This is a genomic window from Bradyrhizobium sp. MI1.3 (assembly GCF_055811695.1).
Genome location: NZ_JBVVPQ010000063.1, coordinates 1 through 40,689, shown reverse-complemented (window position 1 = coordinate 40,689; position 40,689 = coordinate 1). Strand labels below are relative to the sequence as shown.

Sequence of the window (40,689 nt, the reverse complement as noted above, 5' to 3'; positions counted from 1 at the left end):
GTGGTTCGATGATGTCCTGCAATCTTTACACGATATCGGGTTCCTCAGCGCGATCGAGACGAACGGCAGGCTGCCGGCCCCGGCCAGCGTGGTGACTGGATTTGCGTCAGTAAATAGCGCCGCGCTGGCCGTCACTCGCGGACACGAACTGAAAATTCGTGTGGCCGCAACCGGCAGCCTGCCAGACCGGTTCGATGAGCGTGGCTTGAACAATTTCTGCTTCGATCGAAAGACCGCCCTGACGCCGTCGAGCGGCGGGCTATCTCGGACTGCCTGGCTCAGCCGAAATGGCGGCTCAGCGTGCAGTCCCACAAACACTCGGCATCACATGAAGATATCCCAAGCATTTAAGTTCGAGGCAGCGCACCGACTTCCAAACGTCCCGCAGACACATCGCTGTCATCGGGTGCATGGTCATTCCTATCGCGTCGAGGTCGTGCTGAACGGGGCCGTCGATCCGCACACCGGATTCGTAATGGATTTCTTCAACATGGAGGAAGCGTTTGGCCTTCTTATAAAGAAGCTCGATCACCATTGCCTGAACGACGTCCCGGGACTGGAAAATCCGACGGCGGAAAATATCGCCATCTGGATCTGGGAGCACGCGAAACCGCGCCTCGCCCAACTCTCGAGCGTGAGGGTGTACGAGACGACGGATAGTTGGGCGGAATATGACGGGCCCGATCGCTGAATTCAGCGCTGATTTGGGACTGTGTCGATGCGGCGCGCCTGTCGTTCTTCGGCTCAGAAGCGGACTTGCTCGATCTGCGATTCGGCTCTTCATCCGCCACGCCCGCGGCCAGATTTCCGCGCTCACAGAAGAGCCCTTGGATCCGACCGGAGCGCCCGGTTTGGCTATGAGGACACCCATCACGTGACCGCATTCGAAAAGCTTCCGGCCAAACGATTCGGAATCTCGCGTTGTGCTAACCGCGGAACGATCAGAGCGATTCGTCCTCAGGAGCGAATTCGATGCTGATTGTACCGGCGAGACGACCCGCCATTCCGGACGCTGCGGTTGGGCGACTTGGTGCTGCAGCAGGTCGGCGCTAGCCGCCAATGCGAGGAGCACGGGTTGATGCAAGATCGCGCAAGCCCGCATGTGCGCGAGCGTGCCATAGACATCGCCGTCAATACCCCCCGTTCGACACTTCGACGGGCGAAGCCTCAATTGAAGCTGGCGAGGTGCCGGACTCGAGCGTCCGCGCTGACTGGTCACGGATGCATCCCTTGGCCGACTGGTTATTTCCACCCAACCAATAGCTGCGGACGTAAACCGGGCGAACAGCTGTCCACAGGAACCGATGCCTCGCCCCGCCGCATCCGATAGAGTGCAGTCAGGCCCGCACCGACCGCGGGTTCATCCCGGGAGCCTCCGATCCCCAAACCTTAGCCGAAATGGCGGCCGCGCTCGAGTAATCGCCGGACTATCGCGTCTTGGCCGGCTCGTTTCGCGCCCAAAATTGGCGGGGATTGAATTTCTTGGCAACTATCTAAGCCTGCAGCAAATCAGCGGTCTCTTTTCAGACAGCAATTGCAGCGCGGTCAGGAAGTGAATAATTCTCCACCAAGAACCAATTGAAAAATGGGTACGCCACCCATTCGGGGAACATGGATTCTGTCCCTGTCCCGGGCGACGTCAATCCTGCGAGTTATGCTGCCGTGATGTCCGGCAACTCACGTGCGGTGGCCTGCTCGGTCAGGTAACAACAGCATCCGCCTGTCGGAGCAGAAACGGATCCGCGACGCGCTCTTCGCCGAACACATGATTCCCCCAAGCTTCGCACCACCGGTTTGAAGCTCCGGACGCGCAAGGGACCGTGAAACCCTCCCAGGCATCCGTCGCTCACCACATCTGCACAATGAAGCGGCCGTATTTGGTCGCGATGTAGTCCTTCACCTCGGGCAAGCAGTAGATTGAGACGAAGCGCAGCAGCCGCGGATCATCCTTCCTGTCCGCCGCCATGAACTGCAGGCACCCAGTGCGATCAGGTTACCGCGGTCGGCGAGCAGCGCCGCTACGCTAGCGGCGCGATCGAGCAAACCCGAGTTGATCGTTAGGATCATCGCTTGGCCAGGTGGGCATCGGATGCTCCGATGAAGGCGAGCTCGGCGGCGTTCTGGACGTGATCGGAACTCGCGTCGGCGCGGTGATCCGACGCGATCGCGACATAGAGCGCCGGCAGCACGAAAAGCGTGAACAGCGTGCCGATGGACATGCCCGCGACGACCACGAGCCCGATCGAGAAGCGGCTCGCGGCGCCAGCACCCGTTGCGGTCAACAAAGGTAAGAGGCCCGTGACCATCGCCGCGGTGGTCATCAAGATTGGGCGGAGGCGGACGCGCGCCGCCATCTCGATGGCCGAGCGGGAATCGAGTCTCTCCTTGAGCTGCAGCTGATTGGCGAACTGGACCATCAGAATACCGTGCTTGGATATCAGCCCAGCCAATGTCAACAGTCCGATTTGGGTGTAGATGTTCATCGTCGCCAAGCCAAAGAATAGCGGGATTAAGGCGCCGGCGATTGCCATGGGAACGCTGAACATAATGATGAGGGGATCGCGCAGACTTTCGAACTGCGCCGCAAGCACCAAGAAAATGACGATGAGTGCAAACGCAAAGGTGATGACTAGTTTGTTACCCTCCTGCACATATTGACGGGCGTCCCCGAGGAAGTCGTGACTGAACTCTGCGGGCAGTTTCATTGCCTCGACGTCGAGGAAGTCCACAGCCTGACCGATCGTGACGCCGGGCATCGGTACGGCTTGGAAGGTCGCGGAGTTGAGCTGGTTGTAGTGGGTGAGTGCGTTCGGATTGGTCGCAGTCTCGATGGAGACCACGGTCGATAGCGGCAGCATCGAGCCCGCCGCTGTCTTGACATAATAGCTCCCAAGTGATTCCGGCGTCAGGCGTTTCTCGCGCGGCACCTGCGGGATCACTTCGTAGGAGCGGCCCTGCAGGTTGAAGCGATTGACGTAGTTTCCGCCAAGGAGGGTCGCGAGCGCGCTACCGACGTTCTGCATGGTGATGCCAAGGTCGCTCGCCTTGGATCGATCGACCTTGATTCGCACCCCCGGCTGGTTGAACTCAAGGTCAGAGTCGCTGACCATGAACAGACCGCTCTTGCGCGCGGCATCCTTCAGCTCCGACATCTGTTCGTAGATGTACTGGAAACCGAGCGTCGACTTGATCACCATCTGCACTGGTAAGCCGCCCGAACCGCCCGGAAGCGGCGGCAAGCTAAAGGCAAATGCGTTGATGCCTTCCAGTTTGGACAGCTCGGCCTGGACCAGCGATTTCAGCGCGATCGATGAGCGCTTGCGCTCGGCCCAAGGCTTAAGCAACATCCCGGCCATGCCGCCCTGCGGACCGCTGATGCCGTTGAGCACGAAGCGAAAATCCGTCTCGGGAAACTTCTGGAGTGCCTTGTCGAGCTTGGCGCCGTAATAATCCAGGTAATCAATATTGGCGTATTTCGGCGCTTTTGTCAGTGCGAATACGATGCCCTGATCCTCCTCGGGTGCGAGTTCCTTGGAAGTGTGCATATACAGAAAGGCGACGAGGCCCAGCATGGTCAGCGCAAACAGCCCGGTAATCGGGCGATAGTCGAGCGAGCGGTCGAGCTTGCGGCCGTACCAGCGCGTCATGGCGCTGAACACACGATTCACAAACTTTGCAAACCGCCCCTCTTCAGCGCTCTTCAGGAAGACCGCGCACATCATGGGCGACAGCGTCAACGCGATCACGCCCGACACGATCACCGAACCCGCCAGTGTAAACGCGAATTCGCGGAACAGCGCGCCGGTGAGGCCGCCGAGAAAGCCGATGGGCGCGTACACGGCGGCCAACGTAATCGTCATGGAGAGGACGGGGCCGACGATCTCGCCCGCGCCGTTCGTAGCGGCCTGCGCGGGCGACGCACCTTCTTCCATATGGCGATGAACGTTCTCCACCACGACAATTGCGTCATCAACCACAAGACCGATCGCAAGCACCATCGCAAGGAGGGTCAGCAGATTGAATGAGAACCCCAGCGCCAGCATCATACTGCAGACGCCAATAATGGACAGCGGAATGGTGACGACCGGAATGATGACAGACCGCAAGGAGGCCAGGAACAGGAAGATCACCAACACCACGATCGCGACCGCCTCAAGGAGCGTCTTCTCCACCTCGTCTATCGATGATTGGATGAACTTGGTGGAGTCGTAGGCCACTTCCATCTTCAGCGATGGCGGCAGGCTGCGCTTCATTTCTGGAAGCAGTGCCCGAACGCCTCGCGCTATGTTCAGTGGATTACCTTCTGGGCTCGCCTGCACGGCGACGAAGATAGCGTGTTCGCCGTTCATCGCGACGCTGGCGTTTGTGCTCTGCGCCGCAAGCTCGACTGTCGCGATGTCCTCCATGCGCACAAAGCCGCCGTCATTGGCTTTGACGATCATGCGCTTGAATTCATCAACACTCCGCAGATCAGTGTTGACCGTGACGTCGGAGAGAGTGAAATAGCCCTTAGTCTGGCCGGCCGCAGCCTGGAAGTTGTTGGCCGCGATTGCAGCAGAAACATCAGCTGGCGACACGCCGTGGCCCGCCATTCTCGCGGGATCGAGCCATAACCGCATCGCAAAACTCTGGCCGCCGAGGATGTCTGCCGCTGCGACGCCGTCTACAGTTGACATAATCGGTTGCACCACGCGCGAGAGATAGTCGGAGATCGCGCTGGCCGTCAGTTCTTCGCTGGAGAAGGCGATATACATGACAGCTGTGGTCTGACCGGCAGATTTGGTGACGACCGGATCGTTCGATTCCTTAGGGATTAAATATTTGACCGAGTTGACCTTGGAGAGCACTTCAGTGAGCGCCTCGTTGGGCTCGAAATTGAGCTTGATATAGACCTGGATCGTCGAGGCACCGAGCACCGAGGAGGACGTAATGTAATCAACGCCTTCGGCCGAAGCGAGCGCTTGCTCAAGGGGCGTGGTGATGAACCCCTGGATCATGTCGGCGGAGGCGCCAGGATAAGAGGTAGTGATATTGACGACCGTGTTGGTCAGCTTAGGATACTGCCGGATTGGCAAAACGGTGGCCGCACCAATGCCGGTCAGCAGGATCAGGAGACTGACGACGATAGACAATATAGGACGTTTGATGAAGAGCTCGGTAAATGCCATCGCGATGCTCGCATTCAAGAGACTGACGGAAATTCGCCAGTAAGCCAGGCTACAGCAACAGTCATCAACGCGGCGACTGTGGCTAGGGGCACCTTCTCAGGGTATAGCCCCATGTTTCTCTTAAGCTAGCAACCGCCCCGGGGGGGCCGGCTCGAACCAGTAGAGCTGAGCCTCTGGGCAAAGCCGCAGACAATGTAAAGAGTCAGCTCCGTCGTAGCAGCCGATGTCCAAGATCACTGGGTCTTGCTTCTGGAGGGAGCACACAATGTGCTGATGGACCTCCAACGCGGAAGTGGGCTGACGTATTTCCATTTAACCTCGTCCCACGCTTCAATGGCAGCAATGCCTTGCAGCACACTTATCAACTCAGCTTAGGATTTCGCGCCGCCCCACCCTTCGGACGGTCCAGCTTCGACGCTGAAACTACAGACAAGCCGACGGGCAGCTCAACTCTACAGAGGTAAGCGGGGGATATAGAACGGGTTGCATAACCTATACCAACGTTTGTCGACGAGCGACGCCCGCATGAGCCGCGCGAGACTTGTGATGTTGCTCGAGAGCACAGGCGTTTCCCTTCGGTCTTGTGCTTCACGATGAACCGGCCATCTCGGGTCCGCCCGCAAAGTAAGTGAATCCCAGGAAGGCGAAGGTCTCGGCCACCGCTCGCTGCGCGGCTGACGCGGGAGGGCCGCGAACCGCGCCAAACTCGATCAACGGGTTTTGTCCGCATGGAGCGCCGGCCAGTCGCGCATTGAGGGCCAAGAGCATTTCCTGGGCATCTGCCTTGCTCTCGAAGCCGATGACGAAGTCGTGCGCAAAGCGCACGGTCACAACGCGACCGCGCTGCATGGCGACCGCTCCAGTGGTCGACCCAGCGATCGAGGAGGTAATGCAGGAAGATGTTGGAAAGGAGCGGACTGATCCTGCCCTTTGCGGCGTGTGTCTTGCTTCTCGCCGCTCTCACGAACGCCAGTTCGCAGCCGCATCTCGATGAGCTGCAGGATACGAGGATCGGCAATCCTGTGCGCCACCATCCGCAGCAGCCACTCGTGGTCGACCGAATCGAAGACACTGGATATGTCATGATAGCCGGATCGAGGGCATCAAGCTCCATCTGAGGATCCCGCCCCGGCCGGGAGCCGTAGGAGAACCCGAGGAATTCGAGCTCATAGGCGGCGCTCAACACCTCGGCCACCGCGCTTTGGACGATCTTGTCCTCTAGCGGCCGGCACACCGAGAGGCCGCCTACCCCCGTCGGGTTGGGGATGTAGACGCGCCGCACCGGCTGTAGCCGGTAGGGACAGTGTGGACCCGTGCGCAGAGATCGCGGATTGGTCCGTGAGCCCCTCTTCGTACTTTGCCTCCCTTATCCCATCGACCTCCGCGCCGGCCTGCGGGCTTTTGTCGTCGAAACGCCCGAAGCAGAGCGTCTTTCTCGATGTGGTGCAGCAAGGCTGTGAACCGGTTTGGACATATGGTCGGCATGTTCCCCAACGAGGAGGCCATGGTTCGCCTCATTGGAGTGGTCCTGCTCGAACAGAACGACAATGGGCCGTCCAGCGCGCCCGTTACATGACGCTAGAAATCATCGCGCCTTTGAGCGATGATTCGAGCGTCAGCCTTCCGGCCGCCAGCTGACCGGCCCGGCCCTCTTGCCGGCCAACCGGTTGCCCGAGCGCCAGTTACAGCATGCTGAGGAACACGAGTATTTCTGACAGTGCTTTTCGCGCCCTACTGCGGAGCTCACGAAGACGCGATTGCTGGCTCTTGGAGCCTCGACGCAAGATCGAACAAGCGGAATAAGAAAAGACCCAATCATCGAAGGGTCCTTGGGGTCGACCACCGCGTCTGGGCTGAACGTTACAGTTCGCCGGGGCTCTGCGGCAGCCAGTACAATATGTGGGGAACCGAGGACGGCTCCTACGCACCGGGCACCCGCACCCGCACCCGCACCCGCACCCGATAACAAACTTACGCCGCCGCCAGTATTTTTACTCCGCTTTGCTTAGCATTTCTGCTCTGGACTACGCGCCTCATCGCCAGGAATGCCCTCACGCACGCTGCGGCACTTGACGAATTTCATTTTCATTCGACGCTGCCGAAGCCAGCATGAGGGACGCGTTGCGAGTAATCGCTGCGGCTTGGCCGTAGCGCAGCGCGGAAATTTACGCTAGCTTCCGCTCGCGAGTTTGCAAATGCCTACCCGCATCCGATCTTTCCGAAGACAACGAGCGACCATTCGACCGCTTGCCCCCTCCCATCCTCAGAGCTGGGATAATCCGGACAATGAGGAAATCTGGTTTGAGTTGGCGCGCGCCATCGGCCGTCAGATCGCACGGGATGAAAATCATGGCTCGGGGCAGCCGATAGAGGACCGGCATGACGACACCGTCATCGAAGAAAACGGCCGTAATATACGCGCGCTATTCGAGCGACATGCAAAAGGCGAGCTCGATTGACGGTCAGCTGTTACTCTGCCGCAAGGTCGCATTGCGCAACAACCTCGATGTCGTCGGCGAGTTTGTGGATGCCGCAAAATCTGGTCTTACCGAAGGTGCGCGGGACGGCTATCAGCGCTTGCTCAACGGTGTGCGAAGCCGGCAGTTTGACGTAGTCGTCGTTGAGCATTTCGACCGCTTGTCGCGCGATCCCGCAACCATCCAGCGTCTCAAGCAGGTTTTCGAGTTCAACGGCGTTGAGCTGATGGATCAGAAAGGAGTCTACGCGACCGCCACTGACATTAGCATCGCAAGTCTGTACAACACGATTTACAAGCCGCAGCTCGCCGAAAAGGTTCGGCGCGGCCATGACAACGCTGTTGCGAACGGAAGAATTCCGGGCTCATACGCCTATGGTTATCGGCCAAGGCCGGGCGCGCCCGGCGAGCGCGTAATCGATGAGAACGAAGCAAAGATTGTGCTCCGCATCTTCAAAGAATATGCAGCGGGCCGCTCGACCCGAACTATCGCCGCTGACCTCACCCGCGAAGGTGTGCCCTCACCAGGGGCAACTCGTCACAAGAACAAGGCGGGTCGCACCACCTGGAACCATCAGTGCATCACAGGCGGTCGGCATGGTCGCGGCATTATCGGCAACGAACTCTACATCGGCGAGATACATTGGAACGTTCGCTCGACAATTCTTAACCCAGAGACGCAGAAGAAACAGAAGCGCCGCAATCCAGCTGAACGCCACATTATCGTCAAAAAGCCAGAGCTGCGGATCGTTCCGCAAGGGCTCTGGGATCTAGCGCAGAAGGTTCGTAGGGTGCGCGCGGTGTCTATGTTCGGACCGACTGGCCAGCCGCGGCGTCGCGCCGTGAGTCCGCGCAACAATGAGCACCCGCTTGCCGGTGTGCTCCGGTGTGGCGTCTGCAATGGCCATATGCGAATCGCTCAATCCTCGCGTAACGGTGCGCCGCGCGCGGCATGCGCGAGCGCGCATCAGCGGGGCACCTGCGAGCACACCCGTAGCTTTGATATGGACGTTCTGCTCGAGGATGCCTCCGAAAAAATCCAGGTGAAATTGCTTTCGCCGAAAGCCATTGAAGAGGCGATGCGTACTTGGAAGGAGGAGCGCAAAAACGATCGGAACAATGGTAGCGAACACAATAAGCTAGAGCGTCGACGCCGCGTATTGACTACCGAGATCGAACGCCTCTCTTATGCCATCGCAAATAGCCGCCGCAAGCCGGACGAATTGCTCAAGCGGATCGATGAGTGCGACCTGGAGCGGGAAAGCGTTGAAGAGCGCTTGCGGCTGCTCGGCGGTGGCGGCGAAAATATAGTTGGCTTCGATCGCCCGAAATTCAGTGACCGATACTCCTCGGAGGTTAGAAGGCTTATCACCGCGCTCAAAACCAATCCGAAGGCGATCGAAACTCGCATTGCCTTCCGCAACTTGATTGAATGCATAGTAGTGCATCCGGTTCGCAAGCGGATGCCCTACGAATATACGCCCTACCTGAACAGCTCCGCGCTTTGCGGAAAGAACCTCTTTCCCGAAAACCGCAGCAAGGAGCGAGAGATAAGCACGTTTGCATACTACGACAATGGCAAGTCAGGGAAATCCGTGTCCTCGTAATAGACGCGGACCTGCATGCGGTGGCGGCCGTCGCGGATCTCGCCGTCGAGATGAGACATCGGCGTACTCATTGGATATCGGCAGCCAATTTCAACGACCGAGCTGCCGCAAGCAATCGCTTGTCACGTGTCCAGATTGTTGCCTCGACTGTCAACATCGTCGATGCGAGCAAGTGGGCATCGACACACCCAATGCCCAATCCGGACAACTTTCGCTTAACGATAAACTCTAAGACTTCGCTATTGCTGGCGATCGTCGCCTTAGGGAGGAGGTTCAGTTCATCAAGCATGTCAGAAGCCTTCGACACGCGCCCCAGGAGCAATTCGCCGATCACGAACGGATGAATAACGATGTCACCGTGATCGAGGAGGCCAGCAAGCCGTCCATCCGTGCGGCGGAAGTGGTCGATCCAGATCGACGTGTCCGCCAGGACTTTCACTTGGGCCGGCGGCGCGGCGGAGCCTTGGCGTTGGGTTCGGTACCTCCCATCCGCGCGAGACGGCGTGCGGCCTCCCGTTCAACGAAGGCTATCAAGGCTTCCCTAACGACGGCTGCCTTTTCGCTGACGCCAGCAAATTCCTGCGCCTTGGCAAAAAGCTCGTCGTCTATCGCGATCGTCGTTCTCATGGGGCACCTCTACATCGAATATAGCATCATTTGATGCAGAATTCCATGCCTTAGATCACCACCGGCCCCCGCCCCAGCGTCACCTCGACGATCTCCGGCGGCACGCCGACGCGGACCGGCATAAGGCTGCAACCGAGGCCGCCGGAAACGATGAGGTCGCATTTGAGCCGGAAGTGACCATAGGCGAGCCGCAGGCCATGCTGCCGCGAAACTGCCGGCGACCAGCCGAGCAGGCGGATCTGGCCGCCATGGGTGTGGCCGGACAGTTGCAGCGCGACGCGGGCGGGCACGCGCGGCGCGATATTGGGCTCATGCGCGAGCAGGATGATCGGCGCATCGTCGGTGGCCTTGGCAAGCGTCGCGTCGAGATCGTCAGCGCCGAAGCGCCCCGTGCTCCGGAAGCGGCGCGCCGGCAGAAAGGCGAGCTGATCGCCGAGGCCAGCGAGCCAGAACGCGCGGCCGTCCTTGGCGAGCCGCACGACGTCGTTCTCGTAGACAGGAATGCCGGCCGCCTCCAGCGCGCGATGCGCGACCGTCGGCCCGTGCCCCACCTGCTGCACGGTCCTGTCCGCCCAATAATCATGATTGCCCATGACGGCATGGACGCCGAGCGGCGCTTTCAGACCGGCCAGCACCTTGGCCCATTCGTTCGCCGGAATGATGCGCGTGACCTGGTGCAAGCCGGCGACATAGTCGCCGAGCAGCACGATGATATCCGCGTTCAGTGCGTTGGTGCGCTCGACGATGGAATCGATCCGCTCCAGTGACATCCAGGGATCGCAGGCATGGATGTCGGCGATCACGGCGATCTTCAGCGGAAAGTCCGCGGGCCATTGCCGCGGCGTCGGATGATAGCGGGTGACACGAAGCCGCAGGACCGGCTCGACGCCGACGCCATAGGCCGCGGTCGATACGCCGAGGGCGGACAGGCCGCCGATGGAACGGAAGAAATGACGGCGCGTGATCATGGCAGCCCGATCGTGATGCGGCTTCTTGATGCGATCCTATTGGAGCGGAAATGGGGTGGGTTTGTGCAGACCCTCTGCACGAGATCACCGGAAATTCATGACGGCGCGAGCAGTCTGCAGTTGCGTAGATCAGTCGTCGCTCTCGTCGGTGCCGAACAGGCCGATCTGTGCCGCCGCATCGCGCGAGGGCTCGCTGATGCCGAGATGGCGGAAGGCGTGCGAGGTGAGCAGGCGGCCGCGCGGGGTCCGCTGCAGATAGCCACACTGGATCAGATAAGGCTCGATGATGTCTTCGATCGCATCGCGCGGCTCCGACAGAGCGGCGGCCATCGTCTCGACGCCGACCGGACCGCCGCCATAGTTCTGCGCGATGGTCGTGAGGTAACGGCGGTCCATGGCATCGAGGCCGGCGGCGTCAACCTCGAGCGCGCTCAGCGCGTGGTCGGCAATCTTGCGATCGATCCTGTCGGCATCGGCCGCCGAAGCAAAATCGCGCACGCGGCGTAACAGCCGGCCGGCGATACGCGGCGTGCCACGCGCGCGTCGCGCGATCTCGTTGGCGCCATCCGCGCTCATGCCGACGTTGAGCACGCGGGCACCACGGGTGACGATGCTCTCAAGCTCCTCGATGGTGTAGAAATTCAACCGGACCGGAATGCCGAAGCGGTCCCGCAAGGGATTGGTGAGCAGGCCGGCCCGGGTGGTGGCGCCGACGAGAGTGAATTTCGACAGCTCGATCTTCACCGAACGCGCCGCCGGGCCCTCGCCGATGATGAGGTCGAGCTGGAAATCCTCCATCGCGGGATAAAGCACTTCTTCCACTGCCGGGCTCAGGCGATGGATCTCGTCGATGAAGAGCACATCGCGCTCTTCGAGATTTGTGAGGAGTGCTGCGAGATCGCCGGCCTTGGCGATCACCGGGCCTGACGTGGCGCGAAAGCCGACGCCGAGCTCCTTGGCCACGATCTGCGCCAGCGTGGTCTTGCCGAGGCCAGGCGGGCCGACGAACAGCACGTGATCCAGCGCCTCGCCGCGCTTGCGCGCCGCCTCGATGAAGATGGACAGATTCTTGCGCGCCTGCTGCTGGCCGACGAAGTCGGACAGCGATTGCGGGCGCAGCGCAATGTCGCCGACATCATCGCTGCGGCGCTCGGGCGTGACCATGCGGGGAGGCGTGCTCATGCGGGCAGGATAACACGGTGCAGCGGTTTCGCGAGCCACCAGCACAGGCTCGCCGGGATGACAGCGACGACGGCGAGCATGGCGGAAAGCTTGAGCGCCTCAGGCGCGGAACGGACACTCGGCAAGATCACCGCCGAGGTTTCGGAGGGCACAACGAACATGCCAAACCCGACGAACCCGGCGGCGGCCACGGCCGCGGCGAGCCACGCCATCCAGATCATGTTGAGGTCGGCGTAGACCGCGGCAAGCGCGAAGATCAAGCCGGCGGCGACTGCGGGAAGGAACGAGGCGAGAACCGTGGCGATGGCCAGCAGCACGATCGCGATCGAAACCAGGGTGCGCAGTGCTTCCAGCTCGACGAGCGCAAGAAACATCTGCAGCACCGCGGCCCCGAGCGTCGCCACCATCACCGAAACCAGCGTGGCGACCGTCAGCGGCCCCACAACGGAGAAGATCACGACGATGCCGGCCACGCGCGAAAGGCGGCGAAAAAGACCGGCGACGGGATTGGCGCGGGCCGCATTCACTTCGACAGCTCCTTCAGGCCCAGCCGGATGAGCTGCGCGGTCTCGGCGCTCTCGCCCGCGCTGCGCGAGGCCGATGCGATCGCGGCCGCAGCCTGCGGCTGGCCGTAGCCGAGATTGACCAGTGCGGAGATCGCATCCGCGACCGGCCGCGGGGCGCGCTGGTCATCGACAGCGCCGGCGAGGTGCACGACCGCCGGATCGACATTGGAGAAGGCCGGCGCCTTGTCCTTCAATTCGGTGACGATGCGCTCGGCGACCTTGGGGCCGACACCGGGCGTGCGCGCCACCGCAGCCTTGTCGCGCAACGCGATCGCGTTGGCGAGGTCGGACGGCTGCAGCGTACCGAGCACGGCGAGCGCGACCTTGGCACCGACGCCCTGCACGGTCTGGAGCAGGCGAAACCATTCGCGCTCCTGGTCGCTGCGGAAGCCGAACAGTTTGATCTGGTCCTCGCGAACATAGGTCTCGATCGACAGCACGGCGGCCTCGCCCGGCGAGGGCAGATGCTGCAGCGTGCGCGTCGAGCAATGCACCTGATAACCGACACCGCCGACGTCGAGGATGACGAAATCCTCGCCGTAGGAATCGATCAGGCCCTTGAGCTTGCCGATCATAAGCCTGCCACCTTCAGCCGCAGCGCGGTGCTCTGGCGATGATGGGCATGGGTGATGGCAATGGCGAGCGCGTCGGCGGCGTCCGCGGACGGCGGATCGGCCTTGGGCAGCAAGATCTTGAGCATCATCGCGATCTGCTGCTTGTCGGCGTGGCCGGCGCCGACCACCGTCTTCTTCACCTGGTTCGGCGCGTATTCGGCAACGCTGATGCCGAATATCGCGGGCGCGAGCATGGCGACGCCGCGGGCCTGGCCGAGCTTCAGCGTCGCCACGCCGTCCTTGTTGACGAAAGTCTGCTCGACCGCGGCTTCCATCGGCTTGTGACCGGACAGGATGGCGGCGAGCCCCTCGTGGATCGCGAGCAGCCGGCTCGCCAGCGGCAAATCGTCCGGCGGCTCCACCGAGCCACAGGCGATGTAGATCAGGCGGTTGCCCTCGGCCTCGATCACGCCCCAGCCGGTGCGGCGCAGGCCGGGGTCGATGCCGATGATGCGAACAGGGCCACGAATCGGGAGCGTCGTCATGGGCCAGTGATAGCGGCTGGCTGCCGTGGGGGAAACAGAAACAGAACGAAAGTAACAGGGGAAGTGGCCCCCTACCCGCCCATCTTCGCCAGCAGCGCGTCCGACACCTCGAAATTGGCGTAGACGTGCTGGACGTCGTCGTGCTCGTTCAGCAGGTCTATCAGCTTGAGCAGCTTCTCGCCGGTCTCGTCGTCGACCGCGACCGTGTTCTGCGGCTTCCAGATCAGCGCGGCCTTGCGCGGCTCGCCGAACTTGGCCTCCAGCGCCTTGGCGACGTCGCGATAGCCTTCGGTCGAGGCGTAGATCTCGTGGCCGCCTTCGCTCGAGATCACGTCGTCGGCGCCGGCCTCGATCGCGGCATCCAGCACGGCATCGTCGGAGGCGACGCTGCGGTCGTATTCGACGATGCCGGTGCGATCGAACATGAAGGACACCGAGCCGGTTTCACCGAGATTGCCGCCGGACTTGGTGAAGAAGGAGCGGATGTCGGAAGCCGCGCGGTTACGGTTGTCGGTCAGCGCCTCGACGATAACGGCAACGCCGCCGGGGCCGTAACCCTCGTAGCGGATTTCGTCGTAATTCTCGCCGTCATTGCCGAGCGCCTTCTTTACGGCGCGCTCGATATTGTCCTTCGGCATGTTCTCCTGGCGCGCCGCGGTGATGGCCGCACGCAGGCGCGGGTTCATGTTGGGGTCGGGCGTCCCCAGCTTGGCCGCGACGGTGATTTCCCGCGCCAGCTTGCCGAACAGTTTCGACTTCTGGGCATCCTGCCGCCCCTTGCGGTGCATGATGTTCTTGAATTGGGAATGTCCGGCCATGCGTGATCTTCTCTAGGGGAATCGTGCGCCAAGGTGAGCGTGGGAAGCGCGGCCTTATAGGCCGCCACCCCACTGGAAAGAAAGAGGCTCTACGACTTTAAGGTAACACCGTACGGGCCCGTGCCTAGATGTCAGGCATCGTTAACCCTGATTTCATTCCAGCTTGCGAAAATAGCGCCCGACCGTCCCCCGACAAGAGAAAGCTGATGGCGTTCGGACTATTTCGGAAGCGTCTGCCGGACATGGCTGCAACTGCGGCCGCCCCGCAGGCTGCGCAGCCGGCGGCCCATTCCGAGTCTGCCGTGGCCGTCGAAAGCGATTCGGCCAAAGAAATCCTGGAACTGCTGGAACTCGAGCTGGGCGCGATGATTCGCCAGCTCGAGCGCGCCGCCAATTCGGTGGCCGGCGGTGCCGAGGCGACCGCCACGACGCTTGCCGCCATTCGCGACCGTACCGACGCCCTCACCGGCCGGACCAACGCCGCGCAATCGAACGCCTCCACCTTCGCCCATGCCGCCGACAAATTCACCCAGTCGGCGCTGGGCATCGGGGCCCAGGTTCGCGAGGCCGGCAAGCTCGCCGACGAGGCCAGCGCCGCGGCACAGGAAGCCCGCGCCAATGTCGATCGCTTGCGCGAATCCTCGGCCGCCATCGGCAACGTCGTCAATCTGATCGCACAGATCGCACGGCAGACGACGCTGCTCGCGCTCAACTCGACCATCGAGGCCGCGCGCGCGGGCGCTGCGGGAAGAGGCTTTGCGGTCGTCGCCACCGAGGTCAAGGCACTCGCGGTGCAGACCCAGGGCGCGACGGAGGAGATCACCAAAAAGATCGACGCGCTGCAGCGCGACGCCGCCGGCTCCGCGGATGCGGTGCACCGCATCTCGCAGGCGATCGAGGCCATCCGCCCGGTCTTCGAGACCGTCAACGGCGCGGTCGCCGAACAGAACGCCACCACCAGCGAAGTCTCCGGCAACGCGACAAGCGCGTCGGAGTTCATCATCTCGGTCGGCGAAAGCGCGGCCGAGATCGATGCCGCGACCAAGGCGGCCGAGAGCCACGGCGAGAACGTCGCCAGCGCAGGCAAGGCCGTGACCGCCTTCGCACAGAAATTGAAATCGCGCTGCGCCGTGCTGCTGCGCCAGAGCGAGCACGACGACCGCCGCAAGACCGAGCGGCTGCCCTGCCATCTCAAGCTCGAAACCGCCCGCGGGGTGCTGCCGGTCTACGAGATAGCGATGGACGGCGTGCTGATCGGCGGCGCGGACGCGGGCCGCCTTGCATCGCAAGCCATGATCGAAGGCACCCTCGAAGGCGTCGGCGCCTGCCGCCTGCGCGTAGTCGAGCAATCCAAGGCCGGCGCCCGCGCGCACTTCGTCCATCCCGATGCAGCGCTCAGCGAGAAGATCGAGGACAGGCTCTGGTCGATCCACGAGGAAAATACGGAGTTCGTCACCCGCGCCATGGAGGCCGGTAACGCGCTGACCGCGATCTTCGAGCAGGCGGTTGCCCGCGGCGAGGTGAAGATCGACGACCTCTTCGACACCGATTATGTCGAGATCGCAGGAACCAATCCGCAGCAGTACCGCACCAAATATCTCGACTGGGCCGACCGCGCGCTGCCGGCGTTCCAGGAAGCCTTTTTGGCAAAGGACCCGCGCCTGGCGTTCTGCGCCATGGTCGATCGCAACGGGTTCCTGCCGGTGCACAACAGAATCTACTCGCATCCGCAGCGGCCGGGCGATGCCGCCTGGAACACGGCCAATAGCCGCAACCGGCGGATGTTCAACGATCCGGCGGGGTTGGCCGCCGCGCGCAACCTGCGCTCGTATCTGGTGCAGAGCTATGCGCGCGACATGGGCAACGGCAATACGGTGATGATGCGCGAGATCGACGTTCCGATCCGCGTGCAGGGCCGGCACTGGGGCGGATTCAGGACGGCCTACAAGCTCTAGTGCGCGCTCAGGCAAGACGCCAACGCGCGAATCACCTCTTAAGACCGGAATTGGAATGGGAATGCCGCGGAGAGCCGGCGAACGGCTCTGACTGGAGGACTCTCAAGACATGTCCGTCGTACAACTTGCAGTACTGGACACCGGCTCCAACCGAACACTTTCCGAACGGCTGATCGATCAGCTCGCCGACCGCATCGGCGGCCTCGGCGTGGAACTCGCTGACATCGCCGGCAACGTCCAGGAAGTCGCAAGCCGCGTCGCGAACCAGTCGGAGCGGTTCCATCACCTCCAGGAAACCGCCGAGACGATGGTCTCGGCCAATCACGACATCGCCAATGCGTCGCAGGCGGTGCAAACGACCACATCAGCGGCGGTCGGCGAGATCGCGCAGTCGCGTGGCGCGGTCGATGCCGCGGTCAGCCACATCTCCGAGCTCGTCGCGGCGGTGGAGCGGATCGAGGCGCGGCTCAGCGCCGTCGGCTCCGCGCTGGCACAAGTCGCAAAAGTGTCCGGCTCGATCGAGGCGATCGCGAAGCAGACCAACCTGCTCGCGCTCAACGCCACCATCGAGGCGGCACGCGCCGGCAATGCCGGCCGCGGCTTCGCGGTGGTCGCAAGCGAGGTCAAGAACCTCGCGGAAGCCACCCGCCAGGCCACACACCAGATCTCCGACACCGTACGCGATCTCGACGGCCAGATCGAAGGCCTGATCGGCGAGAGCAGCGATGCCTCGCAGCGCGCGAAGACGGCCGGCGAAGGCGCCCAGCGGATCTCCGGCATCATCTCGCGGGTCCAGCAGGGCTTCGCCTCCGTGGAAGCGGAGATCGGCAGCGTCACGCGCGCCGCGACCTCCAATCTCGGACATTGCGACACCGTCATCAGCGAGCTCAACGAGCTCGCCAAGGGCGTCGACCTCTCCTCGCGCGATCTCAAGAACGCCGATCAGCGCGTGACCAAACTGCTCGACACGTCCGAAGGCCTGATCGCGCTGATCGCCGACAGCGGCGTCGAGACGTCGGATGCGCCGCTGATCCGCATCGTGGTCGAGACCGCCAAGCGGATCTCCGACGAGTTCGAAGCCGCCATCGGCCGCGGCGAGATCACGCTCGACCAGTTCATGGACGAGAATTACCGGGAAATCCCCGGCACCGATCCCAAGCAGTACAACACTGGGTATGTCGACTTCACCGACCGCGTGCTGCCCGCGATCCAGGATCCGATTCAGAAGTCCGATCCCCGCATCGTGTTCTGCGTCGCCTGGGCCAAGGGCGGCTATCTGCCAACGCACAACCCGAACTACCGTCTGCCGCAGGGCAAGGATCCGGTCTGGAATAATGCCAATTGCCGCAACCGCCGCCTGTTCACCGATCGCGCGGTGCAGAAGGTCGCGGCTAACACCAAGCCGTTCCTGCTGCAGACCTACCGCCGCGACATGGGCGGCGGGCAGTTCGTGCTGATGAAGGACCTGTCCTCGCCGATCATGATCCGCGGCAAGCACTGGGGCGCCTTCCGGATGGGCTTTCGGCAGAGCTGACGGTCGTCGCGACGCGCTTACAGCGGCGACCAGGGCCTCCCTGAATCAAAAACCTCGAAAACAACCCCATGCACAGTAGCCGGGGCGAGTGGAATCAATGGCTTAAGCGCCTGTTGAATCCGTCCGATCCAGGGCCTGTTGAACGAGGGCCTGTTGAAGCCGTTGCGCCGTCGGGCAAAATAGGCGTAGGATGCTATTATTCCGAAATTTCCATTCCTTCCTCTTCCCTTCTCCCCTTGGGAATATGCGGCTCTATGCAACTGACTGACGCAAATAGCAAAACCGATATCGGTGTCGGTAGAGTGTCCCTTGCGCGCGGTTCCTGATCGTGCGCGTCGTCTCGGTGGGATTTGGCCCGGCAGATCGCGGCCCGTGGGGCTGATGCGCTGCCCGGCCTTTGCCCGATTCTGGGCCCTGCGCTGGCGGCGCGACGAACGGCCCTCCTGCGGCCCGCGCTGGCGCGGGCCGATGCTGTTGTTACCCCGATGGACGATTACTTCTTCTGCTCCGTCGCGGCGCCGGTGGTGGTGCCGTCGCGTGCGTCCCGCCGCTCGTCGCGTCCCGTACGCCGTGCTTGCCGCCGCTCCGTGCGGCCGGCGCGGCGCTCCTGCCGCCGCTCTGTTCGCCCGCTGCGCCGCTCCTGGCGGCGTTCCGTACCCGACTTAGGCGCGTCCGCTGGCGGCGTAGTAGGCGCGGCGGCTGGCGCGGTGGTTTGAGCAACAGCCTCTGAGGCCGCAAAAATTGAGGACGAAGCCACAAGCCCAAACACCCCTGCGTATCCAAGGAAAGTGAGTGCGTTGCGACGACAGACCTGTTTCGGCTCCGAACGTTCATTCATGTTCAGGCTCCCGGTTGCTGCCCCGTCAGAGCATGTCACCAGCGTCCGTGGCCTAGCTATTGATCTGGATCAACTTGTTTCGGTGCTTCAAGCCACGTTGGGATTTCGGTCGATGGGATCGACACTCTCGGAAAGTGAGGGATGATAGTCCCTGCAGTGACGATCAGTCCGTCGTTGAATTTGGTGCGCGCAAAATCCTTAGCTGCTGCTTCGCTTTCAAACGTGTTCGTTAGACGCGGATGTCGCCGCCTTGACAGTGTGCCGTCCGGCGGCACTTCAAAAGTGACATACCAAGTGTGTTTCATGCCCTAATGCCGCCCCGGCGGTACTAGTGACTATCCCCGCCAGACCAAGAAAAGCCGCCACCGGGACGAAACGATGACGGCTTCTTGCTGGCTTGCGAAACCGGCCTTTACCGCCCGGCTCCAACGCGGTTGACGCCACCATTCGCATTGCCACCGGCGTTATGACGGACTGCGGCGCGCGCCACCGGGCGCGGCCTGAGCACGACGCCTGCCCGGGCAACGCAACCCGCGGGATATTCTACGTACTGGCAGTAAATCACAGCCTTGGCTGGGGTTGGACTAAGCGACAGGGTTGCAAGCCCAAGCAGGCCGCTGGCGGCAATGCCCGCGACCGTCGCTGACTTGATCGAAAGAAGCTTCCTCGGATGCATGGCGGACCTCCCTCTTCGCACTTGCGTCACCGAAAGGTGACGGAAGCCGCCTCAGGTGCGGCTGAACATAGCGTAGGCGTGGCAGTGCGCGGGTTCGATTGATCTACATCAAGCCCACGCGCACAGGGAGCCGCAATCTCGCGAGCGGGGCTCAATGAATTCATGGAAGGGTTCCATCATGCTCCGCTATATTCTCGCTCCTCTTGCCGCTTTCGTTTTGCTCATCGTCTGCTTGATCCCCGATGACGCCGAGGCTCGGCGCGGCGGAGGTGCCTATCGGGGCGGCGGCGGTTACCGCGGCGGTGCGGTCGCAGTTCGAGGACCGCGGGGCGGCGGCGCTGTTGCAGTGCGCGGCGCAGGCTACCGTGGCTACGGCTATCGTGGCGGCTATCGCGGCTACGGCTATCGAGGCTACGGTGTAGGAGCGGCAGCGGTCGGCGCGGCTGCCCTTGGCACTGCTGCGTACCGCCGCAGTTGCTACGATGCTTACGGGAACTATATTTGCGCCTATTAATCCGTGGCGACGCGGCGATAGCGCAACTTGGCCCTCTGTGCGCGCAAGCAAGCGCTGGCGGTGACCGTCCGACGATGGCGACCCTGCGCCATCGGTCTGCAGGTACTCTGGACGACGTGGCGTATCGCGGGGACCGCGCGACGCCCCGCTATGAAATCTTGCGGACTGTTCGTGTCAGAATTGCCCCGTAGTTTCCCTTGTCTCCGCTTGTTGATAATCTGATCGAGCGGATACGGTACTCCACTTGGATCGGGGCTCGGAGTGCGATGCTTTTCTGGCTGCCTCACTCATGGCGAACCTGTCGCGTGCGGAGATTCACCGCTGCGTTGACCGTCGCATTTTTGATCGCGACGACAGGCCAAAGTCATGCAGCTGATCCAGCGCCCAAACGTGTTCTGATGCTGCATTCGTTCGGCCTTCGGTTCAAGCCCTGGACCGTTTATGCAGAGGCCATTCGATCCGAAATAAGTCGGCGCAGCAACGTGGAGTTTCAGGACCACTCGCTTGTGGTTGCTCGCCTGAGTAACGACAAATCAGATGGTCCGTTCGTCGAATATCTTCACGCCCTTAATGCCCAGCACCCGCCCGATCTAATCATGTCCATTGGCGCCCCAGCCGCCAATTTTGTCCAGCGACACCGAAAAGAGCTTTTCCCAAATACGCCGATGGTCTTGACGGCTGTGGAGCGGCGGCGCGTGGCCTTCGATAAATTGGGCGAAAATGACACCGTGGTAGGGTCGACCAACAACACCATCGAGTTCTTCGAAAACATTCTGAGTGTTTTGCCTCTAACAACCACGATTGCAGTCGTAATTGGAGCATCTCCAAGCGAAACGTATTGGCTGGAAGAGACGCGCCGACGAACCGCGCCGCTGGCCGGGCGAGTACAAATTCGATACTACAATGAACTTTCATTTGAAGAAATTCAGAAGGACGCAGCGACCCTCCCGCCACATAGTGCGATCTTCTGGCTCTTGCTGAATGTTGACGCCGCGGGCGTGGCGTATGAGGGGCCCGGCGCGTTACTCCAACTTTCCAAGGTGGCCAACGCGCCGATCTTTACTCACGACCAATCTTTTTTTGGAGACGGCATCGTCGGTGGCCCCATGCATTCCGTGATTGAGCAAAGCACCAAAGCCGCCAAGGTCGCGCTTCGCATCCTCAATGGCGAAAAGATCGCCGACATCAAGCCATCATTCGTTGACGTTGCATCTCCCATATTCGACTGGCGACAAATGCAGCGGTGGGGAATTGCCGAGCGCAATCTGCCGCCCGGTAGCGCCGTCTACTTCCGGGAGCCCACGTTGTGGGAGCGATATTGGTGGCAAATCACATTCACTATCGCGCTTGTCCTCGCGCAAGCGGGACTGATCGCGCTTTTGTTATTTGAACATCGTCGTCGGCAATTCGCCGAAGTACAGTCGCGACAGCGCATGACTGAACTGGCTCACGTTAATCGCTTCGCGACCGCTGGTGAACTGACCGCCTCGATTGCTCACGAGATCAACCAGCCGCTGGGGTCTATTCTGACGAACGCTGAAACCGCAGCCGCGATCCTGCAATCGCAGCGTCCCGATATCGCTGCACTTTCCGATGTTGTTGAACTCAGGGAAATTGTGAACGATATTTTACAGGATGACCGGCGCGCCACCGAGGTCATTCGCAGGATGCGCAGCCTCCTAAAGAAGGCGCCGTTCGAATTGAAGCAACTGGACCTCAACGAGGTAGTGCAAGAGACGGTCAGATTTCTTTCGGCGCTAACCGTCAGCCGAAAATTCGAAATGGTCAACGTGATCACGTCCGATGCGCTACCGATCCTCGGCGACCGCATTCAGCTTCAACAAGTCATTTTGAACCTTGTGCTGAACGGGGTCGAGGCTATGAAGGACACGTCTCACGAAAGCCGCACTATCAGCATCCGGACTGCGCGCGCCGATCAGTTTGCCGAGCTATCCGTATCAGATCGCGGACCCGGCATTCCAGAAGACAAATTGAAACAGGTTTTCGAGCCGTTTTACACCAGCAAAGCGGAAGGCATGGGCATGGGCTTGTCCATTGCGCGCACCATTATCGAAGCGCACAACGGATTCATATCAGCGAGTAATCGGGAGCACGGCGGTGCCTCGTTCACGATCTGGCTCCCCTTTGTCGGTTGATCCACAACGGCGCCCATACGCGGACAGAGACCCCTCACCCGAGTGAGCCTGCGTCTACCGGCGTCGCTGTCCTCTCTCACAAGGGGAGAGGGCACAACAATGAGTTGCTGCAATTGATCGCGTCAGAAGTCCGCGTCGCCGTCTGACTTCCACAATCGCACGACTTTCGTCATCGCATGATTTTGCGCATTCGCACGATCATCTGCGGCGATCAACGGCGCATGTGAAGCAAAAGCGTCAAAACATGACGATTATCATATCAATTAGCCCAAAATCACTGCAGTGATCGCCGCACAAATTCGTGAACGTCATGGCCTGACCCGCTCGCTGCGCAAATATGCATTGCCGGAAATGTCGACGCTTCATCGTTTCGCATCGATATGATTATTGTGCGCGCAAATTCGCTGACTAGATCGCCGTAAGCGATCGCGCGAGCAAGGGGATGCATATGGCAACTGTTCTCACCATCAATGGCGAAACGAAATCGTTCGACGCGCCACCTGACATGCCGCTGCTGTGGGTCCTGCGTGACGTCCTTGGGATGACGGGCACCAAGTTCGGCTGCGGCATCGCTCAGTGCGGCGCCTGCACGGTGCACGTCGATGGCAAGGCAGTACGCTCCTGCGTCTTGCCGATCAGCGCGGTCGCGAACCGCGCCATCACCACGATCGAGCATGTCGGCAGCACACCGGCCGGCGCAAAGGTGCAGAAGGCCTGGCTCGATGCCGAAGTGATCCAGTGCGGCTATTGCCAGTCCGGTCAGATCATGGCGGCCGCGGCACTGCTGGCGGCAACGCCCAGCCCTGATGATTCCGACATCGACGCAGCGATGGCCGGCAACATCTGTCGCTGCGGCACCTATGTGCGCATCCGCGAGGCCATCAAGCTGGCCGCCTCCGGCCGGCAGTCGTGAGGTCCGCCATGATCACCGACAAGACTCTTCCTGACGTTTCCCGCCGTGCGCTTCTGACCGGCGGTCTCGCCACCGGCTTCCTGCTCGCCTTCCACCTGCCGCTGCGCGCCGCCGTCAACGAGCCGGAGCAGCCGAAGGACACCACCGACGGCAAGTTCGCGCCGAACGCCTTTATCCGAATCGAGGAGACTGGCCGCACCGTGCTCCTGATGCCGCAGGTCGAGATGGGCCAGGGCGTCTATACCTCGATCTCGATGATCCTGGCCGAAGAGCTCGATGCCGATTGGGCAAAGGTCGCGGTGCTGCACGCGCCGCCCAACGACCAGCTCTACGCCAATCCCGCCTTTGGCCTGCAGGCGACCGGCGGTTCGACCTCGATCCGTGCCTGGTGGAAACCCTTGCGCTCGGCCGGCGCCAGCGCGCGAGCGATGCTGGTGCAGGCCGCAGCGGCGCAATGGCAGGTCGAGCCCGCAAGCTGCACGACGTCGAAAGGCGAGGTCGTGCATGCCGCAAGTGGCCGCAAGCTCGGCTATGGCGAACTGGCACTGGCTGCACAGGGCCAGTCGCCGCCGAAAGACGTGCCGCTTAGGGATCCCAAGGATTTCGTGATCATCGGCCAGCCCTTGAAGCGGCTCGACACGCCGGACAAGGTCAACGGCAAGGCCGTGTACGGCATCGACGCGATCCTGCCCGGCATGAAGATCGCCGCGATAGCCAATTGCCCGGTCTTTGGCGGCAAGGTCGGCAAGGTCGACGACAGCGCGGCGGTGAAAATCCCGGGGGTGCGCAAGGTCGTGGTGCTCGAGGACACGGTCGCCGTGATCGGCGATCACATGTGGGCCGCGAAGAAAGGCCTCGATGCGCTCAAGATCGAGTGGAACGAGGGACCGAACGCGAAGCTCAGCACAAAGGATATCTGGCAGCATCTGCGCGCCGCCAGCGAGAAGGACGGCGTGGTCGCGAAATCGGTCGGCGACATCGCCAAGGGGCTCGCAAGCGGCGACAGGTTCGAGGCGAGCTTCGAGCTGCCGTTCCTTGCGCATGCCTCGATGGAGCCGATCAACGCCACCGTTCACGTCAGGCCTGAAGCCTGCGAGATCTGGACCGGCACGCAGATCATGACGCGCGTGCAGTCGGAGGCGGCGAAGGCAGCCGGCCTTCCCGTCGACAAGGTGATCGTCAACCAGCATCTGCTCGGCGGCGGCTTCGGCCGCAAGCTCGAGCCGGACATGGTGGTGGCCGCCGTGAAGATCGCAAAACAGGTCGACTATCCCGTGAAGGTGATATGGACCCGTGAGGAGGACATCCAGCACGACGTCTACCGCCCGGTCTATCGCGACCAGGTCACGGCATCGCTGGTCGACGGCAAGGTCGCGGCCTGGAAGTACAAGGTCGCCGGCTCCGCCGTGCTGGCGCGCTGGCTGCCGCCGGCGTTTCAGAAGGGTATCGACATCGACGCGGTCGATGCCGCCGTGGATGCGCCCTACGACTTCGCCAACTTCCACGTCGAATATGTCCGCGCCGAACCGCCGGCGGTGCCCACCGGCTTCTGGCGCGGCGTCGGTCCGAACAACAACGTGTTCGCGGTCGAATGCGCGATGGACGAGCTCGCGCGCAAGGCCGGCAAGGATCCGGTCGAATTCCGCCGCGCGATGCTGACCAAGAATCCGCGCATGCTCGCGGTGCTCAATCTCGCCGCCGAGAAATCCGGCTGGGGCCAACCGCTGCCACCGCGCGTCGGTCGCGGCGTTTGCGTGCAGCCGTCATTTGCGAGCTTCCTCGCCACCGTGGTCGAAGCGGAGATCGACGATATCGGCGAGATCACGCTCCGCCGCATCACATCGGTGGTGGACACCGGCATCGCGGTCAACCCCGACACGGTGAAGGCGCAGATCGAGGGCGGCCTGGTGTTCGGCCTCACCGCCGCGCTCTATGGCGAGATCACCATCGAGAAGGGCCGCGTGCAGCAGTCGAATTTCCACGACTATCGCATGATGCGCATCAACGAGATGCCGAAAATCGAGGTCGTCGTGGTCAAGAGCGGCGAGGCGCCCGGCGGCATCGGCGAGGCCGGCGTCAATGCCGGACCGCCGGCGCTGCGCAACGCCATTTACGCGGCAACCGGCGTCGCGCTGCGGCGCCTGCCGATCGATCGGAAACTGCTGGCTGCGGGGAAAAAGGCATGAGCGGCAAGATGCGTATCCTCACTGGCATCGTCGTGATCGCCATTGTCGTGGTGGCGCTCGGCGTCTGGATCATCCGCGGGCCCGGCCCGCTCGACTTCGCCGGCGGCCCCAAGGTGGCGCTGGCGGATCACCGTGCCGGCAAGCCGACCGGCGTGCCGGCAAAGCTGGAGAAGGCGAGCCTGGTCGAACGCGGCGAATACCTCGCGAAGGCGGCCGACTGCATGGTCTGCCACACCAAGCCCGGCGAGAAGGACTATTCCGGCGGGCTCGGCCTCAAGCTGCCGTTCGGCACGCTCTATTCCACCAACATCACGCCGGACAAGGACACCGGCATCGGCAATTACAGCGACCAGGATTTTCTCAACGCCGTCCAGCGCGGCAAGCGCCATGACGGCGCCCGGCTCTATCCGGCGATGCCCTACACGTCCTACACCTATATGACGGACGAGGACGTGCTGGCGGTGAAGGCCTATCTGTTCAGCCTGCCGGCGGTGCGCGCGAAGCCGCCGGAGAACACGCTGTCGTTCCCGTTCAATCAGCGCTGGGCGATGATCTTTTGGTCGGCCGTGTTCAATCCCGACACGCGCTTTGCGCCTGATACGTCGAAGAGCCCGGAGTGGAATCGCGGCGCGTATCTCGTGGAGGCGCTGGCACATTGCGGCGAATGCCATACGCCGCGCAATCTCGGCTTTGCGCTGGACAACAGCAAGAAATTTGCAGGCGCGATCACGGCCGGCTGGCGCGCCTTCAACATCTCCTCCGACAAGGCCACTGGTCTCGGCAGCTGGCGCGACGAGGACCTGATCTCCTATCTGTCGCTCGGCCATGCGCCGGGCCACGGCTCGGCGTCGGGTCCGATGGGTGAAGCGGTCGACCACAGTTTTAGCCAGTTCGCGCCTGAGGACATAAGCAGCATCGTCGCTTATTTGCGCAGCGTGCCGCCGCAGCCCTCGCCCGACCTGCCCGCAACCATCGCACCCATTGCGCCCGCCTCACACAAGGACGGCGTTACGGCGGACGCGCGCGGCAAGAAAATGTTCGCCAGCGCCTGCGCCAGCTGTCACGGCTGGAGCGGCGAGAGCCCGATCTCGCCGATGGCGACGCTGACCGGCACCTGGGCCGTCAACGACCCCGCCGCCACTAACGTCGCGCAGATCGTGCTGTCAGGCACCAAGCGCCACACGCCCGACGGCGCGCTGTCGATGCCGGCGTTCGGTGACGCGTATAGCGACGACGAGATTGCGGCGGTGGCGAATTATGTCACGGCACGGTTCGGGACGAAGGGGTCCAAGCTGACGGCGAAGGATGTGGCGGGGTTGAGGGAGCAGACGGCGGAGTAGGCCCCATTGTCGTCCTGGCGAAAGCCAGGACCCATTACCCCAACTGTCTGTTTGGCGCGATGCCCTCGACCGCGAGCCTGCCCATTACCACGGCCGGTGGTAATGGGTCCTGGCTTTCGCCAGGACGACACTGAGTGTGTGGCGAGCTACGCGAGAACTCAGCTCAACCAGAATTTCGGCGTCGCCGGCTCCAGCCGGCCGCCCGCGCGCACCGGTGCAATCCGCAGTGCGAGCCCTGTCGCGTCATCGGTCTCCACGGCGACGCCGCTGAGCGTCGCCGCGCCCGCCGCCGGCTCGAAGCGGCCTGACGGGATTCCGGAGGTGAACCTCCGCAGCGGCTCTTCCTTCTGCATGCCGATGATGGAATCGTAGTCGCCGGTCATGCCGGCATCGGTCATGTAGGCGGTGCCGCCTGACAGGATCTGGTGGTCGGCGGTCGGCACATGGGTGTGGGTGCCGACGACGAGGCTGGCGCGGCCGTCGCAGAAGAAGCCGATGCCCTGCTTCTCGCTGCTCGCCTCGCAATGGAAGTCGACGACGATGGCGTCCGCAGCGATGCCGAGCGGGCAGGCGCCGAGCTCGCGCTCCAGCGCTGCGAAGGGATCGTCGAACGGGGTCATGAAGACGCGGCCCAAAGCGTTGACGACGAGCGCATGCTTGCCGTTCTTGGTCTCGACCAATGCGGCGCCGCGGCCGGGCGTACCGCGCGGATAGTTCGCCGGCCGCACCAAACGCTCGGCGCGCTCGATGAATACGAGTGCTTCGCGCTGGTCCCATGAGTGATTGCCGAGCGTCACCGCGTCGGCGCCGGCATCGAGAAACTCCTGATAGATCGCTTCCGTGATGCCGAAGCCGCCGGCGGAATTCTCGCCGTTGACGACGACGAAATCGAGCGACCAGTCCTTGACCATGCCGGGCAGATATTCGGCGATGGCATTGCGCCCGGCACGGCCGACGACATCACCCACGAACAGAATGCGCAACTTCAGAACTCCGGAAATCGAATACGTCGGATTCCGTTAGCACATAATCCAGCGCGACGTCGTGGGATAGTGCCGGAACCGCCTTGATCTCCTGCGCTGCAAAAGCGAGCCCGATGCCGACGATGGTCTTGGTTTTTCGCAGATGCGCGAAGGTGTGGTCGTAGTGCCCCGCGCCATAGCCGATGCGGTGGCCGAGACGATCGAAGGCAGCGAGCGGCGTCAGCATGATGTCGGGAATGACTTCAGCGGCCCCAGGCGACGGCTCGGGAATGCCGAGCGGGCCGAGCATCAGGCGATCGTTCGGATTGAAGATGCGGAAGATCAGCGACTGGCCGCGCGCGGTGACGCAAGGCAGTGCGAGCCGGGCACCCTGCTCTGCGAGCGTCTTCAGTAGCGGCATCGGATCGATCTCGCTGCGGATCGGCGAATAGCCTGACACAATGCTGCCGGGCAGGAGCTGGAACGGCAGCCCGCGCTTGGCGAGCTTGGCGGCGGCGGCGGTGCGTTTCTTTTCGCTCAGCGCATCGCGCGCCGCGAGGGCTTTGGCGCGGAGTTCGGCTTTGGTGTTGGACATGTGCGCTTGCTCCGCCGTCATCACCCGCGAAGGCGGGTGATCCAGTATCCCAGAGACGCCAGTGATCAAACATCGACGCCGCGGCGTACTGGATGCCCCGCCTTCGCGGGGCATGACACTGCCGGTTGTCGGGAACGCAATTCGAGAGGCACGAACCAGGAGGACGAATACAAAAGTGCGAAGCCGCGAACGCCGTTGAAGCACTCGATCCCGGAGTTCCCTACGAAAGTAGGTGGGCACCATATGTCCGAGCCCACGGGCCCGGCCAGGGACAGTTCCCTAAAGGATCGATAAGGCCCCGGGGATAATGGCTCCTGACGCGCGTCGCAGCCCCGCTTGGGCAATGTAACAACGATGCTGACGAATCGCCAGCCCGGTGAAGGGTCAGCCGATGGCGATCCCGTTGCCGACGGTGCGGTTCAGGACCTGGGTCGATTTCTCGATGCGCTCGGCCGCGGAGTTCAGTGCGTTCACGACCGCGGTCTGGGTCAACCGGGCGCGCTCGACGGCGGCGTTGCGGAAATCCCGTAACTCGGTCAGCTCCTGCTCCATGGTGCGGATGCGATTGCCGGCATCGACCAATTCGTCGCAGACGGTCAGCGCCGCCATCACGGTGAGCCTGGCATCACCGATCTCGCCGAACTTTCCGCGCAGCGACTGAATCCGCGTCTCCAGGCTTTCGGCGAGCTTGAGCAGCCGCACCTCCTGGCCTTCCTCGCAGGCCATGCGGTATTGCCGGCCGTTGATGGTGACGTTGATGTGGCTCATCCGTCCTCTCCGGTATCGAGCACCGAACGTATCGTAACGATCGCGGAATCCAGCCGATCGGAGATCTCGCGGCTGGAGCGCTCGAGCTTGCGCGCCTTCACCAGCGCGCCGTCGAGCTCGTCGGCAAGCCGCGAGCGGTCCGCGCCCAGCGCCTGGATCCGCGCCGCGAGCTCGTTCTCGTCGCGATCGGCGTCGCGCCGCCGCTCCACCGCGCTTTCGAGCGAGTCGAGCGCCGCCATGAGCCTGCGGGTCGCGATCTCGATCTCGACGGCCGAGGACTCGGTCATGGCAGAGCTGTTGGATACGCGATCGTTCATGCAGTCAGCGGCGGAACCTGTGGCCTATCCCCTGGGGGCTTGCCGTCCGGCAAAAGACTCGGTTCGGCAAGCGGTTAGAAGCAGAAATTTACGTGGCAAGCTAGCGGAGCGCAACGCCGCCACGAAACTATGCACTGCTAAGCAACTTTTGCGGCCAAACCGGCGTTTGATTGCCTTGGCCTGTCGGAACCGAGATGCTATCCCAGCCGCGACCCCAGCGGCCGAAAGGCTCCTTCCGGCGCGGCCAAATCCAGCCACAAGCGCCTCATTTCAGACGGATTTTCAGACATGACGCAGGTCGACCACAACCGTATGGCCAATGCGATCCGCGGCCTCGCCATGGACGGCGTCGAGAAGGCGAAATCGGGTCATCCGGGCCTGCCGATGGGCGCCGCCGACATGGCGACCGTGCTGTTCACGCAATTCCTGAAATTCGACGTCGCCGCGCTGGACTGGCCGGACCGGGACCGCTTCGTGCTCTCGGCCGGGCACGGCTCGATGCTGATCTATTCGCTGCTGTATCTGATCGGCAGCCCCGAGATGACGATCGACCAGCTCAAGGACTTTCGCCAGTTGGGGTCGCTGACGCCGGGACATCCCGAGCACGGCCACACCAAGGGCATCGAGACCACCACCGGTCCGCTCGGCCAGGGCATTTCCACCGCTGTCGGCATGGCGCTCGCCGAGAAGATGCTCGCCGCCGAGTTCGGCAAAAAGATCGTCGATCACCATACCTATGTGATCGCTTCCGACGGCGATTTGATGGAAGGCGTGTCGCAGGAAGCGATCGCGTTGGCCGGGCACTGGAAGCTCAACAAGCTGATCGTGCTCTACGACGACAACGGCATCTCGATCGACGGTCCGACCTCGCTTTCCGATTCCGTGGACCAGGTGAAGCGGTTCAAGGCGTGCGGCTGGGCGGCCGAGAAGATCGACGGTCATGACCAGGCTGCGATATCAGCCGCGATCACGCGCGCTCAGAAATCAAACAAGCCGACGCTGATCGCCTGCCGCACCACCATCGGCTTCGGCGCGCCGCACAAGGCCGGCACCAACAAGGTGCACGGCGAAGCGCTCGGTGCCGACGAACTCAAGGCCGCCAAGGAAAATCTCGGCATTTCGCTGGAGCCGTTCTCGGTGCCCGACGACGTGCTCAAGGCCTGGCGCGCGGCCGGCAGCCGCGGCGCGGCGGCACGACAGGAATGGGAAGCAAGGCTCGGCGAACTCGGCAGCCGCAAGCGCGCCGAGTTCGAGCGACGGCTGCGCCACGAGCGCCCAGCGGCGCTGGCGAAGGCGTTCAAAGGCTACAAGAAGGAGCTCTTGGAAAAGCCGATGAATGCGGCGACCCGCAAATCCTCCGAAGCCGTGATCGAAGTGATTGCTGGCGCGATGCCGATGGAATTTCTGGCGGGCTCGGCCGACCTCACCGGCTCCAACAACAACAAGGCGAAGTCGGCAACCGCGTTCTCGGCCAAGACGCCGAAGGGCCGCTTCATCCATTACGGCATCCGCGAGCACGGCATGTGCGCGGCGATGAACGGCATCTTCCTGCACGGTGGTTTTGCGCCGAACGGCGCGACCTTCCTGGTGTTCACCGATTATGCGCGGCCGGCAATGCGCCTTGCCGCTCTGATGGGCACCGGCGTCGTCTATGTGATGACCCACGATTCCATCGGCCTCGGCGAAGACGGCCCGACCCATCAGCCGGTCGAGCATCTCTCAGCGTTGCGCGCCATTCCCAACATGCGCGTGTTCCGCCCGTGCGATTCCATCGAGGTTGCCGAGTGCTGGGAGCTCGCGCTCAACCGCATCGACGGCCCGACGGTGCTGGCGCTGACCCGTCAGAACCTGCCCCAGCTGCGCACCACCGCACCGAACGAAAGCCCCTGCCGGTTTGGTGCCTACGAACTGGTGGCCGCCCAGGGCGAAGCAAAGGCGACGCTGTTCGCCTCGGGCTCCGAAGTGGAGATGGCCGTGGCCGCCCAGAAGCAGCTCGCCGAGCGCGGCATTCCGACCCGGGTGGTTTCGGTTCCCTCGCTTGAGCTCCTGTTAGCGCAACCAAAGGAGCGCCGCGACGAGATCATCGGCAACGCCCCCATCAAGGTCGCGATCGAGGCCGCCGTGCGCTGGGGCTGGGACGCCGTCATCGGCCAGGATGGCGAATTTATCGGCATGCACTCCTTCGGCGCCAGCGCCCCTCTCAACAAGGTATTCCAGCACTTTGGCATTACCGCCGAGGCCGCGGTTAACGCCGTTCTGAAACGCGTTTCCTGAGAGTTGAGATTGCCGAAAAAAAGGACTACCTAACTCTCATATGATCAAGCCCCGCCCGGCCGAACCGGGCGTCCGCCCTAAAAAAACCCTCGCAGGCGCGCTAGCGCGTTGTGCGGGATGACAACGGTCATTGAAGGAGACGAAACATGGCAGTCCGCGTCGGAATCAACGGTTTTGGTCGCATCGGCCGCAACATCCTGCGGGCCATCGCTGAGTCCGGCCGCAAGGACATCGAGGTCGTCGGCATCAACGACCTCGGCCCGGTCGAGACCAACGCGCATCTGCTTCGCTTCGACAGCGTCCACGGCCGCTTCCCCGGCACCGTGACCGTCGATGGCGACACGATCAGCCTCGGCGGCAACAAGATCAAGGTGACCGCCGAGCGCGATCCCTCGAAGCTGCCCTGGAAGGATCTCGGCATCGACATCGCGATGGAATGCACCGGCATCTTCACCTCGAAGGACAAGGCCTCCGCGCATCTGACCGCCGGCGCCAAGCGCGTTCTCGTTTCTGCGCCCGCCGACGGCGCCGACGCCACCATCGTCTTCGGCGTCAACCACGACACGCTGACCCGGGAACATCTGGTCGTCTCCAACGGCTCCTGCACCACCAACTGTCTTGCGCCGATCGCCAAGGTGCTGAACGACCTCGTCGGCATCGAGACCGGCTTCATGACCACGATCCACGCCTATACCGGCGACCAGCCGACGCTCGACACCATGCACAAGGATCTCTATCGCGGCCGTGCGGCTGCGATGTCGATGATCCCGACCTCGACCGGCGCCGCCAAGGCGATCGGCCTCGTGCTGCCGGAACTGAAGGGCAAGCTCGACGGCGTCGCGATCCGCGTGCCGACCCCGAACGTCTCGGTCGTCGACCTCAAGATCGTGGCCAAGCGCGCCACCGATCCGAAGGAAATCAACGAGGCGATGAAGCGTGCCTCCGAGCAGCAGCTCAAGGGCATCCTCGGCTACACCACCGCGCCGAACGTCTCGATCGACTTCAACCACGACCCGCACTCCTCGACGTTCCACATGGACCAGACCAAGGTGCAGAACGGCACGCTGGTGCGCGTGATGTCCTGGTACGACAACGAGTGGGGCTTCTCGAATCGCATGGCGGACACCGCCGTCGCGATGGCGAAGGTGATCTAACTCCGCTCTCGTGTCCCGGACGCGATGCAGCGTGAAGCGCTGCGTCGCAGAGCCGGGGCCCATTCAACCGCGGGACTCGCCGCAATTTGGGTCCCGGTTCTGCACGGCGGCACTACGCGCCGCGGTGCGCCCGGGACAAGGGCCTCCGATGACCAACAAATTCCGCACCCTCGACGACGTCGACGTGAAGGGCAAACGCGTCCTGCTGCGCGTCGATCTCAACGTGCCCATGGAGAACGGTCGCGTCAGCGACGCGACCCGGCTCGAGCGCGTCGCGCCGACCATCACCGAAATCTCCGACAAGGGCGGCAAGGTCATCCTGCTCGCGCATTTCGGCCGGCCGAAAGGGCGCGATGGCAAGGACTCGCTCAAGCCCGTTGCCGAGGCGCTGTCGAAGGTCGTGAAGAAGCCCGTAGGCTTCGCCGACGACTGCATCGGCGAGCCCGCGGCCAAGGCCGTGGCGGCGCTGAACGACGGCGACATCCTCTGTCTCGAAAATACCCGCTTCCACAAAGAGGAAGAGAAGAACGATCCGGCCTTTGTCGCGGAGCTCGCAAAACTCGGCGACATCTGGGTCAATGACGCGTTCTCGGCCGCGCACCGCGCCCACGCCTCGACCGAAGGCCTCGGCCACAAGCTACCCGCCTATGCCGGCCGCACCATGCAGGCCGAACTGGTCGCGCTGGAGAAGGCGCTGGGCTCACCGACCAAGCCCGTCATCGCGATCATCGGCGGCGCCAAGGTCTCGACCAAGATCGACCTGCTCGAAAACCTCGTGACCAAGGTCGACGCGCTCGTGATCGGCGGCGGCATGGCCAACACCTTCCTGCACGCCCAGGGCGTCGGCATCGGCAAGTCGCTGGCCGAGAAGGATCTCGCCGCGACCGCGCTGCGCATCATGGAAAAGGCGGAAGCCGCCAACTGCGCCATCATCCTGCCGGTCGATGCCACCGTCGCCTATCATTTCGCGGCCAACGCGCCGTCGCACGCCTATGGCCTCGACGCAATCCCGGCCGACGGCATGATCCTCGACGTCGGTCCGCAGTCGATCGCACGTGTCCATGCCGCCATCGACGATGCGGCGACGCTGGTCTGGAACGGACCGCTCGGTGCCTTCGAGATGCAACCGTTCGACCGCGGCACGATGTCCGCCGCCAAGCATGCCGCCGAGCGCACCAAGGCCAAGAAGCTGATCTCGATCGCGGGCGGCGGCGACACCGTCGCGGCCCTCAATCAGGCCCATGTGGCCGGTCAGTTCACCTATGTCTCGACAGCCGGTGGCGCATTTCTTGAATGGATGGAAGGCAAGCCCCTGCCCGGCGTCGAAGTTCTGCGCACCAAGTAATCGGTCGGCAAGTCGTCAGCCGCCTTCAAGCAGTGGCCTTGCAGGCCCAAACGGGAGAAAAACACAGATGGCTCGGATCACGTTGCGTCAATTGCTCGACCATGCGGCGGAGAACGATTACGGCGTCCCGGCCTTCAACATCAACAACATGGAGCAGGCGCTGGCGATCATGGACGCGGCCAACCAGGTCGACGCGCCCGTCATCATCCAGGCTTCGCGCGGTGCGCGCTCCTACGCCAACGACGTCATGCTCAAGCACATGATGGACGCGGTGACCGAGATCTATCCGCACATCCCGGTCTGCGTGCATCTCGACCACGGCAACGAGCCGGCAACCTGCATGACCGCGATTCAGGCCGGCTTCACCTCGGTCATGATGGACGGCTCGCTCAAGGCTGACGGCAAGACCCCCGGCGACTGGGGCTACAATGTCGGCGTCACCAAGACCGTGACCGACATGGCCCATCTCGGCGGCATCTCGGTCGAGGGCGAACTCGGCGTGCTCGGCTCGCTCGAAACCGGCATGGGCGACAAGGAAGACGGCCACGGCGCCGAGGGCAAGCTCAGCCACGACCAGCTCCTGACCAATCCGGATGAAGCCGTGAAGTTCGTCCAGGAGACCCAGGTCGACGCGCTCGCGATCGCGATGGGGACGTCTCACGGTGCTTACAAATTCACCCGCAAGCCCGACGGCGACATCCTCGCCATGAACGTGATCGAGGAGATCCACCGCAAGCTGCCGAACATGCATCTCGTCATGCACGGCTCCTCGTCGGTGCCGCAGGACCTCCAGGACATCATCAACGCCTATGGCGGCAAGATGAAGCCGACCTGGGGCGTGCCTGTCGCCGAGATCCAGCGCGGCATCAAGAACGGCGTGCGCAAGATCAACATCGACACCGACAACCGCATGGCGATGACCGGCCAAATCCGGAAAGTGCTCAAGGACAATCCGGAAGAGTTCGATCCGCGCAAATACCTGAAGCCCGCGATGGAAGCGATGACCAAGCTGTGCAAGCAGCGGCTCCAGGAATTCAATACCGCAGGCCAAGCCTCCAAGATCAAGAAGGTGCTGACCACGGCCGAGATGGCCAAGCGCTACGCCAAGGGCGAGCTCGCCCCGAAGGTGGCGTGAAGCTGCTCTATCCTCCCCCTCTCCCCGCCCTTCGCGGGGAGAGGGTTGGGGTGAGGGGCTCTCTCCGCAGATGAGATGACTGCGGGACCTGTACCCCCTCACCCGGATCGCAAGGGCGATCCGACCTCTCCCCGCAGGCGGGGAGAGGTGAACAAGCCCTCCCCCTTACCCTGCGACGAACGTTAACTCGGCATTTGCCCGAGAACGGTCTATTTTCACCGGCAAGGGCAGAATCGTTTTGGGAGGACATCTCGATGAATCTGACTGAGCTCAACAGGATCGCGACCGCTCTGGTCGCGCCCGGCAAGGGCATCCTTGCCGCCGACGAATCCTCCGGCACCATCAAGAAGCGTTTCGACGCGATCGGCGTGGAATCGACCGAGGAGAACCGCCGCGACTATCGCGAGATGCTGTTCCGCTCGAACGAAGCCATGAGCCGGTACATCTCCGGCGTCATCCTCTATGACGAGACGATCTGGCAGAACGCAAAGGACGGCACGCCCCTGGTCAAGCTGATCGAACAGACCGGCGCCATTCCCGGCATCAAGGTCGACGAGGGCACGCAGCCCCTGCCGATGTGCCCGGGAGAGCTCGTCACCGTCGGGCTCGACAAGCTCGCCGAGCGCTTGAAGAAATATTGCGAGCGCGGCGCGCGCTTCGCCAAATGGCGCGCGGTGATCGATATCGGCAGCGGCATCCCCTCAATGACCGCGATCAGCGTCAACGCCCACGCGCTGGCGCGCTATGCAGCGCTGTGCCAGGCCGCGCAGATCGTGCCGATCGTCGAGCCCGAAGTGTTGATGGACGGCGATCACGACATCGATCGCTGCTATGAGGTGACGAGCCGTGTGCTCAACAAGACGTTTCAGGAATTGCGCGTGCAGCGCGTCGCGCTCGAGGGCATGGTGCTGAAGCCGAACATGGCCATCTCAGGCAAAAAATGCCCGAAGCAGGCTTCCATCGAGGAGGTCGCGGAGAAGACGATACGGCTGCTTAGGGCGTGCGTGCCCGCGGCGGTACCCGGCATCGCCTTCCTCTCCGGCGGCCAGTCGGATGAAGAGGCAACGGCGCATCTCAACTCCATGCACAAGCGCGGGCCCCTGCCCTGGGGCCTGACCTTCTCCTACGGTCGCGCACTGCAGGCCGCGCCGCAGAAGGCCTGGTCGGGCAAAGCCGAGAACGTCGCGGCCGGACAAAGCGCATTCAGTCACCGCGCGCGAATGAATGGCCTCGCCTCCAAAGGCGAATGGCAAAGCAGCCTGGAAAAGAAAGCGGCCTAGATCTTGTCGAACAAATCTCCTCCGCCGCGCCCGGCGCCGCGCCTTTATCTCGCGACGCCTGTCGTCGACGATCCCGCTTCGCTTCTCACGGAGCTGCCCGGTCTGCTCGCCGCCGCCGACGTCGCGGCCGTGCTGCTGCGCCTGAAGGAGACCGATCAGCGCACCATGATCTCCCGGATCAAGGCGCTAGCGCCGCCGGTTCAGAAAGCGGGCGCCGCGCTGCTCGTCGACGGCCATCCTGAGCTCGTCGCACGCGGCGGCGCCGACGGCGCGCACCTGCCCGGCATCGCCGCGCTGAAAGAGGCGCTGCCATCGCTCAAGCCCGATCGCATCGCCGGCGTCGGCGGGCTGACGACGCGGCACCATTCCATGGATGCGGGCGAGATCGGCGCGGATTACGTTCTGTTCGGCGAGCCCGACGCAAAGGGCCAGCGGCCGTCGTCGCAAGCGATCGCCGAACGGCTGGACTGGTGGGCCGAGCTGTTCGAGCCGCCCTGCGTCGGCTTTGCCCTGTCGTTGGAGGAGGCCCGCGAATTCGCCGCCAGCGGCGCCGATTTCGTGCTGGTGGACGACTTGATCTGGGCCGATCCGCGCGGACCCAAGGCCGCGCTGGTCGAGATCGACGCTGCGATCAAGAATGCTCATGCGACGGCGCTTGCGGGCCAAAATCCTGCGGGTCAGGAGCACGGCTAGCGCCCGTCATGAAGCTCCCGCGCATCACCATCCTGGCCACGCTGCTGCTCACAGTGCCCGCGGCCGCGCAGCTCCAGATCACGCCGCCCGTGGCAACGCCAAGCCCTTCGGCCGAGAAAACCAAGGACAAGCCGAAGGCCACGCCGCACACCATCACCAAGAAGAAGGAAGCGGCCCCGGCACCAAAGCCTTCAGCGTCCCCCAAACCTTCAGCCTCCCCAAAGCAGGCTCCGGCCGCGACCGTGATCCCTGCGCCTCCGACCGACAATCCCAACGTCGATCTGGTGTACGGCGCCTATCAGCGCGGCCAGTACAAGACCGCCTTCGAACTCGCCACCGCCCGTGCCGAAACCGGCGATGCCAAGGCGATGACCATGCTGGGTGAGCTCTATTCCAATGCCATGGGAATCCGGCGCGACTACGCCAAGGCGCTGCAATGGTACAAGCGCGCCTCCGACGCCGGCGACCGCGAGGCGATGTTCGCGCTCGCTATGCTCAGAATGTCCGGCCGCGGCGGCCCGGTCGACAAAAACGAGGCGGTCAAGCTGATGGCGTCCGCCGCCAAGCTCGGCGAGCCCAAGGCGGCCTATAACCTCGCGCTGCTCTATCTCGACGGCCAGACCCTGCCGCAGGACGTCAAGCGCTCCGCCGAGCTGCTGCGCCAGGCGGCTGATGCCGGCCTGCCCGAGGCGCAATACGCGCTCGCGACCTTCTACAAGGAAGGCACCGGCGTGCCGAAGGATTTGGAACGGGCGGTGCGTCTGCTCCAGGTCGCCACGCTGACCGACAATGTCGATGCCGAGGTCGAATACGCCATCGCGCTGTTCAACGGCACCGGCACGCCGAAGAACCAGCCGGCGGCCGTAGCCCTGCTCCGCAAGGCCTCCCGCCAGGGCAGCGCGATCGCGCAGAACCGGCTGGCCTGGGTGCTGATCAACGGCATGGGCACGGCCGTGGACAAGGTCGAGGGCTTCAAATGGCATCTGGTGGCCAAGACCGCCGGCAAGGGCGATCCGGAGCTGGACAAGCAATTGTCCGATCTGCCGGCCGAGGACCGGGCCAAGGCCGAGGCTGCCGCCAGGAAATGGCTCGGGGCCAAATGACTTGACGTTGAGGCCCCCGCAGGGCACCCCATCCCTCAAACAGGTGCGATTTCGCGCCATTTCCCCCGATCAAGACCGGAAGCTCATGCTGTATTCCGCAACTATCAACGTCATGGTCAAGGCCGCGCGCCGCGCCGGCCGCAGCCTCAAGCGCGATCTCGGCGAGATCGAGCATCTCCAGGTCTCGCTGAAGGGGCCGGCGAATTTCGTCTCGCTGGCCGACAAGCGCGCCGAGGAGATCCTCTACCAGGACCTCGCCAAGGCGCGGCCCGGTTACGGCTTCATCGGCGAGGAAGGCGGCACGCGCGAGGGCTCCGACAAGAGCCACACCTGGATCGTCGATCCGCTCGACGGCACCACCAACTTCCTGCACGGCATCCCGCAATTCGCGATCTCGATCGGGCTTTCGCGCGAAGGCACGATCATCGCCGGCGTGATCTACAATCCCGCCAATGACGAGCTCTACATTGCCGAGCGCGGCAAGGGCGCCTTCCTCAACGACCAGCGCCTGCGCGTGGCCGGCCGCCGCCAGCTCAACGAATGCGTGGTGGCCTGCGGCCTGCCCCATATCGGCCGCGGCGACCACGAGGAATTCCGCCGCGAGATGACCGCGATGCAAGAGCGCGTCGCCGGCCTGCGCCGCTTCGGCGCCGCCTCCCTCGACCTCGCCTTCGTCGCGGCGGGCCGCCTCGACGGCTATTGGGAGCGCAATTTGCAATCCTGGGACATCGCGGCAGGCATGATCATGCTGCGCGAGGCCGGCGGCACGATCACCGACATCGACACGCCGGGCGATGCCCTGGTGACGGGCAATGTCGTGTGCGGGAATGAGTTCGTGCACGGGGAATTGGCGAAGATTTTGCGGAAGTAGGCCGCAGTAGCACGACAGCTCGATCTACGACGGTTAAGAATCGTCGTCCTCGTCGGATTCCTCGTCGTCCTCGTCGTCGCGATATTCACCGCCGATGGTCAGGCCCTCGATCGCCGTGGCGCCCTTCGACTTGATCACCCGGCGGAGCGGGACCGAACTCTCGCTTCGCAGCGCGTCCATCAACTGTTCCGAATGGGTGACGATCCAGATGTCGGCGCGGCGTGATGCCTTGGCGACGAGCCGGGCCAGCGGCGCCAGCAGCGACGGATGCAGGCTGGTCTCGGGTTCGTTCAGCGCAATGAACGGCGGCAGCCGATAGCCCATGAACACCGCGAGCAGGCAGATGTATTTCAGCGTCCCATCGGATAGTTCATGCGCCCTGAACGGCCGCGGCATATCCGGCAATTGCAGATCGAATTCACACCTGCCATTTTCTTCCCATGCGCGGAGTTCGGCACCCGGGAATGCATCCTGGATCGCGTCCTGCAGGTCGTTGGCGTCTTCCCGAATGACATAGAGGGTCGCCAGGGTGGCCGCCAAATCGATTCCATCGGCGCTGAGCGAGGGCGTCGCGATCGCGAGACAAGGCTTTCGTATCGGTGACGCCGGATCAGTGCGGAAGTCATGATAGAATCGCCAGCCCAGCATCGCATTTCTGATCAGGTCGATTTCCGGACATTGCTTGCCATCGGAAAAAGCCGCAAGCGCGGTCTCTGACGGCAGCACCGCATCCTTGTGAGCGTTCCAGGCGCCGCTCTCGCCACGGACGCTGATAAGCGAATTGATCCGCTCCATCAGCTTGACCGTGCGTTTGCCGCGTGTCGTTTCGATCGTTTCAGCCTTGATCATCGGCTCGCCGGAAAACGCGGCCTGAAGCGGGCTCGGAAACCCGAGCTCGATGGAATACCTCATGCTGTCGAATGTGGCCGACAGCCGCAGCCGCCCGTCTTCGCCCTTTTTGCGAATGCCGGACCAGCAGACCGAATTCAATCCGCCTTCATCGGCGATCGTGCGGGTGATTTGACCGGTCGCCGCGTCGCGCAGCAGCGACAAGGACTTGTAGAGATTGGATTTGCCGACGCCATTTTCACCGACAAACACCGACAAGGGATGGATGGGTATGGAGAGCCGCCGAATGGAGCGATAGTTCGAGATCGCAATTTCGGTCGGACGCATGACGTGCTCTCGATCGGCGGGATGCCAGGGTATTCGCGGCGTGGTGCGAATACGTTGTTCAATCCAGGGATGCAGTCTGGATTGAGGCCTCCGAGAAATCAAGCCGAGGGATCCGGCGTTCAGTCAGGGCAATCGCATATGGTGCACGAGGACCACGCGGCTTGCTCCGCCTCTCCCGCTTGCGGGAGAGGCCGACGCGCCCCGGGCGATGCGAAGCATCGTCCCGCGCGCGGCGGGTGAGGGCTCTCACCACACGGGGGCATCCTCCGCAATTCTCGACAATCCCGACGCGGAGACACCCCCACCCCAACCCTCCCCCGCAAGCGAGGGCTTTGCTTAATTGGCCGAGCGGGAGTGAGGCTCGATATGGGGTATTTTTTTGTGCGGCCTCGG

General features: G+C 63.0%; 34 protein-coding genes, 1 other RNA gene and 2 pseudogenes. 18 read left to right on the top strand and 19 right to left on the bottom strand.

The window, feature by feature from the left end; all coding sequences use genetic code 11:
• The first annotated feature begins 328 nt into the window (after nucleotides 1–328).
• The gene (gene queD, locus AC0L3A_RS31820) at nucleotides 329–691 is read left to right on the top strand and encodes a 6-carboxytetrahydropterin synthase QueD (protein ID WP_085361592.1); all 363 of its coding nucleotides are present in this window, start codon (nucleotides 329–331) and stop codon (nucleotides 689–691) included.
• Nucleotides 692–2,063: 1,372 nt separating this feature from the next.
• On the opposite strand, the gene AC0L3A_RS31815 is transcribed toward queD, so the two are convergent.
• Both AC0L3A_RS31815 and AC0L3A_RS31810 read right to left on the bottom strand, forming a co-directional pair.
• On the bottom strand, nucleotides 2,064–5,168 hold the full coding sequence (locus AC0L3A_RS31815; protein ID WP_317245409.1) for an efflux RND transporter permease subunit: 3,105 nt from the start codon (nucleotides 5,166–5,168) through the stop codon (nucleotides 2,064–2,066).
• A gap of 588 nt (nucleotides 5,169–5,756) precedes the next feature.
• Entirely contained in the window at nucleotides 5,757–6,017 is a 261-nt protein-coding gene (locus AC0L3A_RS31810; RefSeq protein ID WP_317245410.1) for a hypothetical protein, read from the bottom strand.
• A gap of 628 nt (nucleotides 6,018–6,645) precedes the next feature.
• On the opposite strand from AC0L3A_RS31810, the pseudogene AC0L3A_RS31805 reads away from it, so the two are divergent.
• Both AC0L3A_RS31805 and AC0L3A_RS31800 read left to right on the top strand, forming a co-directional pair.
• A pseudogene (locus tag AC0L3A_RS31805) lies at nucleotides 6,646–6,806 on the top strand (IS256 family transposase); the annotation flags it as partial.
• 741 nt (nucleotides 6,807–7,547) lie between these two features.
• Nucleotides 7,548–9,251, top strand: coding sequence for a recombinase family protein (locus AC0L3A_RS31800; RefSeq protein WP_259217620.1), 1,704 nt, complete (start codon nucleotides 7,548–7,550; stop codon nucleotides 9,249–9,251).
• Here the strand turns inward: AC0L3A_RS31800 and AC0L3A_RS31795 are convergent.
• The 9 genes and pseudogenes from AC0L3A_RS31795 to AC0L3A_RS31755 all read right to left on the bottom strand — a co-directional run.
• Nucleotides 9,233–9,322 (bottom strand): annotated as a pseudogene (locus tag AC0L3A_RS31795) (4-hydroxybenzoyl-CoA thioesterase); the annotation flags it as partial. The gene AC0L3A_RS31800 and the pseudogene AC0L3A_RS31795 overlap by 19 nt on opposite strands.
• Nucleotides 9,319–9,690: a type II toxin-antitoxin system VapC family toxin gene (locus AC0L3A_RS31790; protein ID WP_007599975.1), complete on the bottom strand. Its 372-nt coding sequence runs from the start codon at nucleotides 9,688–9,690 to the stop codon at nucleotides 9,319–9,321. The gene AC0L3A_RS31790 and the pseudogene AC0L3A_RS31795, both read right to left, overlap by 4 nt.
• A complete protein-coding gene (locus AC0L3A_RS31785; RefSeq protein ID WP_007599974.1) occupies nucleotides 9,687–9,878 on the bottom strand; it encodes a type II toxin-antitoxin system VapB family antitoxin in 192 nt (63 codons plus the stop codon). Before AC0L3A_RS31785 ends, AC0L3A_RS31790 begins: the two co-directional genes overlap by 4 nt.
• 50 nt (nucleotides 9,879–9,928) lie before the next feature.
• Complete coding sequence (locus tag AC0L3A_RS31780) at nucleotides 9,929–10,846, bottom strand: metallophosphoesterase (protein ID WP_219682863.1); 918 nt, start codon at nucleotides 10,844–10,846, stop codon at nucleotides 9,929–9,931.
• A gap of 129 nt (nucleotides 10,847–10,975) precedes the next feature.
• Complete coding sequence (gene ruvB, locus AC0L3A_RS31775) at nucleotides 10,976–12,028, bottom strand: Holliday junction branch migration DNA helicase RuvB (RefSeq protein WP_473255845.1); 1,053 nt, start codon at nucleotides 12,026–12,028, stop codon at nucleotides 10,976–10,978.
• Nucleotides 12,025–12,555: a hypothetical protein gene (locus tag AC0L3A_RS31770; RefSeq protein ID WP_219682865.1), complete on the bottom strand. Its 531-nt coding sequence runs from the start codon at nucleotides 12,553–12,555 to the stop codon at nucleotides 12,025–12,027. The genes ruvB and AC0L3A_RS31770 overlap by 4 nt, the downstream gene beginning before the upstream one ends.
• Nucleotides 12,552–13,169, bottom strand: a complete 618-nt coding sequence (ruvA, locus tag AC0L3A_RS31765) for a Holliday junction branch migration protein RuvA (RefSeq protein WP_354159341.1) — start codon at nucleotides 13,167–13,169, stop codon at nucleotides 12,552–12,554. The genes AC0L3A_RS31770 and ruvA overlap by 4 nt, the downstream gene beginning before the upstream one ends.
• Nucleotides 13,166–13,693, bottom strand: a complete 528-nt coding sequence (gene ruvC / locus AC0L3A_RS31760) for a crossover junction endodeoxyribonuclease RuvC (RefSeq protein WP_063994729.1) — start codon at nucleotides 13,691–13,693, stop codon at nucleotides 13,166–13,168. The genes ruvA and ruvC overlap by 4 nt, the downstream gene beginning before the upstream one ends.
• Before the next feature lie 71 nt (nucleotides 13,694–13,764).
• The gene (locus AC0L3A_RS31755; RefSeq protein ID WP_007599968.1) at nucleotides 13,765–14,511 is read right to left on the bottom strand and encodes a YebC/PmpR family DNA-binding transcriptional regulator; all 747 of its coding nucleotides are present in this window, start codon (nucleotides 14,509–14,511) and stop codon (nucleotides 13,765–13,767) included.
• A 206-nt stretch (nucleotides 14,512–14,717) separates the two neighbouring features.
• Between AC0L3A_RS31755 and AC0L3A_RS31750 the strand changes: the two genes are divergently transcribed.
• Together AC0L3A_RS31750 and AC0L3A_RS31745 are read left to right on the top strand one after the other, a co-directional pair.
• Complete coding sequence (locus AC0L3A_RS31750) at nucleotides 14,718–16,466, top strand: methyl-accepting chemotaxis protein (RefSeq protein ID WP_473255844.1); 1,749 nt, start codon at nucleotides 14,718–14,720, stop codon at nucleotides 16,464–16,466.
• Nucleotides 16,467–16,575: 109 nt separating this feature from the next.
• Nucleotides 16,576–18,000: a methyl-accepting chemotaxis protein gene (locus AC0L3A_RS31745; protein ID WP_219682867.1), complete on the top strand. Its 1,425-nt coding sequence runs from the start codon at nucleotides 16,576–16,578 to the stop codon at nucleotides 17,998–18,000.
• Between the two features lie 894 nt (nucleotides 18,001–18,894).
• Here AC0L3A_RS31745 and AC0L3A_RS31740 read toward each other — a convergent pair.
• Both AC0L3A_RS31740 and AC0L3A_RS31735 read right to left on the bottom strand, forming a co-directional pair.
• Entirely contained in the window at nucleotides 18,895–19,143 is a 249-nt protein-coding gene (locus AC0L3A_RS31740) for a hypothetical protein (RefSeq protein WP_007599964.1), read from the bottom strand.
• Between the two features lie 107 nt (nucleotides 19,144–19,250).
• Nucleotides 19,251–19,514 carry a hypothetical protein gene (locus AC0L3A_RS31735; RefSeq protein ID WP_007599963.1) on the bottom strand — a complete coding sequence of 88 codons (264 nt, stop codon included), beginning with the start codon at nucleotides 19,512–19,514 and terminating at the stop codon, nucleotides 19,251–19,253.
• 178 nt (nucleotides 19,515–19,692) lie between these two features.
• Between AC0L3A_RS31735 and AC0L3A_RS31730 the strand changes: the two genes are divergently transcribed.
• The 5 genes from AC0L3A_RS31730 (at nucleotide 19,693) to AC0L3A_RS31710 (ending at nucleotide 26,623) form a co-directional block, all read left to right on the top strand.
• Nucleotides 19,693–20,028, top strand: coding sequence for a hypothetical protein (locus AC0L3A_RS31730; protein WP_245285968.1), 336 nt, complete (start codon nucleotides 19,693–19,695; stop codon nucleotides 20,026–20,028).
• Between the two features lie 266 nt (nucleotides 20,029–20,294).
• Nucleotides 20,295–22,184: a sensor histidine kinase gene (locus AC0L3A_RS31725; protein WP_354128647.1), complete on the top strand. Its 1,890-nt coding sequence runs from the start codon at nucleotides 20,295–20,297 to the stop codon at nucleotides 22,182–22,184.
• Nucleotides 22,185–22,632: 448 nt separating this feature from the next.
• Entirely contained in the window at nucleotides 22,633–23,097 is a 465-nt protein-coding gene (locus tag AC0L3A_RS31720) for a (2Fe-2S)-binding protein (protein WP_198288264.1), read from the top strand.
• 8 nt (nucleotides 23,098–23,105) lie between these two features.
• Complete coding sequence (locus tag AC0L3A_RS31715) at nucleotides 23,106–25,283, top strand: xanthine dehydrogenase family protein molybdopterin-binding subunit (protein WP_473255843.1); 2,178 nt, start codon at nucleotides 23,106–23,108, stop codon at nucleotides 25,281–25,283.
• On the top strand, nucleotides 25,280–26,623 hold the full coding sequence (locus AC0L3A_RS31710) for a c-type cytochrome (RefSeq protein ID WP_473255842.1): 1,344 nt from the start codon (nucleotides 25,280–25,282) through the stop codon (nucleotides 26,621–26,623). Before AC0L3A_RS31715 ends, AC0L3A_RS31710 begins: the two co-directional genes overlap by 4 nt.
• A gap of 158 nt (nucleotides 26,624–26,781) precedes the next feature.
• Here the strand turns inward: AC0L3A_RS31710 and AC0L3A_RS31705 are convergent, their stop codons facing one another.
• The 5 genes from AC0L3A_RS31705 to AC0L3A_RS31685 all read right to left on the bottom strand — a co-directional run bounded on the left by AC0L3A_RS31705 (nucleotide 26,782) and on the right by AC0L3A_RS31685 (nucleotide 29,265).
• Entirely contained in the window at nucleotides 26,782–27,606 is an 825-nt protein-coding gene (locus AC0L3A_RS31705; RefSeq protein ID WP_007599952.1) for a TIGR00282 family metallophosphoesterase, read from the bottom strand.
• Complete coding sequence (locus AC0L3A_RS31700; RefSeq protein ID WP_219682872.1) at nucleotides 27,584–28,180, bottom strand: 5-formyltetrahydrofolate cyclo-ligase; 597 nt, start codon at nucleotides 28,178–28,180, stop codon at nucleotides 27,584–27,586. Before AC0L3A_RS31700 ends, AC0L3A_RS31705 begins: the two co-directional genes overlap by 23 nt.
• Before the next feature lie 176 nt (nucleotides 28,181–28,356).
• Nucleotides 28,357–28,516: non-coding RNA, 6S RNA (ssrS, locus tag AC0L3A_RS31695), on the bottom strand.
• 48 nt (nucleotides 28,517–28,564) lie between these two features.
• Nucleotides 28,565–28,948, bottom strand: a complete 384-nt coding sequence (locus AC0L3A_RS31690; protein WP_007599950.1) for a cell division protein ZapA — start codon at nucleotides 28,946–28,948, stop codon at nucleotides 28,565–28,567.
• Complete coding sequence (locus AC0L3A_RS31685) at nucleotides 28,945–29,265, bottom strand: DUF4164 domain-containing protein (RefSeq protein WP_026232773.1); 321 nt, start codon at nucleotides 29,263–29,265, stop codon at nucleotides 28,945–28,947. The genes AC0L3A_RS31690 and AC0L3A_RS31685 overlap by 4 nt, the downstream gene beginning before the upstream one ends.
• A gap of 288 nt (nucleotides 29,266–29,553) precedes the next feature.
• Between AC0L3A_RS31685 and tkt the strand changes: the two genes are divergently transcribed.
• The 8 genes from tkt to AC0L3A_RS31645 all read left to right on the top strand — a co-directional run bounded on the left by tkt (nucleotide 29,554) and on the right by AC0L3A_RS31645 (nucleotide 39,120).
• Entirely contained in the window at nucleotides 29,554–31,539 is a 1,986-nt protein-coding gene (gene tkt, locus AC0L3A_RS31680; RefSeq protein ID WP_219682873.1) for a transketolase, read from the top strand.
• Between the two features lie 146 nt (nucleotides 31,540–31,685).
• Complete coding sequence (gap, locus tag AC0L3A_RS31675) at nucleotides 31,686–32,693, top strand: type I glyceraldehyde-3-phosphate dehydrogenase (protein WP_007599946.1); 1,008 nt, start codon at nucleotides 31,686–31,688, stop codon at nucleotides 32,691–32,693.
• Nucleotides 32,694–32,841: 148 nt separating this feature from the next.
• The gene (locus AC0L3A_RS31670) at nucleotides 32,842–34,038 is read left to right on the top strand and encodes a phosphoglycerate kinase (protein ID WP_007599944.1); all 1,197 of its coding nucleotides are present in this window, start codon (nucleotides 32,842–32,844) and stop codon (nucleotides 34,036–34,038) included.
• Between the two features lie 67 nt (nucleotides 34,039–34,105).
• A complete protein-coding gene (gene fba / locus AC0L3A_RS31665; RefSeq protein ID WP_007599942.1) occupies nucleotides 34,106–35,173 on the top strand; it encodes a class II fructose-bisphosphate aldolase in 1,068 nt (355 codons plus the stop codon).
• A gap of 254 nt (nucleotides 35,174–35,427) precedes the next feature.
• On the top strand, nucleotides 35,428–36,453 hold the full coding sequence (locus tag AC0L3A_RS31660; RefSeq protein WP_007599932.1) for a class I fructose-bisphosphate aldolase: 1,026 nt from the start codon (nucleotides 35,428–35,430) through the stop codon (nucleotides 36,451–36,453).
• A gap of 3 nt (nucleotides 36,454–36,456) precedes the next feature.
• Complete coding sequence (locus AC0L3A_RS31655) at nucleotides 36,457–37,146, top strand: thiamine phosphate synthase (protein ID WP_007599931.1); 690 nt, start codon at nucleotides 36,457–36,459, stop codon at nucleotides 37,144–37,146.
• Between the two features lie 8 nt (nucleotides 37,147–37,154).
• Nucleotides 37,155–38,249 (top strand): tetratricopeptide repeat protein, encoded by a 1,095-nt coding sequence (locus tag AC0L3A_RS31650; protein WP_007599930.1) that lies wholly within the window; start codon nucleotides 37,155–37,157, stop codon nucleotides 38,247–38,249.
• Nucleotides 38,250–38,334: 85 nt separating this feature from the next.
• On the top strand, nucleotides 38,335–39,120 hold the full coding sequence (locus AC0L3A_RS31645; protein WP_007599929.1) for an inositol monophosphatase family protein: 786 nt from the start codon (nucleotides 38,335–38,337) through the stop codon (nucleotides 39,118–39,120).
• Between the two features lie 33 nt (nucleotides 39,121–39,153).
• On the opposite strand, the gene AC0L3A_RS31640 is transcribed toward AC0L3A_RS31645, so the two are convergent.
• Nucleotides 39,154–40,296 carry an AAA family ATPase gene (locus tag AC0L3A_RS31640; protein ID WP_007599928.1) on the bottom strand — a complete coding sequence of 381 codons (1,143 nt, stop codon included), beginning with the start codon at nucleotides 40,294–40,296 and terminating at the stop codon, nucleotides 39,154–39,156.
• Between the last annotated feature and the right edge of the window lie 393 nt (nucleotides 40,297–40,689).

Bases quoted from the DNA above. Each gene is read 5' to 3' on its own strand.
- queD (WP_085361592.1), top strand. From the start codon at position 329: ATGAAGATATCCCAAGCATTTAAGTTCGAGGCAGCGCACCGACTTCCA.
- AC0L3A_RS31815 (WP_317245409.1), bottom strand. From the start codon at position 5,168: ATGGCATTTACCGAGCTCTTCATCAAACGTCCTATATTGTCTATCGTC.
- AC0L3A_RS31810 (WP_317245410.1), bottom strand. From the start codon at position 6,017: ATGCAGCGCGGTCGCGTTGTGACCGTGCGCTTTGCGCACGACTTCGTC.
- AC0L3A_RS31800 (WP_259217620.1), top strand. From the start codon at position 7,548: ATGACGACACCGTCATCGAAGAAAACGGCCGTAATATACGCGCGCTAT.
- AC0L3A_RS31785 (WP_007599974.1), bottom strand. From the start codon at position 9,878: ATGAGAACGACGATCGCGATAGACGACGAGCTTTTTGCCAAGGCGCAG.
- AC0L3A_RS31780 (WP_219682863.1), bottom strand. From the start codon at position 10,846: ATGATCACGCGCCGTCATTTCTTCCGTTCCATCGGCGGCCTGTCCGCC.
- ruvB (WP_473255845.1), bottom strand. From the start codon at position 12,028: ATGAGCACGCCTCCCCGCATGGTCACGCCCGAGCGCCGCAGCGATGAT.
- ruvA (WP_354159341.1), bottom strand. From the start codon at position 13,169: ATGATCGGCAAGCTCAAGGGCCTGATCGATTCCTACGGCGAGGATTTC.
- ruvC (WP_063994729.1), bottom strand. From the start codon at position 13,693: ATGACGACGCTCCCGATTCGTGGCCCTGTTCGCATCATCGGCATCGAC.
- AC0L3A_RS31755 (WP_007599968.1), bottom strand. From the start codon at position 14,511: ATGGCCGGACATTCCCAATTCAAGAACATCATGCACCGCAAGGGGCGG.
- AC0L3A_RS31750 (WP_473255844.1), top strand. From the start codon at position 14,718: ATGGCGTTCGGACTATTTCGGAAGCGTCTGCCGGACATGGCTGCAACT.
- AC0L3A_RS31745 (WP_219682867.1), top strand. From the start codon at position 16,576: ATGTCCGTCGTACAACTTGCAGTACTGGACACCGGCTCCAACCGAACA.
- AC0L3A_RS31740 (WP_007599964.1), bottom strand. From the start codon at position 19,143: ATGAAACACACTTGGTATGTCACTTTTGAAGTGCCGCCGGACGGCACA.
- AC0L3A_RS31735 (WP_007599963.1), bottom strand. From the start codon at position 19,514: ATGCATCCGAGGAAGCTTCTTTCGATCAAGTCAGCGACGGTCGCGGGC.
- AC0L3A_RS31730 (WP_245285968.1), top strand. From the start codon at position 19,693: ATGCTCCGCTATATTCTCGCTCCTCTTGCCGCTTTCGTTTTGCTCATC.
- AC0L3A_RS31725 (WP_354128647.1), top strand. From the start codon at position 20,295: ATGCTTTTCTGGCTGCCTCACTCATGGCGAACCTGTCGCGTGCGGAGA.
- AC0L3A_RS31720 (WP_198288264.1), top strand. From the start codon at position 22,633: ATGGCAACTGTTCTCACCATCAATGGCGAAACGAAATCGTTCGACGCG.
- AC0L3A_RS31715 (WP_473255843.1), top strand. From the start codon at position 23,106: ATGATCACCGACAAGACTCTTCCTGACGTTTCCCGCCGTGCGCTTCTG.
- AC0L3A_RS31710 (WP_473255842.1), top strand. From the start codon at position 25,280: ATGAGCGGCAAGATGCGTATCCTCACTGGCATCGTCGTGATCGCCATT.
- AC0L3A_RS31700 (WP_219682872.1), bottom strand. From the start codon at position 28,180: ATGTCCAACACCAAAGCCGAACTCCGCGCCAAAGCCCTCGCGGCGCGC.
- AC0L3A_RS31690 (WP_007599950.1), bottom strand. From the start codon at position 28,948: ATGAGCCACATCAACGTCACCATCAACGGCCGGCAATACCGCATGGCC.
- AC0L3A_RS31685 (WP_026232773.1), bottom strand. From the start codon at position 29,265: ATGAACGATCGCGTATCCAACAGCTCTGCCATGACCGAGTCCTCGGCC.
- tkt (WP_219682873.1), top strand. From the start codon at position 29,554: ATGACGCAGGTCGACCACAACCGTATGGCCAATGCGATCCGCGGCCTC.
- gap (WP_007599946.1), top strand. From the start codon at position 31,686: ATGGCAGTCCGCGTCGGAATCAACGGTTTTGGTCGCATCGGCCGCAAC.
- AC0L3A_RS31670 (WP_007599944.1), top strand. From the start codon at position 32,842: ATGACCAACAAATTCCGCACCCTCGACGACGTCGACGTGAAGGGCAAA.
- fba (WP_007599942.1), top strand. From the start codon at position 34,106: ATGGCTCGGATCACGTTGCGTCAATTGCTCGACCATGCGGCGGAGAAC.
- AC0L3A_RS31660 (WP_007599932.1), top strand. From the start codon at position 35,428: ATGAATCTGACTGAGCTCAACAGGATCGCGACCGCTCTGGTCGCGCCC.
- AC0L3A_RS31650 (WP_007599930.1), top strand. From the start codon at position 37,155: ATGAAGCTCCCGCGCATCACCATCCTGGCCACGCTGCTGCTCACAGTG.
- AC0L3A_RS31645 (WP_007599929.1), top strand. From the start codon at position 38,335: ATGCTGTATTCCGCAACTATCAACGTCATGGTCAAGGCCGCGCGCCGC.
- AC0L3A_RS31640 (WP_007599928.1), bottom strand. From the start codon at position 40,296: ATGCGTCCGACCGAAATTGCGATCTCGAACTATCGCTCCATTCGGCGG.